General features: G+C 55.2%; 52 protein-coding genes, 1 tRNA gene and 4 pseudogenes (1 of these 57 only partly in view). 36 read left to right on the top strand and 21 right to left on the bottom strand.

Going from position 1 to position 56,358, the window contains the following annotated elements; translation table 11 throughout:
• The 5 genes in view from IMQ33_RS19605 to IMQ33_RS19585 are tightly spaced (at most 22 nt apart) and all read right to left on the bottom strand, a layout consistent with a single transcriptional unit that may run on beyond the window.
• Positions 1 to 76 carry the beginning of a TonB-dependent siderophore receptor gene (locus tag IMQ33_RS19605; protein ID WP_196062479.1) on the bottom strand. 2,120 nt of this gene lie to the left of the window's left edge, so 76 of the gene's 2,196 nt are visible here — the first part of the coding sequence; its start codon is at positions 74 to 76; its stop codon lies off the left edge, out of view.
• Between the two features lie 22 nt (positions 77 to 98).
• A complete protein-coding gene (locus IMQ33_RS19600) occupies positions 99 to 1,424 on the bottom strand; it encodes a lysine N(6)-hydroxylase/L-ornithine N(5)-oxygenase family protein (RefSeq protein ID WP_196062478.1) in 1,326 nt (441 codons plus the stop codon).
• Positions 1,421 to 3,169 carry an aerobactin synthase IucC gene (iucC, locus tag IMQ33_RS19595; protein WP_196062477.1) on the bottom strand — a complete coding sequence of 583 codons (1,749 nt, stop codon included), beginning with the start codon at positions 3,167 to 3,169 and terminating at the stop codon, positions 1,421 to 1,423. Before iucC ends, IMQ33_RS19600 begins: the two co-directional genes overlap by 4 nt.
• A complete protein-coding gene (locus tag IMQ33_RS19590; protein WP_024483627.1) occupies positions 3,166 to 4,116 on the bottom strand; it encodes a GNAT family N-acetyltransferase in 951 nt (316 codons plus the stop codon). Before IMQ33_RS19590 ends, iucC begins: the two co-directional genes overlap by 4 nt.
• A complete protein-coding gene (locus IMQ33_RS19585) occupies positions 4,113 to 5,843 on the bottom strand; it encodes an IucA/IucC family siderophore biosynthesis protein (RefSeq protein WP_196062476.1) in 1,731 nt (576 codons plus the stop codon). Before IMQ33_RS19585 ends, IMQ33_RS19590 begins: the two co-directional genes overlap by 4 nt.
• 133 nt (positions 5,844 to 5,976) lie before the next feature.
• On the opposite strand from IMQ33_RS19585, the gene IMQ33_RS19580 reads away from it, so the two are divergent.
• The 5 genes from IMQ33_RS19580 (at position 5,977) to hpxK (ending at position 11,924) form a co-directional block, all read left to right on the top strand.
• Entirely contained in the window at positions 5,977 to 7,203 is a 1,227-nt protein-coding gene (locus IMQ33_RS19580; protein ID WP_161713116.1) for an MFS transporter, read from the top strand.
• A gap of 1 nt (position 7,204) precedes the next feature.
• On the top strand, positions 7,205 to 8,083 hold the full coding sequence (locus IMQ33_RS19575) for a siderophore-interacting protein (RefSeq protein WP_065683827.1): 879 nt from the start codon (positions 7,205 to 7,207) through the stop codon (positions 8,081 to 8,083).
• A 243-nt stretch (positions 8,084 to 8,326) separates the two neighbouring features.
• A complete protein-coding gene (locus IMQ33_RS19570) occupies positions 8,327 to 9,166 on the top strand; it encodes a MurR/RpiR family transcriptional regulator (protein ID WP_024528997.1) in 840 nt (279 codons plus the stop codon).
• 191 nt (positions 9,167 to 9,357) lie between these two features.
• Positions 9,358 to 10,599, top strand: a complete 1,242-nt coding sequence (locus tag IMQ33_RS19565; RefSeq protein ID WP_098928562.1) for an alanine--glyoxylate aminotransferase family protein — start codon at positions 9,358 to 9,360, stop codon at positions 10,597 to 10,599.
• On the top strand, positions 10,599 to 11,924 hold the full coding sequence (gene hpxK, locus IMQ33_RS19560; protein WP_196062496.1) for an allantoate amidohydrolase: 1,326 nt from the start codon (positions 10,599 to 10,601) through the stop codon (positions 11,922 to 11,924). The genes IMQ33_RS19565 and hpxK overlap by 1 nt, the downstream gene beginning before the upstream one ends.
• Here hpxK and IMQ33_RS19555 read toward each other — a convergent pair.
• A complete protein-coding gene (locus IMQ33_RS19555; protein ID WP_196062475.1) occupies positions 11,921 to 13,075 on the bottom strand; it encodes an IS481 family transposase in 1,155 nt (384 codons plus the stop codon). The genes hpxK and IMQ33_RS19555 overlap by 4 nt on opposite strands.
• Before the next feature lie 226 nt (positions 13,076 to 13,301).
• Between IMQ33_RS19555 and IMQ33_RS19550 the strand changes: the two are divergent.
• The 6 genes and pseudogenes from IMQ33_RS19550 to IMQ33_RS19525 form a co-directional block, all read left to right on the top strand.
• Positions 13,302 to 13,496, top strand: a pseudogene (locus tag IMQ33_RS19550) (group II intron reverse transcriptase/maturase); the annotation flags it as partial.
• A gap of 399 nt (positions 13,497 to 13,895) precedes the next feature.
• A complete protein-coding gene (locus tag IMQ33_RS19545; RefSeq protein WP_161629485.1) occupies positions 13,896 to 14,042 on the top strand; it encodes a hypothetical protein in 147 nt (48 codons plus the stop codon).
• 75 nt (positions 14,043 to 14,117) lie between these two features.
• On the top strand, positions 14,118 to 14,450 hold the full coding sequence (locus tag IMQ33_RS19540) for an STAS domain-containing protein (protein ID WP_196062474.1): 333 nt from the start codon (positions 14,118 to 14,120) through the stop codon (positions 14,448 to 14,450).
• A gap of 34 nt (positions 14,451 to 14,484) precedes the next feature.
• Entirely contained in the window at positions 14,485 to 15,648 is a 1,164-nt protein-coding gene (locus IMQ33_RS19535; protein ID WP_186531105.1) for a sugar phosphate nucleotidyltransferase, read from the top strand.
• Positions 15,649 to 15,746: 98 nt separating this feature from the next.
• Positions 15,747 to 15,866: pseudogene (locus IMQ33_RS19530) on the top strand (IS6 family transposase); the annotation flags it as partial.
• Between the two features lie 5 nt (positions 15,867 to 15,871).
• Positions 15,872 to 16,413, top strand: a pseudogene (locus IMQ33_RS19525) (IS4 family transposase); the annotation flags it as partial.
• Between the two features lie 42 nt (positions 16,414 to 16,455).
• Here IMQ33_RS19525 and IMQ33_RS19520 read toward each other — a convergent pair.
• On the bottom strand, positions 16,456 to 17,229 hold the full coding sequence (locus IMQ33_RS19520; protein WP_161713113.1) for an amidohydrolase: 774 nt from the start codon (positions 17,227 to 17,229) through the stop codon (positions 16,456 to 16,458).
• A complete protein-coding gene (locus tag IMQ33_RS19515) occupies positions 17,217 to 18,374 on the bottom strand; it encodes a pyridoxal phosphate-dependent aminotransferase (RefSeq protein WP_196062473.1) in 1,158 nt (385 codons plus the stop codon). The genes IMQ33_RS19520 and IMQ33_RS19515 overlap by 13 nt, the downstream gene beginning before the upstream one ends.
• Positions 18,375 to 18,550: 176 nt before the next feature.
• Here IMQ33_RS19515 and IMQ33_RS19510 point away from each other — a divergent pair, with 176 nt between their 5' ends.
• The 3 genes from IMQ33_RS19510 to IMQ33_RS19500 are packed head-to-tail and all read left to right on the top strand — an operon-like array spanning position 18,551 to position 20,390.
• Positions 18,551 to 19,165, top strand: coding sequence for a methylthioribulose 1-phosphate dehydratase (locus IMQ33_RS19510; protein WP_098928556.1), 615 nt, complete (start codon positions 18,551 to 18,553; stop codon positions 19,163 to 19,165).
• Positions 19,162 to 19,848 carry an acireductone synthase gene (gene mtnC / locus IMQ33_RS19505; protein ID WP_186531101.1) on the top strand — a complete coding sequence of 229 codons (687 nt, stop codon included), beginning with the start codon at positions 19,162 to 19,164 and terminating at the stop codon, positions 19,846 to 19,848. Before IMQ33_RS19510 ends, mtnC begins: the two co-directional genes overlap by 4 nt.
• Positions 19,848 to 20,390, top strand: coding sequence for an acireductone dioxygenase (locus tag IMQ33_RS19500; RefSeq protein WP_161713110.1), 543 nt, complete (start codon positions 19,848 to 19,850; stop codon positions 20,388 to 20,390). The genes mtnC and IMQ33_RS19500 overlap by 1 nt, the downstream gene beginning before the upstream one ends.
• Before the next feature lie 314 nt (positions 20,391 to 20,704).
• On the opposite strand, the gene mtnA is transcribed toward IMQ33_RS19500, so the two are convergent.
• On the bottom strand, positions 20,705 to 21,733 hold the full coding sequence (gene mtnA / locus IMQ33_RS19495; protein ID WP_186581060.1) for an S-methyl-5-thioribose-1-phosphate isomerase: 1,029 nt from the start codon (positions 21,731 to 21,733) through the stop codon (positions 20,705 to 20,707).
• Positions 21,734 to 21,875: 142 nt separating this feature from the next.
• Here mtnA and mtnK point away from each other — a divergent pair, with 142 nt between their 5' ends.
• Positions 21,876 to 23,075, top strand: coding sequence for an S-methyl-5-thioribose kinase (gene mtnK / locus IMQ33_RS19490; RefSeq protein WP_173409761.1), 1,200 nt, complete (start codon positions 21,876 to 21,878; stop codon positions 23,073 to 23,075).
• A gap of 75 nt (positions 23,076 to 23,150) precedes the next feature.
• On the opposite strand, the gene fadE is transcribed toward mtnK, so the two are convergent.
• Entirely contained in the window at positions 23,151 to 25,607 is a 2,457-nt protein-coding gene (gene fadE, locus IMQ33_RS19485; protein WP_065683839.1) for an acyl-CoA dehydrogenase FadE, read from the bottom strand.
• Between the two features lie 256 nt (positions 25,608 to 25,863).
• Between fadE and lpcA the strand changes: the two genes are divergently transcribed.
• Together lpcA and IMQ33_RS19475 are read left to right on the top strand one after the other, a co-directional pair.
• On the top strand, positions 25,864 to 26,445 hold the full coding sequence (lpcA, locus tag IMQ33_RS19480; RefSeq protein ID WP_021181931.1) for a D-sedoheptulose 7-phosphate isomerase: 582 nt from the start codon (positions 25,864 to 25,866) through the stop codon (positions 26,443 to 26,445).
• Between the two features lie 84 nt (positions 26,446 to 26,529).
• Complete coding sequence (locus IMQ33_RS19475; protein WP_024528984.1) at positions 26,530 to 27,330, top strand: class II glutamine amidotransferase; 801 nt, start codon at positions 26,530 to 26,532, stop codon at positions 27,328 to 27,330.
• On the opposite strand, the gene dpaA is transcribed toward IMQ33_RS19475, so the two are convergent.
• Complete coding sequence (gene dpaA / locus IMQ33_RS19470) at positions 27,268 to 28,038, bottom strand: peptidoglycan meso-diaminopimelic acid protein amidase (protein ID WP_065683840.1); 771 nt, start codon at positions 28,036 to 28,038, stop codon at positions 27,268 to 27,270. The two genes, IMQ33_RS19475 and dpaA, sit on opposite strands and share 63 nt — an antisense overlap.
• A 673-nt stretch (positions 28,039 to 28,711) precedes the next feature.
• On the opposite strand from dpaA, the gene IMQ33_RS19465 reads away from it, so the two are divergent.
• From IMQ33_RS19465 to IMQ33_RS19420, 10 genes are all read left to right on the top strand, one after another.
• On the top strand, positions 28,712 to 30,061 hold the full coding sequence (locus IMQ33_RS19465) for a Na(+)-translocating NADH-quinone reductase subunit A (RefSeq protein WP_196062472.1): 1,350 nt from the start codon (positions 28,712 to 28,714) through the stop codon (positions 30,059 to 30,061).
• A 3-nt stretch (positions 30,062 to 30,064) separates the two neighbouring features.
• Positions 30,065 to 31,306 carry an NADH:ubiquinone reductase (Na(+)-transporting) subunit B gene (locus tag IMQ33_RS19460; RefSeq protein WP_065683842.1) on the top strand — a complete coding sequence of 414 codons (1,242 nt, stop codon included), beginning with the start codon at positions 30,065 to 30,067 and terminating at the stop codon, positions 31,304 to 31,306.
• The gene (locus tag IMQ33_RS19455; protein ID WP_098928542.1) at positions 31,296 to 32,090 is read left to right on the top strand and encodes a Na(+)-translocating NADH-quinone reductase subunit C; all 795 of its coding nucleotides are present in this window, start codon (positions 31,296 to 31,298) and stop codon (positions 32,088 to 32,090) included. The genes IMQ33_RS19460 and IMQ33_RS19455 overlap by 11 nt, the downstream gene beginning before the upstream one ends.
• On the top strand, positions 32,083 to 32,712 hold the full coding sequence (locus IMQ33_RS19450; protein WP_065683844.1) for an NADH:ubiquinone reductase (Na(+)-transporting) subunit D: 630 nt from the start codon (positions 32,083 to 32,085) through the stop codon (positions 32,710 to 32,712). The genes IMQ33_RS19455 and IMQ33_RS19450 overlap by 8 nt, the downstream gene beginning before the upstream one ends.
• A 6-nt stretch (positions 32,713 to 32,718) precedes the next feature.
• Positions 32,719 to 33,315 carry an NADH:ubiquinone reductase (Na(+)-transporting) subunit E gene (nqrE, locus tag IMQ33_RS19445; protein WP_021181925.1) on the top strand — a complete coding sequence of 199 codons (597 nt, stop codon included), beginning with the start codon at positions 32,719 to 32,721 and terminating at the stop codon, positions 33,313 to 33,315.
• A gap of 15 nt (positions 33,316 to 33,330) precedes the next feature.
• Positions 33,331 to 34,554: an NADH:ubiquinone reductase (Na(+)-transporting) subunit F gene (gene nqrF / locus IMQ33_RS19440; RefSeq protein ID WP_024483648.1), complete on the top strand. Its 1,224-nt coding sequence runs from the start codon at positions 33,331 to 33,333 to the stop codon at positions 34,552 to 34,554.
• 24 nt (positions 34,555 to 34,578) lie between these two features.
• Complete coding sequence (locus IMQ33_RS19435; protein WP_230326781.1) at positions 34,579 to 35,592, top strand: FAD:protein FMN transferase; 1,014 nt, start codon at positions 34,579 to 34,581, stop codon at positions 35,590 to 35,592.
• 5 nt (positions 35,593 to 35,597) lie between these two features.
• On the top strand, positions 35,598 to 35,825 hold the full coding sequence (nqrM, locus tag IMQ33_RS19430; RefSeq protein ID WP_065683846.1) for a (Na+)-NQR maturation NqrM: 228 nt from the start codon (positions 35,598 to 35,600) through the stop codon (positions 35,823 to 35,825).
• Positions 35,826 to 36,089: 264 nt separating this feature from the next.
• Complete coding sequence (gene dinB / locus IMQ33_RS19425) at positions 36,090 to 37,148, top strand: DNA polymerase IV (protein WP_021805591.1); 1,059 nt, start codon at positions 36,090 to 36,092, stop codon at positions 37,146 to 37,148.
• An 89-nt stretch (positions 37,149 to 37,237) separates the two neighbouring features.
• Complete coding sequence (locus tag IMQ33_RS19420) at positions 37,238 to 38,251, top strand: hypothetical protein (RefSeq protein WP_196062470.1); 1,014 nt, start codon at positions 37,238 to 37,240, stop codon at positions 38,249 to 38,251.
• Between the two features lie 37 nt (positions 38,252 to 38,288).
• Here IMQ33_RS19420 and pepD read toward each other — a convergent pair whose 3' ends face one another.
• Complete coding sequence (gene pepD, locus IMQ33_RS19415; protein ID WP_098928534.1) at positions 38,289 to 39,749, bottom strand: beta-Ala-His dipeptidase; 1,461 nt, start codon at positions 39,747 to 39,749, stop codon at positions 38,289 to 38,291.
• Positions 39,750 to 40,085: 336 nt separating this feature from the next.
• Here pepD and gpt point away from each other — a divergent pair, with 336 nt between their 5' ends.
• From gpt to proA, 5 genes are all read left to right on the top strand, one after another.
• Complete coding sequence (gene gpt, locus IMQ33_RS19410; RefSeq protein ID WP_021805588.1) at positions 40,086 to 40,544, top strand: xanthine phosphoribosyltransferase; 459 nt, start codon at positions 40,086 to 40,088, stop codon at positions 40,542 to 40,544.
• Positions 40,545 to 40,711: 167 nt separating this feature from the next.
• Positions 40,712 to 41,959, top strand: coding sequence for an esterase FrsA (frsA, locus tag IMQ33_RS19405; protein ID WP_024528973.1), 1,248 nt, complete (start codon positions 40,712 to 40,714; stop codon positions 41,957 to 41,959).
• A gap of 60 nt (positions 41,960 to 42,019) precedes the next feature.
• Positions 42,020 to 42,421 (top strand): sigma factor-binding protein Crl, encoded by a 402-nt coding sequence (crl, locus tag IMQ33_RS19400; RefSeq protein ID WP_024528972.1) that lies wholly within the window; start codon positions 42,020 to 42,022, stop codon positions 42,419 to 42,421.
• Positions 42,422 to 42,532: 111 nt separating this feature from the next.
• Complete coding sequence (gene proB, locus IMQ33_RS19395; protein WP_024483654.1) at positions 42,533 to 43,636, top strand: glutamate 5-kinase; 1,104 nt, start codon at positions 42,533 to 42,535, stop codon at positions 43,634 to 43,636.
• A 9-nt stretch (positions 43,637 to 43,645) separates the two neighbouring features.
• The gene (proA, locus tag IMQ33_RS19390; protein ID WP_037434933.1) at positions 43,646 to 44,899 is read left to right on the top strand and encodes a glutamate-5-semialdehyde dehydrogenase; all 1,254 of its coding nucleotides are present in this window, start codon (positions 43,646 to 43,648) and stop codon (positions 44,897 to 44,899) included.
• Between the two features lie 87 nt (positions 44,900 to 44,986).
• Here the strand turns inward: proA and IMQ33_RS19385 are convergent, their stop codons facing one another.
• From IMQ33_RS19385 to IMQ33_RS19375, 3 genes are all read right to left on the bottom strand, one after another.
• Positions 44,987 to 46,618, bottom strand: a complete 1,632-nt coding sequence (locus IMQ33_RS19385; RefSeq protein WP_196062469.1) for a class I SAM-dependent methyltransferase — start codon at positions 46,616 to 46,618, stop codon at positions 44,987 to 44,989.
• A gap of 10 nt (positions 46,619 to 46,628) precedes the next feature.
• Positions 46,629 to 46,886, bottom strand: a complete 258-nt coding sequence (locus tag IMQ33_RS19380) for a YjhX family toxin (protein ID WP_024483657.1) — start codon at positions 46,884 to 46,886, stop codon at positions 46,629 to 46,631.
• Between the two features lie 305 nt (positions 46,887 to 47,191).
• Positions 47,192 to 47,764 carry a DUF1349 domain-containing protein gene (locus tag IMQ33_RS19375; protein ID WP_065683850.1) on the bottom strand — a complete coding sequence of 191 codons (573 nt, stop codon included), beginning with the start codon at positions 47,762 to 47,764 and terminating at the stop codon, positions 47,192 to 47,194.
• 327 nt (positions 47,765 to 48,091) lie between these two features.
• On the opposite strand from IMQ33_RS19375, the gene IMQ33_RS19370 reads away from it, so the two are divergent.
• Positions 48,092 to 48,880: a glycoside hydrolase family 16 protein gene (locus IMQ33_RS19370; RefSeq protein ID WP_196062468.1), complete on the top strand. Its 789-nt coding sequence runs from the start codon at positions 48,092 to 48,094 to the stop codon at positions 48,878 to 48,880.
• Positions 48,881 to 48,987: 107 nt separating this feature from the next.
• On the opposite strand, the gene IMQ33_RS19365 is transcribed toward IMQ33_RS19370, so the two are convergent.
• Both IMQ33_RS19365 and IMQ33_RS19360 read right to left on the bottom strand, forming a co-directional pair.
• A complete protein-coding gene (locus IMQ33_RS19365; protein WP_024528966.1) occupies positions 48,988 to 50,124 on the bottom strand; it encodes an HlyD family secretion protein in 1,137 nt (378 codons plus the stop codon).
• Positions 50,125 to 50,128: 4 nt separating this feature from the next.
• The gene (locus tag IMQ33_RS19360; protein ID WP_024528965.1) at positions 50,129 to 50,452 is read right to left on the bottom strand and encodes a DUF3302 domain-containing protein; all 324 of its coding nucleotides are present in this window, start codon (positions 50,450 to 50,452) and stop codon (positions 50,129 to 50,131) included.
• Positions 50,453 to 50,862: 410 nt separating this feature from the next.
• Here IMQ33_RS19360 and IMQ33_RS19355 point away from each other — a divergent pair, with 410 nt between their 5' ends.
• A complete protein-coding gene (locus IMQ33_RS19355; protein WP_196062467.1) occupies positions 50,863 to 51,756 on the top strand; it encodes a LysR family transcriptional regulator in 894 nt (297 codons plus the stop codon).
• 33 nt (positions 51,757 to 51,789) lie between these two features.
• Here the strand turns inward: IMQ33_RS19355 and IMQ33_RS19350 are convergent, their stop codons facing one another.
• The 3 genes and pseudogenes from IMQ33_RS19350 to IMQ33_RS19345 form a co-directional block, all read right to left on the bottom strand.
• On the bottom strand, positions 51,790 to 52,779 hold the full coding sequence (locus tag IMQ33_RS19350; protein WP_186581054.1) for an aldo/keto reductase: 990 nt from the start codon (positions 52,777 to 52,779) through the stop codon (positions 51,790 to 51,792).
• A gap of 26 nt (positions 52,780 to 52,805) precedes the next feature.
• Positions 52,806 to 52,883: pseudogene (locus tag IMQ33_RS26245) on the bottom strand (aldo/keto reductase); the annotation flags it as partial.
• A 78-nt stretch (positions 52,884 to 52,961) separates the two neighbouring features.
• On the bottom strand, positions 52,962 to 53,504 hold the full coding sequence (locus IMQ33_RS19345; RefSeq protein WP_222436596.1) for a phospholipase D family protein: 543 nt from the start codon (positions 53,502 to 53,504) through the stop codon (positions 52,962 to 52,964).
• Positions 53,505 to 53,670: 166 nt separating this feature from the next.
• Here IMQ33_RS19345 and IMQ33_RS19340 point away from each other — a divergent pair.
• A tRNA-OTHER gene (locus IMQ33_RS19340) sits at positions 53,671 to 53,743 on the top strand.
• Between the two features lie 252 nt (positions 53,744 to 53,995).
• Positions 53,996 to 54,586 carry a hypothetical protein gene (locus IMQ33_RS19335; protein WP_196062466.1) on the top strand — a complete coding sequence of 197 codons (591 nt, stop codon included), beginning with the start codon at positions 53,996 to 53,998 and terminating at the stop codon, positions 54,584 to 54,586.
• Positions 54,587 to 54,646: 60 nt separating this feature from the next.
• On the opposite strand, the gene fadK is transcribed toward IMQ33_RS19335, so the two are convergent.
• Positions 54,647 to 56,287: a medium-chain fatty-acid--CoA ligase gene (gene fadK / locus IMQ33_RS19330; RefSeq protein ID WP_196062465.1), complete on the bottom strand. Its 1,641-nt coding sequence runs from the start codon at positions 56,285 to 56,287 to the stop codon at positions 54,647 to 54,649.
• Positions 56,288 to 56,358 lie beyond the last annotated feature (71 nt).

Raw genomic sequence — 56,358 nt, 5'->3', positions numbered from 1 at the left:
GTTCTTCTGCCCAGGCCGTTGGTGCGAGCATTGCTAACAGGCAAGGGTTTAGTACCCAGAGGTGTCTGCGTTTCATTATTGTTCAAACGTTTCCATGGTTAGTTAAAGTTAAAGATGGCGTCGTGTGCAGCTTGGGCGGTTACCGCTGCCTGCTGGCTACGCCATTGGATCACCGCCGGGGTGGACGTTAAGTCGAACTGGTCGCGTCCTAATGCCCGGTTGAGAATACGGGCCGAACGCCAAGCCATCAGGCTGAGCTGGGGTTCGGCAATGCCATGACTGTGCATGCCGGCATTGACGGCAAACAGACAGTTTTCGCTCGGACCCTGCCATTCCAGGGTGAAGTCAGGGGTAATGCGATACTCATCGTTCGCCGTAGTCAGCAGGCGATTGGCCAATGGTGCGAGAAACGCCGGGCGGTCTTGCTGATAGCCGGTGGCGAAGATCACCACGTCGCAGTCGAAGGTTTCCTTGCCCTGATCGAGATGGTGATGGGTGACCAGTTGATAGCCATTGCCGGATGCGTGCATCGCGGCCAATGAGCGGCTAGGCAGCAGGTGGGCCCAAGGCTTTTCGCGTAATACTTCAAAGCGGTGATACATCGCCTGGTAAATCGCCAGCAGCGATCCGCTGGTGATGCCGTCCGACGTCATTTTCTGCTCGGTCAGCATGCGCTGTTTGGCGCTGTCGCTCAGAGTGTAGAAGCTTTCTACGTATTCCGGCGTGAAGTACTCATTGGCGAAGGCGGCTTCGTCCAGCGCGTTGTAATTGTTGCGGCGCGAGATCCAGTTCAACTGCTTGGGCTGGCCCCACTCGGCGCGGAAAATATTCAAAAACAGATCGGCACCGCTTTGACCGCCGCCGATTACGGTGACGCGCTTGCCGGTAAGGTCCGGGTTACGCAGGCTCATTTCGCTGGCATGGAAGCAGTGATCGTTTTGTTCGCTGACGCAGTCCGGCAGCTTGGGGCGTTTGCCTATCCCTAAGCAGATATGGCGAGCACGGTAGACATCACGCTGGGTGGTGACAACAAATTGGCGTTGCTGGTCGTCAAAATCCACGCTGCGGATGTCTTGGCTGAACTCGAGCGTCTCCAGCCCGTTAGCCGCCCAGTCGAGATAGTCGGCGAACTCTTCGCGGGAGACCGTGCGCTGCTCGGTGGTCAGGAAACGGTAGAACTTCTTCCTTTTCACCAGGTAGTTGAGAAAGCTGTACGGGTTGGTCGGCGAAACCGCGCTGACCAGATCTTTGAGGAAACTGGTTTGCATATGGCAGTCCGGCACCATCATGCCCGGGTGCCAGGAGAAGTGCGGTTTGCGTTCGAAAAACTTGCTGTTAAAGCCGGTAACCTCACTGCCGAGTGCGGCAATGCTCAGATTGAATGGGCCGACGCCGATGCCGATGAAATCCAGAGGCTGATTCATTGGGCAAACTCCTTGGAGACCAAATAAAGAGGGTTATCCAGATCTTGCAGGTAGTTCGGCAACATACGGCTGCCGCCATCCTGCTCTGAATAGGTGAGTTTCACCGGGTTGAGTACCACGCGAATAATCTGTGGCTTGAAAAGGTCGAACAGGGCAAAGCGGTCGGCCAACTGCGGATGCTGCGCCATATAGCGCTCCAGCACCTGTGCCAGCACTTGATAGAAACGCGGTTCGCTTATGCCGCAGCCGCTCATCAGCGGCGAAATGAAACGCAGCACGGTGACGAAATGCCCGGTTTGCAGGTCATGGATCAGATAGTCGGCAGGCAGGCGCACCGTTACGTCTTTTACCACCTGCGGCAGTGACGCGCCCTGTGGGAAGTCCTGATCCACCAGGCGCATATCGCCCTGGAAATCTTTTAGCAGCACCCGTTGCGGCACATGGTCTTTCATCACCAGCGTGATGTTCTGGCCATGGGCAATCAGTGCCACCCCGTAGCAGCACATCAGGTGGTACATCGGCAGCACCACCGCTTGGAACATTTGGGTCAGCCACGCCTCTGCGCTCAGGCCGGAACGGGCAATATAGGCGGCGATCAGCGGCTCACCCTGATTGTCGGTTTCCATCAGCGTTGCCATCAGGATCGCCTGCTCGTCCGGTTGCAGATAACAGGACGGGTTTTCACGCCAGATCACCCCGAGCATTTCCTGATAACGGTAGGGAGCCTTGGGCAGCGCGCCGTAGGTTGGATGGGCCAGGTAGCCCGCCGCCGGTTCACCCAGGATCTGGGCGCCGCTGGCCTGCAAAGTGCTGTCGCTGGCGAAAATCTGCTGTAACCAGCGTGAAGCCGCCGGCCCGGCGCTGATGTACTTGCCCGGAATGCCGCGATAGCAGGAGGTGTTGTAAATGGTCAACGGCAGCTTGATATCGAAGGGCACCCGGCGGCTGGTATTGGTCAAAGTGCGCAGGGACTGCTGAGCCAGATAGCGATCGCCAAACTCGCCCAGCTCAACCAGTTCACCGCTGGCCAGTTGTGGCAGGAAATGCAGCGCAATTTTTTGCTGCCATTGCCATGGGTGCAAAGGCACCGGCAGCCAGTCGTTGTCCAACTTCAGGTCGTGCCAACGGCGGTCAAAGCGTTGGCGTTCCCCGCTGTCCATCGCGCTGTTGAGCAAGTTTTCTAGCGGGAAGTCCTCGTCAATGCACCAGACAAAGCTGCTGCGTTTAGCTGCCACCCAGTGCAGCTGGAACTGGCCCTGATATTCTGGCGCATACTGTTGCAGCGCCGTCAGCCCCCAGCCACGGCGCCCCTTGTTGAAGACGAACTTCGGGTGGCCTGCCAACAGGCATTGCAGCGCGTCGGCATCCAGCGCAATCAGATCGTTGGCGCTCATCCCGTGGCGAGCGGTGAGTAACTGCATGTCACCGCGTAGGGTAGCGTACAGATCTTCCAAATGTTCGGCGATCTGTGCGTCGTCCATCTTCAGCACCTGCGCCAGATGCCGCAGCGTTTGATCGGCGGCCAGCGGCAGGCGATCGCAGCTCAGGCTGTTGGCATCGATGTGCAACCAACCCCAGATCCCGCGTTTGGCGTTAAAGCTGTAAGTCGCGTCACCGAGGGCTATTTGCCATTGGCCGCCGTGTTCCTCGGCCTGCAAGGTGCGCTCGTACTCCAGTTCCGCCAGGATTTTGGCGATCATCTGCAGGTTAACGCGTTGCCAATCAGCGTAATCGTGGCGGCTCATACCTGTCCCTCGCGGAAGAAGTCATCACGCTGGTTCATGATCAGCCGTGAGCGTTTATGGGGGAAATCAAACTCTTTCAGCGTTTGGTAGCCAGCGGTAGGGAGATGGCGGAACAGCCGCTGATTATCTGCACGCGGCTCGGCCACGACGCGAGTGGTGCGGGGTTCATCCAGGTATAAATAGTGGGTCAGGCCACGTAGCCAACTGCGGATGTACTGCGCACCACGCCAGTCCTCTTCGCCGACCAGCATGTGCAGGCCACGATCGAACGGCTGCCAGCGATAGTGGCGGCCAATGCGATCTTCGGGTGCCCAGTAAACTTCGAAATAGCCAAACGGCTGGTCATCAAAGCAGCCCAGCAGCGGGTAACAATAGCTGGAATCAAGCTGGCGCTGTAAATAGGCGGCTTGCACTTCGAGCGGCCCGCTCATTTCCCAGAAGGCGTCAACGCGGGGGGAATTCATCCAACGGGTGAACTGTTCGGCGTCACGCTCCACTTCGGGCAAACGGAAGCTTAAGCTACGTTTGATTTGCGGATCGTAGCGGCGATACACCTCACCGCTGGGCCGGGCAGGGCGCTGCGGGAACCACAGCTCGCGCTCGGCATCGTATTGCATTTGGCCGCCAGCGGTATGGCGTTCGGCAATCAGCCACAGCGGCAGTTGGTAGAAGGTTTCACGGGCCAGATAATCACCGCTGGCTTGGGCGAACAGTGCCAGAGCCTGTGGCTCCTCACGCCATTCGGCATAGGGAAGAGCAATGCCGCTCAGCTGTGGAGCTGCGATCAGCAACTGATCCAATGCCTGGATCAACCAGCCTGCTGGCAGTGAGCCTGGATAATGCAACGCAGCGCTGCCGTCCAATCCCAGGCTAAGGGACAGGTTTTTCCCCAGCAGTTCGCAACGGAATCCGCTGGTGGCGTGAACAATCTTGGCAACGGGCATCATTGAGCGGCCTCCACGCGCAGCGGATTGGTGAAATCAAAGTAGATCACCGCCGGATCGACAATGGTGTTCTCATTGTGATCGTGCAGATAGCAGAAGAAGTTGCCCTTGCAGTTCCAATGTTGGCTGTCGAGCACATAGTCCAGGCAACGGGTATTTTTCGCCGTGTTACGCAGCGTGGTTAATGCATCCCGTACTCGTCTCATCAGGCTCTCTTCACTGTCGAACCCTGCTGCCGCCATTGCGGCGGTCACGGCCAACGTAGAATTCACCAGCAAGTAGTAGGGGAAGTAGCGCAACAGCTGCTGCTCGCTAAAGCGATTCTCCGCTTCGGCTTCGCCGATTTCATCCAACCAAGGCGTGGCATCGCGGGTAAAGCCGCTGCCCTGGCAATCGCGGTACAGCATGCCCACCGGCAAGTCCTGCTGCATTTCTACCAGAATGTTTTGTTGATGGGCCAGCAACACCAGGCCGTAGTCGGCTTCGGCGCTGAACAGGGGTAGCAGCACCTGCTGGCAGTAAGCGTCCAGCCAGCAATGGGCTGCTTGTTGCAACGGCAAGTTCAGGCGGGCAGCCAGGCGACGCACTGCCGCGGCTAACAGGCTATCACCACCGTCTGGCGCTGCCTGTGTCAGGGTAACCAACACGTTGGTTTGGTTTTGCGCCTGACCGAACAGCAGGTTATCGCGCAGCGCCATCAGGCTTTCTTCCTGGATTGTGCCGTCAGCAGAACGTAATCCGGCCCAACCATCTTCCTGCATCACGCGCATCGTTGGGTAACGAGCTTGCAGTTCCTGCCAGCGGGAGGTCTGTGCCAGTCGAGCCAGACGCATACCGCGCTTCACTTCTTTGACCGACAGGGTACGCACCGAGTTGGTTAGCCGTACGCTGAGGGAGAACTTGATCATGTCGCGGCTGCCCGCGTGATACAGCGAACGTGAAGAGCTGGTTGGCAGCCAACGTTCACCGGCCTCACCCAGATCGCTCAGCTTGTGCTGCTCGACCAATTCGCGGCACCAGCTTTGTGCCAGCAGATAATCGGCCTGCCATGGATGCATCGGCAGCAGCCAGACGTCATCGGTAAAATGGCCTAGCAGCTGCGGCGCGCTTTCTGCGGTAAAGCGTTGCAGGCGCTGCTGTAACGTCAGGTCCAGGCTGTCGCCACACAGGTTGCGCTTATCTACTGCAAACCAGCGCAGGGGGAAGCTGCCAGCAAAATCTGGCAGGTAGCGCTGTGCCTGCTGCTGATCGAAGGGCTCATGGGATTTCGGAGCCGGGTGGAAGGCATGGCCAGCTAATAACCCTTGTTCCGCCTGGGCAAAATTCAGCGGCTGGTCACGTAGCTTTGGCCAGTCCAGCCGGATGGCGATCGCCTGTTGGGTATTGTCATGACTTTCCAGCACTCGCTGGCGAAAGCGTGCCAAAACCTCCTCAGTCAGTTGGCCTTTTATTGCCGGTTTGGCCAGCAACAACGTAACCAAACGCTCAAAACTCAGCGCTTCACCGTTGCCATTCAGGCAGGCGGGGAACTGATATTGATGATGTTGGGTTGGTGAGATATGCCGTAATGGAATGCGTATAAACTGGCTATCCGAAAGTGGGAGATGTAGCTGAGGATGTTGGCTATTGGTTGCCGGCACGATGTGCCAGTCCCGAGTTTCACGCATTAGCGCGTTGAGGAAACATTGCGCAGCCACATCGGTTGCTGCGCTTGCTAACTGGATGGTCATGACCCTTGTCACTCTGGAGCGATTGAGAATGATTCTTATATCAATAGTTCTTATTATTATCAATCACTGCATGATACAATTTTTTGATTAATTACACACAAAAACATCATTTTCTTAACGGTTATTTTACTTAATGCGCTTATTTTCGGGTTCAAAAATCGTTGCAATTGGTAATGATTCTCCTTCAAACTGGCCGCTGGCGTTTTGTGCCGGGCTATTGGGCATTGGGCAAAATGGTTTGCTGGTCGCTTTACCCGTGTTGGTCAGCCTGACCCAGCTCTCGCTGTCGGTGTGGGCAGGGTTGCTAACGCTGGGATCGATGCTGTTTCTTGTCGGTTCTCCCTGGTGGGGGCGGCAGGCAGAAATTCGTGGCTGTAAATACGTGGTGGTTATGGCCCTGGCGGGTTACCTGCTCAGCTTTGCGTTATTGGCCTTGGCCGTGTGGGGGCTGTCTGCTGGCTGGCTGCCTGAAATGGCTGGGTTGGGTGGATTGATTGTGGCGCGCATTGTCTATGGCCTGACAGTATCAGGCATGGTGCCCGCCAGCCAGACTTGGGCGCTGCAACGTGCTGGGTATGAACAACGTATGGCGGCGTTGGCCACTATCAGTTCCGGCCTGAGCTGTGGCCGGTTGCTTGGCCCGCTGTGTGCGGCCCTGGCGCTGTCTCTGCACCCGATGGCTCCGCTTTGGCTGATGGCGATTGCGCCGCTGATCGCGTTACTGGTGATCTGTCGCCAGCATAACGACCCGCCACTGCCAGCCGTGGCGCATCAGCAAAACCGCCTGCGGCTGACGATGATGCCCTATTTATTGTGTGCGTTGCTGCTCGCTGGCTGTGTCAGCCTGATGCAGTTGGGCTTGGCTCCACATTTGCAGCAGTTGTTCAGCCATTCGGCGACGACCGTTAGCCACCATGTGGCGGTATTACTCAGCGTAGCGGCAGGTTGCACGCTGTTGGCACAGTTTCTGGTGGTGCGGCCACAGCGTCTTACTCCGCCGCAGCTGCTGATGGTTGCCGCTGTGTTGATGATCGTTGGCTTGGGGCTGATGTGTACCGCTCCGCTGGCGCTGTTTTATCTTGGCTGTGCGCTGGCTTCGTTTGGGGCCGCGATGGCGACGCCGGGCTATCAACTGATGCTGAACGATAAGTTATCTACCGGCAAAGGGGCGGGAGCGATCGCCACTAGCCATACACTGGGCTATGGCGCGAGCGCGCTGATGGTGCCGGTGGTGAGTAAATTTTACGGTGAGTCTCAGTTGGTGGCGGCGGCACTGGTAGCCGCCGTCCTGCTGGGCGGCATTAGCAGCTGGCTATGGTGCCAGCATCGAATGGCAGACATTGCGCGGGAGAGTGAGTGATATGTCCGCAAGCTATCGCATCTTTGATCTTACCTTGAAGTATAAGGAAAATGTTTCCCCCTCGCTGCTGCGCTGCGTATTTACCGGCCCAGAGGTACAGCGCATGAAGCTGGAAGCTCCGGATCAACGGATCAAGCTGCTGTTCCCGGTAGCGGAAGGGCAGATCCAGCCGTTGGAGAATAGCGACGATTGGTACCGCAACTACATGGCGATACCGAAAGAGCAACGGCCCGTGATGCGTACCTACACGTTGCGGGCACTGCGCGCTGCTGAGAATGAAATGGACGTGGAGTTCGTGCTCCATGGCATTAATGGCCCGGCCTCTGCCTGGGCAACGCATGCCGTTGCGGGAGATAAACTCCAGGCTGTAGCGCCAAATGCCGATTTTGCTGAGGATAGCGGCGGCTATGAGTGGGCCCCGCCAGCGCAAACCCGGCAGGCGTTGCTGATCGCCGATGAAACGGCACTGCCAGCGGCGATGGGTATCCTCGAACAGTTGGCGCAGCAGGCTAACCCACCGCGTGTGCAGGCTTTCTTCGAAGTGCCGGTAGCGGGGGACTGCCTCGATATGGCGCACTTTCCGTTTGCCGAGGTTTACTGGCTGCCACGGGACGTTGGACACCAGCAACTGCATGGCACATTGCTGGTGGAGGCGGTGCGTCAGCGGGTTAATATTCCTTCCTCGGCGCGGGCTGAAGCGCAGTCTCTGGCAGAAAACAGTCTGGGTGGGGATTTGCTGTGGGAGCGTGCCGAAGGGGCTAAGACCTTTTACGCCTGGGTGGCGGCGGAGTCTTCGGTGGTGAAAACGTTGCGCCGTTACCTGATTGGCGAACGCGATCTGGACCGTTCCACGGTGAACTTTATGGCGTATTGGTGTTAATGGATAAAGTGACAATATTGCGTAATTTATGCCGGTCTAACATGTTTAACCGTAGGGGCGCCGCATGCTGCGCCCGTTTAACCGCATACACCGCCTCTACGTCGCATTAAATCCCTTCACGAGCCGCTGCGTAATTTATAAGCAACACGCAATCGCGCCATTGTCATCCTGATTTCAACTCTGGCGGCCGCTTTGGCTGCTGTGCTATGTTCCGCTGAAACAAAAGTTACAGCGGGAGTAGCGATGAAACAGATTGATGAACGCCTGCGCAGCGAATACCCGCAATTGGCCCCTCAAGAGCAGCGGGTGGCCGACTTTATCTTCGATCACTTTGACGACCTGATTAGCTATAACAGCACCGAGTTGGCGCGCCTGAGTGGAGTGTCCAAGGCCACGGTCAGCCGTCTGTTCAAGCGGCTGGGCTATGCCAGCTATCGCGCAATGCGTGACGAGCTGCGTACCCTACGCCAAAGCGGTATGCCATTGACCGACAGCCGTGACGCGGTGCAGGGGAATACCTTACTAGCCCGCCATTACCAGCAGGAAATGGCCAATCTGACGCACTGGGTAAAGCAGATTGATGCGGAACAGTTTGGCGCGGTGATCGCGGCCATGGGGAAATCCCGGCGGCTGTTGCTGTTGGGGATGCGCAACAGCTATCCCGTCGCGATGCATTTGCGCCAGCAACTGATGCAGGTACGTGAGCAGGTTTTGTTGATACCGCAGCCGGGCCAAACCTTGGCAGAAGATCTGGTGGATCTGGGGCCACAGGACATGGTGGTAGTAGTCGCATTTCGTCGGCGTCCACGCTTGGCGCGAGAGGTATTGCAACAGTTGCAGATCAAGCAGGTACCAACGTTATTGATCTGCGAACCGCAGGCCCAGGCGTTGATCCCGTTGGCTAGCTGGCATTTGATGACGCCGCTCGATAGCGTCTCGGCGTTTGACAGTTACTCCAGCGCCATGAGCCTGGCGAGCCTGCTGAGCAATGCGTTGCTGCATGACAGGTTGTCGCAAGGGCGGCAGCGTATTCATCAGGTGGCCAATCTGTTCAGCGATCTGGAGGAGTTGGAGCAGCGCTGAAGCGTTGGTTTTCACGCGGCTAAACGGGCGCTGTATGCTGCGTCCGTTGATTCATTAGTTGCAGATAAATATTTTAAGAATCTTTTGTTTCATCCTTTCTCGCTTGGCGATAATCTAGCAATAACAAAAAACCGGCCGGTCGCAGACGTAGCAATCTCCGGGCTAAGTTATTAAGTTGACAAGGAATGAACATGCTAGCTATCAACCAATTCGATCAAATCAATCCTCCGTACCGCCTACTGATGGGCCCAGGGCCGATCAATGCCGATCCGCGCGTGCTGCGTGCCATGTCCAGCCAGCTGATTGGCCAATACGATCCGGCTATGACCGGCTATATGAATCAGGTGATGGAGCTGTATCGCGGCCTGTTTCGCACGCAGAACCGCTGGACGATGCTGATAGACGGGACTTCGCGTGCCGGTATCGAGGCAATGCTGGTTTCTGCCATTCGCCCTGGCGATAAAGTGCTGGTGCCGGTATTTGGCCGTTTTGGCCATCTGCTGTGTGAAATCGCCCGCCGTTGCCGTGCCGAAGTACACACCATCGAAGCGCCTTGGGGTGAGGTATTCAGTGCCGATCGGATCGAGGATGCGATCAAGAAAGTACGGCCACGCCTATTGCTGACGGTGCAAGGGGATACCTCCACCACTATGCTGCAACCGCTGGCGGAATTAGGGGACATCTGTCGCCGCCACGGCGTCTTGTTCTATACCGATGCTACCGCCTCGTTCGCCGGTAACGAGCTGGAAACCGATGCCTGGGGTTTGGATGCGGTATCCGCAGGGCTGCAAAAATGCCTCGGTGGCCCTTCCGGCAGTTCTCCAATCACCCTTAGCCCGCAGTTTGAAGAGATCGTGCGCCGTCGTAAGTGCGTTGAAGAGGGGATCCGTACCGTCGATCACACAGACGGTGATGACGAGATGATCTACTCCAACTATTTCGATCTCGGCATGATCATGGATTACTGGGGGCCGGAGCGCTTGAACCACCATACGGAAGCCACCAGCATGCTGTTTGCCGCGCGTGAATGCGCGCGGGTGATCCTGGAAGAAGGGCTGGATAATGCTATTGCTCGCCATAAACTGAATGGCGCGGCGATGTTGGCTGGGATCCAGGGGATGGGGCTGGAGGTCTTTGGCGATATCGCCAACAAGATGAACAACGTGCTGGGCGTGGTGATCCCGCAGGGCATCCATGGCGAGCAGGTACGCCAGATGATGCTCAATGACTTCGCCATCGAAATCGGCACCTCGTTTGGCCCGTTGCAGGGCAAGATCTGGCGAATTGGCACCATGGGGTATAACGCGCGGAAAGACTGCGTGCTGCAAACGTTGGCCGCGCTGGAAGCGGTACTCAACCGTCTCGGTTTTGTTAGCCCGCACGGGGAAGCTATGCAGGCAGCATGGAACATTTACGACGCCGAGCAGAACTGATGGCAATGCTGCTGACCCCTCTGGAAGCGGAACGAGCCGCGGCCAGAGTGATGGCTCGCTGCGACGAATTGGTGGCAATCAGCAGCACGCCAGGCCAACTGACGCGGGTTTATCTCTCCCCAGAACATTTACGTGCCAACCAGCTGGTAGGGAATTGGATGCGCGAGCTTGGGATGGAGGTCTGGCAAGACGGCGTGGGCAATATCTGCGGACGTTACGAAGGGCAGCAACCGGCCGCACCGGCGCTGCTGCTTGGCTCTCATCTGGATACGGTGCGCAACGCGGGGCGCTACGATGGCATGCTGGGGGTCTTGACCGCGCTTGAGGTTGTCGCCTTGTTGCATAGCCGCAATCGGCGTCTGCCGCAGGCGATCGAGGTGATCGGTTTTGCCGACGAGGAGGGCACGCGGTTTGGCATTACCTTACTCGGCAGCAAAGGGATCACTGGGCAGTGGGCAGAGGATTGGCTGACATGTACCGATGCTGAGGGCATCAGCGTGGCCGAGGCTATGCGTGACGCGGGGCTTGATCCAGCGGCGGTGAGTTCTGCCGAGCGTGCACAAGGCTCGATCTGCGCCTATCTCGAACTGCATATTGAGCAGGGGCCTTGTCTTGAAGCCGCCGATCTGGCGCTGGGAGTGGTCACGGCGATTAACGGTGCCCGCCGCCTCAACTGTACCTTTAGCGGACATGCTGGCCATGCAGGGACCGTACCGATGGGGCAGCGCCGGGATGCGCTGGCTGCCGCCGCTGAATGGATGGTCACGGTTGAGCGGCTCACCATGGAATACGATCCGTATGTGGTCGCCACGGTCGGTCAGATAGAAAGCTTTCCGGGGGCAGTGAATGTGATCCCTGGGCAGGTCAGGCTATCCCTCGACGTTCGTGGCCCGCAAGATGAACCGCTAGACGCGTTGCTGGCCGAATTACTGTTGCAGGCGCAGAGCATTAGCGCGCGTCGTGGGGTCTGTTTCTACAGCGAGGAGTTCTACCGCATACCGGCTACCGCTTGTGACCCTCAGTGGCAGCAGCGCTGGCATGACGCGGTAATGCAGGTGCAAGGGAATTGCCTAATGCTGCCTAGCGGGGCGGGGCATGATGCCATTGCTATCGCCGCCCGTTGGCCGGTGGGGATGCTGTTTGTTCGTTGCGAGGGCGGCATCAGCCATCATCCCAATGAGGCCGTCGCAGCGGGCGACGTAGCGCTAGCGATCCAGGCTTACTGCCTGGCAGTGGGTATAACAGACCCCTCACCCCAGCCCTCTCCCTGTACAGACCGGGGACATGGTAGACAGGTGTTCAAGGACATGGTGAACACTTTTTAACATCCTTTACCCATGATGATCGACCTATTTCTCAGGTCGATCATCCCCACTTTCGTGCTGTACCACCATACCTCGTAGTATCCCTCTCTCTCACTTTCCTTCAGTCCGACATATTCACCGATAAAGGCCTTGCCCACTTTCCGACCCATCCCTTTCAGGCTCAGTTTCCCACTGATATCCACTTTCCTGACCAAGACCCCCTCGTCATACTCGGCTGCCGCCGGATTGCCATTGTACTGTCGCGATGAAGGCTGATAACGGGATGCTGGTACCGCCATTGACAGCGCTTCATGTGGCCGTTCCAGGTTGTAGCTGTCTCGCCAGGCGTCGAACACCTCCTGCAACTGTGACGCATCGGTGAACCACCGCCCCTGCAGGAGCTCTGCCTTCAGGCTGCGATGGAAGCGCTCCAGCTTACCCTGAGTCTGAGGATGGTAAGGCCGCGAGTGACCCACCCGGATACCCTGACGCATCAGCCATAGTTCCAGAGCGGTCCAACTGCCCGTCGTGTCACCCCAGGGGGCTCCATTATCCATGGTCATTCTCTCCGGCAAGCCATAACGTTCGAACACCGCTACCAACTGGGACTGCACGGTGACGCGTCGCTCGTCCGGGCAGTGCGCCAGACAGAGCGAGAAGCGTGAATGGTCATCCAGCAAGGTCAGCGGATGGCAACGTCCACCGGCAAAGGGGAAGTGGCCTTTAAAGTCCATCTGCCAGAGGCGGTTCGGTGCGTCATGTTCAAAGCGCCCAACGGTGGGAGCCGGTGATGGACCGCCTGGCAGCAAGTCATGACGGCGCATCAGATTATGCACGGTGCTGGCGGCAGGTAGCGTATGCCCCTGCATCTCTAGCCATCGCTTGAGCTTGCGGGCCCCCCACATCGGATGGGCCAGATGAGCCGTGTGCAGGTGTTCGACGACAATGTCGGGTGTTCTGGAAGGCGAATGGTGTGGCACCCTGGAACGTTCGTTCAGTCCGTGTGGACCGTCAGAGAGCCAGCGGTGTAACCACTTATACCCCGTGGCAGGCGCTATGCCGAACTGACGGCATAGCGCACGGATATTAGCGCCTTCTTGCGAGGCGAAAAGCACAAACTCGGTACGTAATGACATGGCAGATCTCTCATTCCACGGCATAAGCAGCTCCACTCAGAAGTACTCATACCTATGTTGTAAGTGTCTACCATGTCCCCGAACAAGTGTTCATGATGTCCCCGGTCTGTACACTCCCAAAGGGAGAGGGAGCTGATAGCCCCTGCTCTTTTGGACGTAAAGCAGACCCGTCACGACGGGGTGAGTGGCTGCTGCGTCTGATAACACTGCCCACATGGCTGGCCGAAGCTGCGCGGATCACGCTGGCCTCAAAGGGGGTTCATATGCGGATGACTTTGTCCTCATAGTCAAAGGCAGTAAAGCACAGGCGGAGGCCATCAGGGAAGAATGCCGGCGCGTGCTAGAAGACAGCCTGAAACTGAGGCAGAACCTGGACAATACCAGGATCACCCATGTCAATGATGGATTTATCTTCCTGGGGCATCGTATCATTCGCAAGCGTAGTCGCTATGGCGATAGCCTTTTCCATGCTCTCAAGAGTATCGAGGGTGGCAGGGCATGGGAAAAGAGCCTCGGCGTCAGCGTGCTCGCACCTTAGATGCGCTACGTTCATGGTTAGGAAATTGTATTGTCAAATCGCAAGCTTCGCTTCCACTGGGGCTGCATCAAACCCCATCTGGGTCACGAATTCAAGGTCCTGAACTCTGTGCTACGCTTAATACCGTAATTGATAGTCAAAAGTTTGCACAGGGAGTGCTCAGGAATATTGGTTATCACGATGTTTATGGCCTGCGCTGGATGCTTTGCTGAATGAACGCCAATCGCGACAATGTAACATGGAGGGACCCCGCTGATGCTAGAAACTCCTCGCGAAAAGTCTTCACCTTCTGATTAGCAAATAGAGGATGGCTCACCGGTGACAGCAAAACTGCTGGCCGCTTGGCGCGGTTATATCTTCGGCCTATGTTACGTTTGCGGCAAATACAACGATCATTACATTATTGATATCCAACACAAACAGATGAACAGCACAGTGATACTCGGTATGGAACTGTGGCATTGAATAACGATATTTCTTTACTGGTGAGCTAACGTAATAGCTGTTTTCCCCTCCCAACGGTATTGTAAGGAAGAAAGAATGAACTTTGAAACTCAGTCAATTGGCAATGTCTTGGTTGTCACTCTTTTGGACAGGCGTTTGGATGCATCGGTTTCCACTCAGTTTAAGGAAGACATACAAGCCATGATTGCGCAGGGGACTCACCATATTTTACTGGACTTCGGTCAGGTCGATTTCATCGACAGCAGTTTTTTAGGCACTCTGGTCTCTCTTTTGAAATCCTTACATGGAAAAGGTGAACTCGCGGTCTGCTCACTGAACAACAATATCCACAGTATGTTCAAGTTAACCCGGATGGATAAAATATTTACCATCGGCACTGATAAAAGCATCGCATTACAGCAAATCTGATAATCATCTCATTGATTAAAAAGGAATGTTCATTATGAAAGCCATGATTCTTGCCGCAGGTAAAGGAACCAGAGCCAGACCGTTGACCACCATATTGCCAAAACCAATGATCCCATTAATTCGCAAGCCGATTATGGAGTCGATCGTTGAGCATTTAAGAGAGTATGGATTTAATCAGTTAATGGTCAATACAAGTTACCTTTCCGCAGATATCGAGAATTATTTTCGCGATGGCCATGCCTGGGGCGTGGAAATGGGTTACTCCTACGAAGGGGTGATGGAAGGTAATACCTTTGTTGATAACGTGCTGGGTTCCGCCGGTGGAATGAAGCACATCCAAAATTTCTCGGGCTTTTTTGATGACACTTTTGTCGTGGTGTGTGGTGACGCATTAATTGATGTGGATTTTGATCAGGTATTGGCTTTTCATCGGGCCAGAAAAAGTGTCGCCACTCTGATCATGCGCCCTGTGCCAGCCGATCAAGTAAGTAAGTACGGGATTGTCGTCACCAATGACCAAGGCCGAGTCAGTCAGTTTCAGGAAAAACCTAAAGTAGAAGAGGCGTTATCAAACAATGCCAATACGGGTATCTATGTGTTTGAACCCGAGATATTCAATTATATTCCCGACGGTGTTGAATATGACATTGGTAGCCAGTTGTTCCCTAAACTTGCTGAGTTAGATGTTCCTTTCTACGGCATTGTCTTGCCATTCCAATGGGTAGATATTGGCTCATTGCAGGACTTCTGGCATGTAAACCGCATGATCCTTAATCGGGAGCTACCTGATTATCCGATGCCGGGCATTCAGGTTGCGCCGCAAATTTGGTGCGGGCTGAACGTTAAAGCCGATTTTGCCAACCTGGATATTGAAGGGCCGGTCTATATTGGCAGCAGTACTGAAATACAGCCTGGAGTGACAATCAGAGGGCCCGCGATCATTGGCGCTGGTTGTTTATTAGAGCAAGGTGCCATGGTCGATCAAAGCTTTGTAGCTGATTACACCCGAGTCGGTGGGATTGCCCAGTTGTACCAGCAGATGATTTTTGCCGGTAAAGTGATTTCGCCGGACGGCACAGCCATTGATTTGTCTGATGCCGGTCTGAACTGGCTTATTGATGATAAACGGCGTACAGACATTATTACGGCGGAGAAGTCGTTATTCAAAGAGCTGCTCACCAAAGATGCCTTTCTATAAGGGGTTCTACGCTGGAAGCGTCTAAATGGCTCTGTCGCATTAACGAAAATAAGTCAGCAAACGCGCACTGTTGCAAAAATACGGAGATGGTAAATTGATCTGCAGCGGCGTTGTGCTTCTTTCGTAAGGTCATTCGACACTACGGAGAAGCTGCGGTAGTGGCCATTGATCGAAGTGGTGCCAACACAGCAGCGCTGACTATACTCAACGCCAGCAAAATACCGTCCCGCTGACGTATATCTGCTGTCGTGAAGAAGTAGAAAACGGAGCGTGCTGGCACCTGCAGACATCAGAAAAAGTCACTTCAGCGGAAGAAGTCCGGGTGATTATCAGTTACCACGAACGTCGCTGGCTGATAGAAGAATATCATAAAGCCTGGAAAAGCGGTGGAACGCAGGTGGAACAGCTACGGATGCAAACGCGAAATAATCTGGAGCGAATGATCGTCATCCTGAGCTTTATAGCGGTCCGGGTGTTGGCGTTACGCCAGGGCGGGTTGAGTGAAGAGACGCTCAATGAAAGCTGTGAACGGGTACTGACTCCAGTTGAATGGAAGTTGCTGTGGGTGAACAGGAAGGTAAAACCTTGCCGAAGATGCCGCTGAGTCTGAAGTGGGCGTGCCTGAATCTGGCGAAGCTGGGGCGTTGGTATGACAGCAAACGAACGGGACGAGCAGGATGGGTAGTGATGTGGGAGGGATGATTCAAGCTTCAGGATATCGTCGAAGGGTATAAACTGGCGAAGTCTCTTGATCAGGAGATCTGATCAAGAGACAGCTCCTTGGGGAGGTTAGGGTGGGGCATTGACTCAATCGTGCAGTTGGAAGCCATCCGCATCACGCCAGGCTGGGAACGCGGCGCGGTAGGTTTGCAGTATTTCCAGCGAAAGCTCGGCATCCAGCCTCGCCGCCTGGCCAGGTTCTACGCTGGCCAACCTTTCCCCTTGCGGGCTGATAATCAGGCTGTCACCGCTGTAATTCAGGCCATTGCCGTCCTCGCCCACGCGGTTGCAACCCGCCACGTAAATCTGGTTTTCAATCGCCCGCGCCGCCAGCAGCGTTTGCCAGTGCATGCTGCGCGCCGCCGGCCAGTTGGCTACGTACAGGGCCAGATCGTAATCCTGCTGATAGCGTGACCACACCGGGAAGCGCAGGTCATAACAGATCTGCGGCAGGATACGCCAGCCACGCCATTCGAAAATGGTGCGCTGTTTCCCAGCCTGATAGTGTTGGTGTTCACCGGCCATGCGGAACAGATGGCGTTTATCATAGCCATGCACCTTGCCGCCAGGTTCCACCAGCAGGAAACGGTTAACGGCCCCTTCGGCAGTTTTCAACGCTACGCTGCCACCCACCAAGGCGTTGGTTTTCACCGCCCAGGTATGTAACCAGTCTATTACCTGTTGTTCAGGTAGTGCGCTTTCCCCGGCATCCATAGCAAAGCCGGTGGTAAACATTTCCGGCAGCACAATCAGATCGCGGCCGCTAATCGAGGGCAACAAGGCATCGAAATGGCGCAGGTTGGCCTCACCTTGGCGCCAGACCAGCGGTTGCTGCAACAGGGTAATTTTTAGAGTCGACATAGGCGCTCCGCAGCGGCATCCAGCGTGGCATCTTGCTTCGCGAAGCACAGCCGGATCAGTTTATGGGGAAAAGGATCGGCACAGAAAACGGACAGCGGGATCGCCGCTACGCCTGCGTGCTCGGTTAGCCAATGGCAGAAAGCGACGTCATCCAGATCGGAAATGGCACTGTAATCGGCCAGTAAGAAATAGGTGCCTTCGCAGGGCAGGATTTCCAGCCTGCTGTTAGCTAACGCCTGCACAAAACGATCGCGCTTGGCACGGTAGAACGCGGGTAGCTGCTGCCAGTGTTCCGGCTCGTTGCGCAGCATATCGGCCAAGGCCAACTGGGCCGGGGTGTTGACCGAGAACGTCAGATATTGGTGAACCTTGCGCACCTCCGCGCTCAACGCTGCCGGAGCAACACAGTAACCCACTTTCCAGCCGGTCATATGGAAGGTTTTACCAAACGAGGAAACGGCAATCGCCCGCTGACGCAGTTGTGGATGGGCCAGCACGCTGGCGTGTCCCCCTTTGGCAAAGCAGATATGCTCGTAAACCTCATCGCTCAGAATATAGATTTCCCGATCGGCGATGGCAGCCCATAGCTGCTGCATATCCTCTGCCGACCAGGCCGTGGCGGAGGGATTCTGCGGAGTATTAAGGATCACCAGCCGGGTACGCGGTGAAAGCTGTTCGGCAAACCGATGCCAATCGACCTTGAAGGCAGGGGGTTGCAGAGCAATGCGTTTCAGAACGCCGCCGGAAAGCTGCACCGCCGGGGCATAGCTGTCGTAGCTTGGGTCGAAGCAAATCACTTCATCGCCGGAGCGTACCAGGGCGCTGATCGCAGCGAACAACGCCTCTGTCGCACCCGCAGTGACGGTCACTTCACTATTGGCATCGGGCTGCCAGCCGTAGAGCTGAGCAGTTTTTTCCGCAATGGCCTCACGTAACGGCGCTGCGCCCGTCATCGGTGCGTATTGGTTTGCCCCCTGGCTGACGTGCCAGTTCAGGCGCTGCTTTAAATACTCCGGGCCATCAAAATCCGGGAAGCCCTGCGACAGGTTGATCGCCTGATGCTGCTGCGCCAAGGCGCTCATTTGGGTAAAGATGGTGGTGCCGAGGTCAGGTAACTTGCTGGCTGGGACAGGTGCGGTGCTCATATCAGGCTATTTCTCCTGGCGCTTATGTTGCGAACAATATAACACGGTGTTAATATTTGGCAATCAAGACGTATAGACGTCTATCCTCATCGCCTAGCTACCACTTGAAATTCTTAGAGGATAAGTGAGTCACATTCAATCAATCGCCAAAAGCTACCTGCCAGGAAATAGAGAGAATGATGGAAAACCCGCAATTATCTGCCCTATTGGCCGCCTGCCACTGGATCGGTGAGAAAGGCTGGTGTCCGGCGACCGGCGGTAATATGTCGCTGCGCCTTGATACCCAACATTGCCTGGTGACCGAGTCCGGTAAAGACAAAGGCAGCCTGAGCGAACAGGATTTATTGCTGGTGGAAACGGCAAACAACCATGTCCCCAGCGGCCGCACGCCTTCGGCGGAAACCGGCCTGCACACGCTGATCTACCGCCTCTATCCCACCGTCGGTGCCATCCTGCATACCCATTCGGTCAATGCCACCGTGCTTTCCCGCGTGGAGAAAAGTGAAGCACTGGTGCTGCAAGGGTATGAAATGCAGAAATCCCTCAGCGGTCAGAAGAGCCATCTCGACAGCGTCAGCATCCCCATTTTTGATAACGACCAGGATATTCCGGCGCTGGCTGCGCGTGTGGCCGCATTTGCCGAGGTAACGCCCTTACAGTACGGTTTTCTGGTGCGCGGCCACGGCTTGTATTGCTGGGGCAAACAGGTGGAGGAAGCGCGCCGCCACCTTGAAGGGCTGGAGTTCCTGTTCCAGTGCGAACTGCAACGCCGTTTACTGGAGGCAAAATGATCCGCGCCATCGTCACCGATATTGAAGGTACCACCAGCGATATCCGTTTTGTGCATCAGGTGCTGTTCCCCTATGCCCGTGAGCGACTAGGGGAGTTTATACGCAGCCATGCCAACGACGCCGAAGTTGCGGCTCCGCTGGCGGCATTGCGTGCAGAGATTGCGCAACCCGATGCCGATAATGAGCTGCTTATTACCACGCTTTATCGTTTTATGGATGAAGATCGCAAATCGACCGCGCTGAAGGCCTTGCAGGGCATTATCTGGCGTAGCGGCTACCTGAACGGCGATTTCCAGGGGCATCTCTACCCGGAGGTGGCGGAACAACTGGCCGCCTGGCAGCAGCAAGGGCTGAAGCTGTACGTCTATTCCTCCGGTTCGGTTGAAGCGCAAAAGCTGCTGTTTGGTTACAGCGATGCGGGAGATCTGCAACCGCGGTTCAGCGGTTACTTTGATACGCACGTGGGGGCCAAGCGTGAAAGCGCGTCATACCACAATATTGCCCAAGCCATCGGTCTGGAGCCAACTGAGCTGCTGTTCCTTTCCGATATCCATCAGGAGCTGGACGCGGCACGGCTAGCGGGCTGGCATACCTGCCAACTGATCCGTGACGCCGCCGATCTGCAAAGTCAGCACCGGCAGGTTAAGCGTTTTGATCACATCGAGTTAGGGGAGTTTGTCTAATGAGTGGATTGACCATTTTTAGCGATAAAGAGCCACAGCAGCCGTTATGGCAGAGCCAGGATGCGCAGGCTATCCAGCAGCAGTTGGCGCAAATTGGCGTGCGTTTTGAGCGTTGGCAGGCCGATCGCGAGTTGGGCGAGAACCCGCAGCCAGAAGCGGTGATCGCCGCCTATCAGCATGAGATCGACCGGCTGGTGGCGGAAAAGGGCTACCAGAGCTGGGATGTGATCAGCATGCGTCCTGACAACACCCAGCGTGAAGTGCTGCGGGAAAAATTCCTGGCCGAACATACCCATGGCGAGGATGAGGTGCGCTTCTTTGTCGAAGGTGCGGGGCTGTTTTGCCTGCATCTGGAAGGGAAAATCTTCCAAATCCTGTGTGAGAAAAACGATCTGATTTCGGTGCCAGCCAATACTCGCCACTGGTTTGATATGGGCTCGGCCCCCAACTTCACCGCTATCCGCGTCTTTGATAATCCGGAAGGTTGGGTGGCCCATTTCACCGGTGACAAAATTGCCGAGGCATATCCAAAGCTAGATTGAGTCCCCTCACCCTAACCCTCTCCCACAAGGAGAGGGAACCGATCGAGCTCGCTGATTTTTCTGCATTCTACCGTCATCCTCGTTGTTCTTGCTCCCAACTTCCCGACGTTGCACGATCCAACCACGCGCTCCGGGCTGCTCACCCCAATCCTCTCCCACAAGGAGAGAGGCCCGATCGAGCTCGCTGATTTTTCTGCATTCTACCGCTATCCTCGTTGTTCTTGCTCCCAACTTCCCGAAGTTGCACGATCCAACCACGCGCTCCGGGCAGCTCCCTCTCCCTGTGGGAGAGGGTTGGGGTGAGGGGCAAAAGGTTATGCCAATGCGCGCTGGAAAATCCCGTCGGCAACCTGCTCAGGCGTAATGACGCCGCTATCCAACACCCAGCCGCTGATTAGCGCCGCAGGAGTCACATCAAATGCCGGGTTGTAGGTTGGCGCATTGAGCGGTGCCCACTGGCAGGAACCAAAGCTGCCGCTGACGCCGGTGATTTCTTCGGCCGCGCGCTGTTCGATAGGAATGGCTGCGCCGTTGGGGCAATGAGGATCGTGCGTGGTATGTGGGGCGGCCACGTAAAACGGAATACGGTGGTAATGGGCCAGCACCGCCAGGCTGTAAGTGCCGATTTTATTGGCCACGTCACCGTTGGCCGCAATGCGGTCTGCACCTACCCAGACGGCATCGACCTGGCCCGTAGCCATCAGGCTGGCAGCCATGGAATCGCAGATCAAGCGGTAAGGAATGCCCAGTTCACCCAGTTCCCAGGCGGTAAGGCGGCCCCCTTGCAGCAACGGACGAGTTTCATCGACCCAAACCTGGGCGATCTTGCCTTGCTGATGTGCACGAAGCAGAACGCCAATCGCCGTGCCCACGCCCGCCGTCGCCAGTCCCCCGGTGTTGCAATGGGTGAGCAGGCGACTGCCCGGCTTCACCCACTCAGCACCGTTATCGGCGATGCGATCGCACAGGGTTCGATCCTCCTCAACCAGGCGTAGCGCTTCCTCGGTCATTGCGCTCACCCAATCCGGCTGAGCCAAAGCCTGCTTCATACGATCCAGATTGTTCATCAGGTTCACCGCGGTCGGGCGTGAGGCGCGAAGTGTCTGTAATGCCTGCTCCAGCTCAGCCTGCGACAGGCCACGCTCAGCCAACAGGGCGAGCAGCAGGCTGGCAGATAGCCCGATCAACGGTGCGCCGCGCACCCGCAGGGCGCGGATATGCCCAACTAATTCGTCCACGCTGTCGCAGGGCAGCCAGCACTTTTCCTGCGGCAAAGCTTGCTGGTCGAGGATTTGGAGGCGGCTGTCTTGCAGGCTCAGGCTGGTGGTGTTAAGTGCTTGCATCAGTGGTTAAATCCTTGTGTGTTTCTTATTGCATCTGTGAACCCATTCTGCCAACATGACATCCGGATGTATAGACGTCCAAACGCTTTTGCGGCTAAAAATAAAAAATTATCGCTATGGGAAAGAACAGAGGGGTTGGGGGATGTCACAATATCGTACGTTTACTGCTGCCGATGCCGTTGAATACGCGCGCCAATATGGGCAACTGGCCGATCCACAGGCGCTGGTAAGTGCCGATGAGATCGGTGATGGCAATCTGAACCTGGTCTTTAAAATCCGTGATGCTGACGGCGTCAGCCGGGTGGTTGTCAAACAGGCGCTGCCGTATGTACGTTGCGTGGGGGAATCCTGGCCGTTGACGCTGGATCGGGCGCGTATCGAAGCGGAAACGCTGCTGATCCACGGGGCGTTGTGCCCACGCCACACGGTGCAGGTGCTGCATCACGATCCTGAGCTGGCGGTGATGGTGCAGGAAGATCTCTCTGATCATCACATCTGGCGCAGCGAGCTTGTGAAGGGGCGCTACTATCCGCTGGCCGCCGGGCAACTGGCAGAATACCTGGCGCAAACTCTGTTCCACACCTCTGATTTTTACCAGACCGCACAGCTGAAAAAGGCAGAAGTCAGCCGTTTCACCAACCCGGAGTTGTGCCAGATCACCGAAGATCTGTTTTTCAGCGATCCTTACCAAGATCATGAGCGTAATCAGTTTGATGAGGCGCTGTTGCCTCAGGTGTTGGCACTGCGTGATGACGCGGCGCTGAAGTTGGCGGTGGCCGGGCTGAAACATCGCTTCCTGAGCAAGGCTGAGGCTTTGCTGCACGGTGATATTCACAGCGGATCGATATTTGTAGCTGAAGGCAAGTTGAAGGCGATCGACGCCGAGTTTGGTTTCTACGGGCCGATCGGCTTCGATATTGGCACTGCGCTGGGTAATCTGCTGCTGAACTATTGTGGGTTACCTGGGTTGTTCGGCCCGCGTGATGCGGCGGCCGGGCGTGAGCAGCGGTTGCAGGATGTGCGTGAGCTGTGGCTGATCTTTGCCGATCGCTTTCTGGCGTTGTGCCATCAACATAGCCGTGACGCAACGCTGGCGCTGCCGGGCTATGCCGAGCAGTTCCTGCAACAGGTATGGACAGATGCGGTGGGTTACTGCGGTACGGAGCTGATACGCCGTACTATCGGGCTGGCGCACGTGGCCGATCTGGACAGTATCACCGATGCGGAAATGCGTGGCGAATGTCAGCGTAATGCTCTCAATCTCGGCCGCGCGTTGATCGTCAATGCGCCGCACATAGAACATATCGATGCCTTGCTGGCGCGTATCCGCCAACATGGTTGAGCCAATCTGAATCTGCAATGAAAAAGGGGCGATCCTTAACGGTATCGCCCCTTTGGCATTTACGGCCGCTGAACGTTATGCAGCTTCAGTCTGCTTCTGGCGTTTTTCCAGCTTTACTGGCTTTACCGGCTGCTGCGCCGCCAGCGCGTCTGGCGCAAAGTCATCAACGTTGATTGAACGCAGACGGCTCTCTTCCGCTTTCACCAGGATCTTGGCTTCGTCGGCGCTGATTTTGCCTTCATCCAGTGCACGCTGTGCCAGACGATCCAGACGGGTGAACGGCAGGTTCTTACCGGCTTGCTTGCACAGGCGCTGGTGGATAGGTTCTGCGGCAATCACGTCCAGCAACGCGGCTTCCAGCAGGCCAACCGGGTTATGCTCGCTTGGCGTCAGGTATTGACCACGGCCAAGGCGGCTTCGGGTGGCCGAAGGCTGTTGGATAATCTTCGCCAACTGGTGGTCCAGCTTATCCGAAGGTGCGGTATGCACGCGGCCGAATGGGAACACTACCAGGCGCATCACCCCGGCGATAAAGCGGTTCGGGAAGTTGCGCAGCAGGTCGTCCAGCGCTTGCTCTGCCTGGTTCAGGCTGTCTTGTACGCCCCAGTGAACCAGTGGCAGATCTTCTTTCTGACGCCCTTCATCTTCAAAGCGTTTCAGCGTAGCCGAGGCCAGGTACATCTGGCTCAGTACGTCACCCAGGCGGGCTGAGATACGCTCGCGGCGCTTCAGGCTACCGCCCAGCACGCCCATGGAAACGTCAGACAGCAACGCCAGGTTGGCGCTCAGGCGGTTTAGCTGCTGATAGTAGCGGCGTGTAGCGTCTTTGGTTGGCGTGCTGCTGGTGCGGCCATTGGTCAGGCCGAGCCACAGGCTGCGCATTTTGCTGCTGCCGACGTGGCCGAGGTGGCCAAACAGCGCCTGGTCGAAGCTGTGCAGATCGTTGCTCTGGGCTGCGGCCATTTCGGTCAGTACATAAGGATGGCAGCGGATCGCCCCCTGGCCGAAGATCATCATGGTACGGGTCAGGATATTGGCACCTTCTACCGTGATGGCGATTGGCGCGCCCTGGTAGGCACGGGCCAGGAAGTTGGCTTCGCCCAGCATGATGCCTTTACCGCCGGTGATATCCATCGCATCAATGATGGCCTGCTGGCCACGGTGGGTACAATGGTATTTGACGATGGCGGACAGCACCGCAGGTTTTTCGCCCTGCATCAACGCATAGGTGATCAGCGACGCGGCGGCGTCCATCACGTAGGTGTTACCGGCAATACGTGCCAGCGGCTCTTCAATCCCTTCCATCTTACCGATAGAGATTTTGAACTGGCGGCGAATATGGGCGTAAGCGCCTGTCGCCAACGCCACGGATTTCAGGCTACCGGTGGAGTTGGATGGCAGGGTAATGCCACGGCCAACCGACAAACATTCAACCAGCATCCGCCAGCCTTGACCGGCCATTTTTGGCCCGCCAATGATGTAATCGATCGGCACGAATACGTCGTTGCCGCGGGTTGGGCCATTCTGGAACGGCACGTTGAGCGGGAAGTGACGGTTACCGATCTCTACCCCTGGGGTGTTGGTTGGGATCAACGCACAGGTGATGCCAGGGGATTCGTTATCGCTCAGCAGGCGGCTTGGGTCATGCAGCTTGAAGGCCAGCCCCAGCACGGTGGCAATCGGCGCCAGGGTAATGTAGCGCTTGTTCCAGGTCAGGCGCATGCCCAGCACCTGTTTGCCTTGCCATTCGCCCATGCATACAGTGCCTACGTCCGGGATGGCCCCGGCGTCGGAACCCGCTTCTGGGCTGGTCAGTGCGAAGCAAGGAATTTCGTCGCCGCGCGCCAGGCCTGGCAGGTAGTGATCTTTCTGCTCTTCAGTGCCGTAATGTTGCAGCAGCTCGCCTGGGCCGAGGGAGTTGGGCACGCCGACGGTGATCGCCAGAATACCTGAGACACCCGCCAGCTTTTGCAGGACGCGGGCCTGAGCATAAGGGGAGAATTCCAGCCCGCCGTACTCTTTTTTGATGATCATCGCAAAGAAGCGGTGTTCTTTCAGATAGGCCCACAGTTCCGGCGGCAGATCGGCCAGTTCGTGGGTGATCTCGAAGTCATTGGCCATGCGGCAAGCTTCTTCTACCGGGCCGTCGATAAAGGCTTGCTCTTCTTCCGTCAGCTTGGGCTGTGGATAGTTGTGCAGCTTGTTCCAATCCGGTTGGCCACGGAACAGATCGCCTTCCCACCAGGTGGTCCCGGCATCGATGGCTTCTTTTTCCGTGGTGGACATTGGCGGCATCACTTTGCGGAAGGCGCGCAGTGCAGGGGCAGAAAGCAGCGAGCGACGCAGCGAAACGATGTTCAGCGGCAGCAGCACGATTGCCAGCGGTACCAGCATCCAGTAGGTCCAAAGGCCGATAGCGCCCATGGCCGCCGTAAAGGCTAACAGCAGCAGACTGCTGAGAGCCAGGTTCACTCGGTGATAAAACACCACACCAATGAGTGCGAGTAGAACAACGATACTAAGAACCATCATAAGAAGCTCCGAAGTAGTAAGAGGTCTGACCTGTTGTGTATATCTAATGGTTTTAGTCCATACCCATTTTTTTATCAATGTATTTACACTTTAATTACAACTTAAGTCACAAACTGACAGCATCAATTGTCAAAAAATCGCCGGGTCGGTTCACACTAGCGCTGTTTGCGTCGCAACGCTTCTAGGTTTTTCTGCAATCCGTTACACTGCGAGACGAAAGATTGACGATGCCACCGCAAAACAAGAGGCGATCTCTATGTACCACGATTTAATTCGCAGTGAACTGAATGAAGCGGCTGATACTTTGGCGAAATTCCTCAGCGATGATGCCAACATTGATACCATCCAACGCGCGGCAGTGCTGCTGGCGGATTCCTTTAAAGCCGGCGGGAAAGTGATCTCCTGCGGTAACGGTGGCTCGCATTGTGATGCGATGCACTTCGCGGAAGAGCTGACTGGCCGCTACCGTGAGAATCGCCCGGGCTATCCGGCCATCGCGATTTCTGACGTTAGCCATCTGTCCTGCGTCAGCAACGATTTTGGCTATGAATACGTGTTTTCCCGCTATGTGGAATCCGTAGGCCGCGAAGGCGACGTGCTGTTGGGGATCTCTACCTCCGGCAACTCTGGCAATATCATCAAAGCCATTGAGGCGGCCCGTGCCAAGGGGATGAAAGTGATCACCCTGACCGGCAAAGACGGTGGCAAAATGGCCGGTAGCGCCGACGTGGAAATCCGCGTGCCGCACTTTGGCTACGCCGACCGTATCCAGGAAATCCATATCAAAGCGATCCACATCTTGATCCTGTTGATCGAAAAAGAGATGGTTAAGGCTTAACGGCGAGATCAGCATTAAATATAGGGCGTGGCATCAAGCTGCGCCCTTATACCAATGTCAGTAGTCCTCAAGGGGTGGCAATCGATGTGTGAACTGCTCGGGATGAGCGCCAACGTACCAACCGACATCTGCTTTAGCTTTACCGGGCTGGTACAGCGCGGTGGCCGAACCGGGCCACATAAAGATGGCTGGGGCATTACCTTCTATGAAGGCAACGGTTGTCGCACATTCAAGGATCCCCAACCCAGCTTTAATTCACCTATTGCCCGCCTGGTGCAGGAATACCCGATCAAGTCCTGTGCCGTGGTCTCCCACATCCGCCAGGCTAATCGCGGTGAAGTGGCGCTGGAAAATACCCATCCCTTTACCCGTGAACTGTGGGGCCGCAACTGGACTTACGCTCACAATGGGCAACTGAAAGGCTATCGCCAACTGGCGACCGGCAACTTCCGCCCGGTAGGGCAAACTGACAGTGAATATGCCTTCTGCTGGCTGTTACATCAGTTGGCGTTGAAATACCCTCGCACTCCCAGCAACTGGCCAGCCGTGTTTCGCTATATAGCGTTATTGGCCGATCGGCTCAGAGAGAAAGGGGTGTTCAATATGCTGTTGTCAGATGGGCGCTTTGTGATGGCCTATTGCTCCACCAATCTTTACTGGATCACCCGGCGAGCACCGTTTGGCAAAGCCACCTTGCTCGATCAGGATGTAGAGATTGATTTTCAGCGGCAGACCACGCCGGATGACGTGGTCACGGTCATTGCAACCCAACCGCTGACGGGCAATGAAACCTGGCACAAGATAGCACCAGGCGAGTTTGCGTTATTTCACTACGGTGAGCGGCTGGCTACGGGCGAACGGGTTGGTGTTCGTCTCAAGCGTTGAGGCATATTGAGTCGGCTGGGCGCTATTCATGACCGGCTGTGCCATCACATATTGGCCATTGGCCACGCTAACCATCGGTGGCTGGCGGTTTTTGACGAAGTAGTCATACCCCGGTTTCAACTGACGCCAGAAGCTGATGTAGGTTGAAGAACGGTGGCGTTGCAGGTTCTGTTCGGTCATGCGGAACGGATAAATGCTGATGTCCACCCGGCTTTGCCCGTGGGCAAACGCCGCTTCAACGTAGCGATAGATATCGTCCATATAGGCGTTGGTCATCGCGTAGCAACCAATCGATTTGCATTCCCCGTGGATCATCAGATAGGCACCGGAATATCCCTGTGCTTTATCGTAATCATTAGGGAAACCGATATTGATGGCGCGATAATATTTGCTGTCTGGTTTCAGATGGCGGGTGTCGACGCTATAAAAGCCTTCCGGGCTTTTAAAATCCCCTTCACGGCGCTTCGGGCCAAGACCACCGGAGAAGTTACAGATAGAGAAGCTATTCACCAAGCGGAATTCGTTACCCATCTTGGCGTACAACTCCAGCTTGCGCTCTTCTTTGAATATCTGGATATAGACCGGTGAACCTAATAACTGCTGTGCAACCAAAGGGGACTGGGGAGCCGGGGCTGGCTCACTGGCGCTGCACGCCGTGATCAGCGGCGTACAAAATAGCATCGCAAACAACAGCGCGATTTTGCTCATTCTTAATTTATCCTGCTTATATTTATTTGCTGGCATATCCCCGTCGCCTTTCAAGCTGCAGCGTTGTTACCTGCGCTTGCTCACCCCAGTCACTTACCTAAGTAAGCTCCTGGGGATGAACAAGCTAGTCGCCTAGCTGCAGCTTGAAATTCATAGGGGATAAAAACTAATGTAGCCAGCATGCCACTGACGAGATTTCGTATTTAACCCCGTCAGATTACCAGCGTGTTGTTTTTTAGCAATATGCGAAGTGTATAAAAAAACTACAACCCTCGGTAAAAGTGAAATGAACCCACGTTTTTAACGAGTAGTGTCAAGAGATAACAGGTATTTAATTGCATTTCCTCGACTCAGGTCACTAGATAGCACGGAAAAATTCTGTCGAAAATGTTAATATCTTGCCCATGCTGCATCGTTATTAATCGGTAATCAGTACAGGGATATTGTGTGAAATAGCAACAATTCCGCCATCGTTGATAGCAATGTTTTAACAATATGCGGTATTGGTTTAATCATTGGTCTGGATGTCGTCGGCCAGTGTGAATATTCAAGTTGGGCATGAGGTCATCGTGTTCATCCGGAGGGGGCTAGGGCCACCTCATCATCCTGCATGCTTTGTGCCTGCCTCTGGGTTGGTTGGGCGTGTGAAAATTCAAAACATCGTATAAATCCTATGATCAAAATAAAAAAAGGGTTAGATCTGCCAATCGCTGGGGCGCCTTCGCAGGCGATCCAGGATGGCCCAGCGGTCACGCAAGTGGCGCTGCTAGGCCAGGAATATGTTGGTATGCGCCCCTCCATGTTGGTACAGGTTGGCGATTGCGTTAAAAAAGGCCAGGCGCTGTTTGAAGACAAGAAGAACCCTGGGGTTTTCTTCACGGCACCGGCCAGCGGGCAGATCGCCGCTATCAATCGCGGCGAACGCCGCATGTTGCAATCGGTGGTGATTGACATCGACAACGGCGGCGAAGATCAGGTGGAACTGGCCTATTATCAGCAGGCCGATTTGCCGATGTTGGAGCGCCAGCAGGTTGAAAGCGATCTGATCGCCAGCGGCCTGTGGACCGCACTGCGTACTCGCCCATTTAGCAAAACCCCCCGTCCAGGTACCTCACCGCGCGCTATTTTCGTCAGCGCTATCGATACCCAGCCGCTGGCAGCGGATCCGTTGGTGATTATCAACGAGCAATTGGCGGCATTTAATGCCGGGCTGACGGTATTGGCACGCCTCACGGACGGCAAGGTACGCGTCTGCCACGCAGCGGGTACGCGGCTGGATACGGCTGCTGGCGCGCAGATTGATTACAGTGAGTTTGCTGGCCCGCACCCTGCGGGGTTGGTGGGCACGCATATTCACTTCCTGGAGCCGGTCAGCCTGACGAAAACCGTTTGGCATATCGGTTATCAGGATGTGATCGCCATCGGCACCCTATTTACTACCGGCAAGCTGGATACCCGGCGCGTGGTCGCTCTGGCGGGGCCACAGGTGGAACAGCCCGTGCTGCTGCGCACCCGTTTGGGGGCTAGCCTGGATCAACTGACAGCGGGCCGCCTGAAGGCCGGTGAGAACCGTGTGATTTCCGGCTCGGTGCTGAGTGGCTTCCATGCCAGCGGCCCGAGTGCCTGGCTTGGCCGTTTCCACAACCAGGTGTCGGTATTGCTGGAAGGCCGGGAGAAAGAGCTGTTTGGCTGGATTGCTCCGGCATCGGACAAGTTCTCCATCACCCGCACCACGCTGGGCCATTTCCTCAAGCACAAGCTGTTCGCTTTCTCCACCACCACCAACGGCGGTGAGCGTTCGATGGTACCGATCGGCAATTACGAGCGGGTGATGCCGCTGGATATTCTGCCGACCCATCTGCTGCGCGATCTGCTGGCGGGCGATACGGACAGTGCCCAGGCGCTGGGCTGTCTGGAGCTGGATGAAGAAGATCTGGCGTTGTGTACCTTCGTTTGCCCCGGCAAGTATGAATATGGCCCGGTGCTGCGCGAAGTGCTGACCAAGATTGAGCAGGAAGGATAACCGATGGGCCTGAAGAATTTTTTTGACAAGATTGAGCATCACTTCACGCCGGGTGGCAAGCTGGAAAAGTGGTACCCGCTGTTTGAAGCGACGGCGACGGTGTTCTATACCCCAGGCACAGTAACGCGCGGGGCTTCGCACGTTCGTGATGCCATCGATCTGAAACGCATGATGATCCTGGTGTGGTTGGCGGTGTTCCCGGCCATGTTCTGGGGCATGTATAACGTTGGGCAGCAGACCATTCCTGCATTGCACCATCTGTACAGCGGCGATCAGCTGCAACAGGTGCTGGCGGGGGACTGGCATTACTGGCTGGCTCAGATGCTGGGGGCAACGCTCGGCGCCGATGCTGGCTGGATCAGCAAGATGGTGCTCGGTGCGACCTACTTCGTGCCGATCTACGCCGTGGTATTCCTGGTGGGGGGCTTCTGGGAAGTGGTGTTTGCGATGGTACGCAAACATGAGATCAACGAAGGCTTCTTCGTCACCTCCATTCTGTTCGCCCTGATTGTGCCGCCAACCCTGCCGTTATGGCAGGCCGCGCTGGGCATCAGCTTTGGTGTCGTGGTCGCCAAGGAGATCTTCGGCGGTACCGGGCGTAACTTCCTCAACCCGGCGTTGGCGGGGCGTGCCTTCCTGTTCTTTGCCTATCCGGCGCAGATTTCTGGCGATCTGGTGTGGACGGCGGCAGACGGCTTTTCCGGTGCGACTCCGTTGGCGCAATGGAGCGTCGGCGGAGTTCACAGCCTGACCAACGTCACCACCGGCCAATCCATCAGTTGGATGGATGCATTTATCGGTAACATCCCTGGTTCGATCGGGGAAGTCTCAACCCTGATGATCCTGCTAGGCGGGGCGATTATCCTGTTTGGCCGTGTCGCTTCCTGGCGCATCGTTGCCGGTGTGATGATCGGCATGATCGCCACGGCATATCTGTTCAATGCCATCGGCTCTACCACCAATCCGATGTTTGCCATGCCTTGGTACTGGCATCTGGTGCTGGGCGGCTTTGCCTTCGGTATGGTGTTTATGGCTACCGACCCGGTTTCCGCCTCGTTTACCAACAAAGGGAAGTGGTGGTACGGCATCCTGATCGGCGTGATGTGCGTGCTGATCCGGGTGGTCAACCCGGCCTATCCGGAAGGCATGATGCTGGCGATCCTGTTCGCCAACCTGTTCGCACCGCTGTTCGATTACCTGGTGGTGCAGGCTAACATCAAGCGGAGAAAAGCACGTGGCGAATGAATCTAAAAATGACAGCATTGGCAAAACGCTGCTGGTAGTGCTGCTGCTGTGTCTGGTGTGTTCTGTGGTGGTCGCGGGTTCTGCCGTTGGGCTGCAATCCAGGCAGCAAGAACAGCGGTTGCTGGACAAGCAGCGCAACATCCTGGACGTAGCCGGTTTACTGCAACCGGGAATGACTGGCGAACAGGTGAAAGCCACCTTTAGCAAGCGCATCGAACCGCGTTTGCTGGATCTGGACAGCGGCGAGTTTGTGCCTGGCGATGCGGCCGCCTTCGATCTGGCCGCCGCGCTACGCAGCGATGCCAAGAGCCGGGCGTTGACCGCCGAGCAGGATCTGGCCGGTATCCGCCGCCGTAGCAATCAGGCGGAAATCTACCTGGTGCGCGACGAAAGCGGCGCGGTGGACAAGATTGTGCTGCCGGTCTATGGCACTGGTCTATGGTCGATGATGTACGCCTTTGTTGCGCTGGATGCCGATGGCAATACGGTACGCGGGTTGAGTTTCTACCAGCACGGCGAAACCCCGGGCCTGGGCGGCGAGATCCAGAACGCCAACTGGCGCGCGCAGTGGATCGGCAAGCAGCTGTTTGATGACAACGGCAACCCGGCTATCCGCATTGTGAAGGGCGGAGCGCGGCAAGGTGATATCCACGGTGTGGATGGCCTGTCCGGCGCGACGCTGACCGCAAACGGCGTACAGCATACGTTTAATTTCTGGTTGGGCGAGTACGGCTTTGGCCCATTCCTGCAGAAAGTCCGTGAAGGAGCGCTGAAAAATGGCTGATTCCAAAGAGGTTAAACGGGTCCTGTTGGGGCCGTTGTTTGACAATAACCCGATCGCGCTGCAGGTGCTTGGCGTCTGTTCGGCGCTGGCGGTGACCACCAAGCTGGAAACGGCGGTGGTGATGACGATTGCGGTCACCCTGGTCACCGCGTTTTCCAGCTTCTTTATTTCGCTGATCCGCCACCATATCCCCAACAGCGTGCGCATCATCGTGCAGATGACGATCATCGCCTCGCTGGTGATCGTGGTCGATCAGTTGCTGCGTGCCTATGCGTTTGAAATCTCCAAACAGCTTTCGGTGTTCGTCGGGCTGATCATCACCAACTGTATCGTGATGGGCCGCGCCGAGGCGTATGCCATGAAGTCGCCGCCGATTGAGAGCTTTATGGACGGTATCGGCAACGGCCTGGGCTATGGCGTGATCCTGATCCTGGTGGGCTTCCTGCGCGAGCTGGTCGGCTCGGGCAAGCTGTTTGGTATCACGGTGCTGGAAACGGTGCAGAACGGTGGCTGGTATCAGCCCAACGGCCTGTTCCTGCTGGCGCCGAGTGCGTTCTTTATCATCGGCCTGCTGATTTGGGGGCTACGTGCCTTCAAGCCAGCGCAGATAGAAAAGGAGTAACCGCCGATGGCTCACTATATCAGCCTGTTTGTGCGTGCGGTGTTCGTTGAGAACATGGCGCTGGCGTTCTTCCTGGGGATGTGTACCTTCCTGGCGGTGTCGAAGAAGGTCTCGACCTCGTTTGGCTTGGGGATTGCCGTGACGCTGGTGCTGGGGATCTCGGTACCGGTCAACAACCTGGTCTATAACCTGATCCTGCGTGACGGGGCGCTGGTGGAAGGCGTCGATCTGAGCTTCCTCAACTTCATCACCTTTATCGGCGTGATTGCGGCGCTGGTGCAGATCCTGGAGATGATCCTCGATCGCTTCTTCCCGGCGCTCTACAACGCCCTTGGGATCTTCCTGCCGTTGATCACGGTGAACTGTGCCATTTTCGGCGGCGTGTCGTTCATGGTGCAGCGTGATTACAACTTTATGGAATCCGTGGTGTATGGCTTCGGCTCCGGCACCGGCTGGATGTTGGCGATTGTTGCCATGGCGGGGATCCGTGAAAAACTGAAGTATGCCGATGTGCCAGCCGGGTTGCGTGGCCTGGGCATTACCTTTATTACCACCGGATTGATGGCATTGGGCTTTATGTCGTTCTCCGGCGTCCAGTTGTAAAGGCAGGAAGCATTTATGGAAATTATTTTAGGCGTGGTGATGTTTACCTGCATCGTGATGGTGCTGGCGTTACTGATCCTGTTTGCCAAATCCAAGTTGGTGAACACCGGTGACATTGCCGTTGAGGTTAACGGCGATCAAGACAAAAGTTTTACCGCCCCCGCAGGGGACAAGCTGCTGAATATGCTGTCCAGCCAGGGGATCTTTGTCTCCTCAGCCTGTGGCGGCGGCGGCTCCTGTGGCCAATGCCGGGTGGTGATCAAAGAGGGCGGCGGCGATATTCTGCCAACCGAGCTTTCCCATATCAGCAAGCGTGAAGCCAAAGAGGGCTGCCGCCTGGCGTGCCAGGTTAACGTGAAGCAGAACCTGAAAATCGAGCTGCCGGAAGAGATCTTCGGCGTGAAGAAATGGGACTGCGAGGTGATCTCCAACGATAACAAAGCCACCTTTATCAAAGAACTGAAGCTGCGCATTCCGGACGGGGAAGATGTGCCTTTCCGCGCCGGGGGCTTTATCCAGATCGAAGCGCCCGAGCATGAAGTGAGCTATGCCGATTTCGACGTGCCGCAGGAATACCGTGGCGACTGGGATAAATTCAATCTGTTCCGCTACCGTTCGGTCGTCAAAGAGCCGACGGTGCGCGCCTATTCCATGGCCAACTATCCCGATGAGAAAGGCATCATCATGCTCAACGTGCGTATTGCTACGCCGCCGCCGAGCAACCCGGACGTACCGCCGGGCATTATGTCTTCCTATATCTGGTCGCTTAAGGCGGGGGATAAGGTGACCATCTCTGGGCCATTTGGCGAGTTCTTTGCCAAAGACACCGACGCCGAGATGATCTTTATCGGCGGTGGGGCCGGGATGGCGCCGATGCGTTCCCACATCTTCGATCAGTTGAAACGCCTGAAGTCGAAGCGCAAAATCACCTTCTGGTACGGTGCACGTTCCTTGCGTGAGATGTTCTACGAGGACGACTTCAACCACCTGCAGGAAGAGAATGAAAACTTCACCTGGCATGTGGCGCTCTCCGATCCGCAGCCAGAAGACAACTGGACGGGCTACACCGGCTTTATTCATAATGTCCTGCTGGAAAATTATTTGCGTAACCATCCAGCACCGGAAGATTGTGAATTCTATATGTGTGGGCCGCCGATGATGAATGCGGCGGTGATCAAGATGCTGAAGGATTTGGGCGTGGAAGATGAAAACATCATGCTCGATGACTTTGGCGGTTAAATGCGAGCAGCGGGCGGCGAAGGAATGAAGGCTTGGATGATGGTGGTGGCGCTGGCCACCGCAGTGTTACTGACCGGTTGTGAGCCGAAACAGGAAAACCTCAAGGGTAAAACCATGGGGACGTCGTATTCGATCAGCTATCTCCCTGGGGACGGAACACCTTCGCTGGCAACGCTGCAAGCGGAGATCGACAAACGGCTGGTGCAGGTCAACGATCAGATGTCGACCTACCAACCCGATTCCGAGCTGAGCCGTTTTAACGCCAGCCGGGAAGTGGACAAGCCTTTCCCGGTTTCTGCTGCCACCACGGAAGTCGTGCTGGAAGCGCTGCGCATCAACCGTGTGACCGACGGCGCGCTGGACGTGACCGTCGGGCCGCTGGTGAACCTGTGGGGTTTTGGCCCGGAAGGGCGGTCGGAAAAAGTGCCGAGTGCCACCGAGTTGGAACAGCGCCGCAACTGGACGGGGATCGACAAGCTGGCGGTAGAAGGCAATGCGCTGGTGAAACGCATTCCTGAACTGTATGTCGACCTCTCTTCCATTGCGAAAGGCTACGGCGTTGATGCGATTGCTCAGTATCTGCAATCACAGCACGTCGCAAACTACATGGTTGATATTGGCGGGGAAGTCCGCACCCGTGGCCATAACGGCGAGAAGAAACCCTGGCGCATTGCCATCGAACGGCCAACCGCCGGGGGGGAGCAGCAGGCGCAACTGGTGATCGAGCCGGGTGAGATGGCGATGGCCACCTCCGGGGATTACCGAAACTACTTCGAGCAGGACGGAGTGCGCTATTCTCATACTATCGACCCGCTCACCGGTAAACCGATCCGCCACAATTTAGTGTCGATCACGGTGATCAGCCCGCTGTGTATGACGGCGGACGGGCTTTCTACCGGGTTAAACGTGATGGGGCCGGAGCGGGGTATGGCGCTGGCCAACCTGCTGGGGATCCCGGTGTTTATGATCGTGAAAACCGCCAAGGGGTTTGAAGAACGTTATTCCGACGCGTTCAAACCCTATCTGAAGAAAGGGTAGACGCTATGTTGACGATGTTTGCTGCATCCTTTGTGCTGTTTCTGCTGGTGGTGGGGGGGATGTCGCTGGGCTATGTGTTCAAGCGCAAAACCTTGCAGGGCAGCTGTGGTGGCATTACCGCGCTGGGGATGGAGAAGGTCTGCGATTGCCCGGAGCCTTGCGACGCGCGCAAAAAGCGCATCGCCAAGGAAGCGCTGCGCCGCGAAATGCTGGAAAAACACCGGATCCTCTAGCCACACAGGTTTTCCATGTAGGGGCGCTGCACAGCCCCTCACCCCAACCCTCTCCCAATGTACATACCGAGTACCTCATGAACACTTGTTTGGGGGGAGGGGGCTAGTCCGGAGTTGCGGTCAGGTGCTGGAGCTAATTTGTGGCACGTTCGGTCCCCTCTCCCTGTGGGAGAGGGTTAGGGTGAGGGGCGCCACTAGTCTACACTCTCCATATTGAGCTTTTAATAATTGGCTGTATACTTATACAGTGTTATTGGAGGCGCGATGCGTAAAATCATTCATGTCGATATGGACTGCTTCTTCGCAGCGGTAGAAATGCGCGACAACCCCAGCCTGCGCGACATCCCGCTGGCTATCGGTGCCAGCGCCGATCGGCGTGGCGTGATCAGCACCGCCAACTACCCGGCGCGCCGTTATGGCGTGCATAGCGCCATGCCGACCGCCACGGCGCTCAAGCTCTGCCCGCACTTGACGCTGTTACCGGGCCGCATGGCGGCCTATAAAGAAGCCTCACTGCATATCCGTGAAATCTTTGCCCGCTATACCCCGCTGATAGAACCGCTCTCCCTGGATGAAGCCTATCTGGACGTGACCAACAGCACCCAATGCAACGGCTCCGCCACCCTGATCGCCCAACAGATCCGCCAGGAAATTGCCGCTGAATTGAACCTGACCGCCTCGGCGGGCATTGCCCCGATCAAATTCCTCGCCAAGATAGCCTCCGAGTTGAACAAGCCAAACGGCCAATACGTCATCACACCGGCCCAGGTGCCCGCTTTCTTGCAGCAGCTGCCGCTGAGTAAAATCCCCGGCGTGGGCAAGGTCACCGCCAAACGGTTGGAAGAGGTTGGGTTAATCACCTGCGCCGATGTGCAGAACTATAATCTGGCCGATTTGTTAAAGCGCTTCGGCAAATTTGGCCGGGTGCTGTGGGAACGCTGTCAGGGTATCGATGAGCGTGAGGTGTCTCCCGATCGTTTACGCAAGTCGGTAGGGGTCGAGCGAACGTTGGTAGCCGATATTCATGAGTGGGAAGATTGTGAGGCGTTGATCGTTGAAAAGCTCTACCCAGAGCTGGAAATGCGGCTGCGCAAGGTCAAACCGGATCTGCATATCGCTCGCCAAGGGGTAAAATTGAAGTTCCAGGATTTCCAGCAAACCACCCAGGAGCACGTTTGGCCAGTGCTCAATATTGAGGATTTGCTCAACGTTGCCCGTCAGGCATGGCAGGAGCGGAGGGAAGGGCGTGGTGTGCGCCTGGTTGGCCTACACGTAACGCTGCTAGATCCTCAGTTGGAACGGCAGTTGGTACTGACGTGGTGATATTAAAATCGGGTGTGTTTAGTGCACAGCCGTAGGTACAATCGTTGGCAGTTCTTTGGGATTAAGACATTCAACGGGAAGAGTTAAAAATGGACGTGATTCAGCAAAAACCGGCCAAAAGATGGACATGGGCCGATTTACAAAGCAGCTATCGATTTTGGGGCCTGGTAGTTTATTTCACCGCGATTGTGACTAGCCAATATCTCTTTAATGCCTATTCGGCACTCTATATCCGGCAAACTGCAGATTTACCGATCTCGATGATTGGGGTCGCAGTTGGATTACAACAGGTTGGCATGCTGTTTGGAGCCTTGTTGGCCTGGATGGCCAGCCGGATGAAAAGCTATTATTTACTGTATCTCTTTAGCGGGTTGTATTTATTTGGCCTGTTTTTGTTCTGCTTTCATACCAGCAATCACTTTTTGATGATAACGGGAGAGGTCCTGATAGGGATGGGGCTAGGCGCTATCATGCTGATCGTTCCGGCCTTTATCGCGGGGGCAGTTGGCAGCGTAGAGGCATTTGTGCTGTCATTTGGCCTGATGGTGACGTTAAAAATGGTGTTTGGCTCATCCATGATGGCGATAGCCGGATGGCTTTTTGATATGGAGCGGTTATTTTCCAGCCCTGAGTACTTCTTTACCCTGCTATTGGTCCCCGTCATTATCGGGACTCTGTTCCTGCTGCCGATTAAGGCCAGTTTATTTAATTGCGAACCGCCTGTGCGGCAAGCAATACCACAGCCGGTCAAATACCGCGATCCTGCCGTGACTTTCCTGCTGTTCTTGGTGCCGTTTTACAATATTTACTGGTTGGTAAAAATCCACGGGGAGATCAGAAATTACACCCAATCCGCGGCTCTGCTAACGCCCAGAGGGGCTGGATGGTCAGCTTTTGTTACTGCCTTTGTCACGCCGGTGATATTTTCCACACTTAACGACAATCTACGCGCCATCATTGAAAGCCATGGGCAAACCGCAAGGTATAAAACCTGGCTGATTATCCTGTTTGCTTTCCTGTTACCACCTGTCAGTGCGGCGCTGATACAGTCGCAGATGAATGAAATCAACGGCAATCTGAAGCGAGAAGAACAACTGTCATAAGGAAAAATGGGCCCAGCTTTTAACCGGGCCCAATAACTTATCCGCGCTCAGGGATCGCTTTCAGCAGAGCGGTCAGCAGCGTCCAGTATTGGCCAACGCTGGCGATATGCACCTGCTCATCCGGCGAGTGAGGCCCGGTGATGGTCGGCCCAATCGACACCATATCCATCTGTGGGTAAGGTTTCTTGAACAAGCCACACTCCAACCCGGCGTGGATCACCATGATGTTTGGCGTCTTGTTGAACAGCTTTTGGTAGGTTTCACGCACCAACTGCATCACAGGAGATTTGGCATCTGGCTGCCAGCCTGGATAGCCGCCTTTCGGTGCTACTTTGGCGTTGGCCAGTTGGCCTACTGCGGTCAGCATATCCACCACATAGTCTTTACCGCTGTCGAGCAGGGAGCGGATCAGGCAAATGATCTCGGCTTCATGCTCGCTGGTGGTCACCACGCCGACGTTCAGCGAAGTTTCTACCACGCCTTTCACTTCGTCACTCATGCGGATCACGCCGTTAGGGGTACCGTTGAGCAGTGCCACAAAGCGGTTCTGGCTGTCTGCGGTTAGCGCCTGCAAAGCGGTGGTGGCTGGTTCGAGCAGAACGGTAATGTTCTTCTCTTTGGCAGACAGTTCGTTTTGCAGCGTTGCCAGGAACTGCTGGCTCAGGGCTTTCAGCGCATCGGCTTTGGCGGCCGGAACGGCTACTACGGCAGAGGCTTCACGTGGGATGGCATTACGCAGCGTACCGCCGTTCAGCTCCAGCAGGCGCAGGTTCAGCTCTGGTGTGTGGGCAAACAGGAAACGGGCCAGCAGCTTGTTGGCGTTGCCCAGGCCGTGATGGATATCGGCACCGGAGTGGCCGCCTTTCAACCCTTTCAGGGTCAGCTTCAGCGTTTGGTAACCGGCTGGCAGTGCTTCACGTTGCAGTGGCAGGGTGGTGATGAAATCGATCCCCCCGGCGCAGCCCATGTAGATTTCGCCTTCCTCTTCGGAGTCGGTGTTGATCAGGATGTCAGCTTGTAACCAGTTTGGCTGCAGGCCAAAGGCACCGTCCATACCGGCTTCTTCCGTCATGGTCAACAGGACTTCCAGTGGGCCATGCTCTACGCTGTCATCGGCCAGCACCGCCAGCGCAGAGGCCATACCGATACCGTTATCGGCACCCAGCGTAGTACCGCGTGCCTTGATCCATTCGCCGTCGATATAAGGCTGGATCGGGTCTTTGGCGAAATCGTGAACCGTATCGTTGTTCTTTTGCGGCACCATATCCAGGTGTGCTTGCAGCGCTACCGGCTTGCGGTTTTCCATACCTTTGGTGGCAGGCTTGCGCAGCAGAATATTGCCAACCTGGTCGCGCTCGGCATGCAGGTTCTTTTCTTTGGCCCAGTCTAGGATGTGCTGCGCCAGCGCTTCTTCATGGTAAGAAGGGTGCGGGATTGAGCAGATTTTGGCAAAAATATCCCACAGCGGCTGTGGCGAAAGTTGAGACAATTCAGACACTATAAGTCTCCTGTGACAGCATTTTCAGCAGGGAGTGAATGCTGTGCGGTTAGGGTGAGTGGCTATCTGTGCTTCAGGCACGTGAGCCTGAGAATATCATTTTATTTGCGGCTGTGCGCGCCCCGTATAATGCTGTTTATCGGCTTGGGCTCCCCGTTTTACGGGCGGTTGCGCAGATAAGCCACGCGGCTCGCCGCAAAGATATTCACAGGAAAAACGCATCAACTCCTCGGTTCAACTGGTATTCGTGGCGCGCAGTCTCTATAATCTCGCGCAACCTTTTTTCCCCCTGAACTACTGAGTAAGCCACATCATTGCTGGCTGGGACACCATTCTATGAGCGAAAAATACGTTGTTACCTGGGATATGTTGCAAATGCAAGCGCGCAAACTGGCTCACCGTCTGCTGCCTGCCGATCAATGGAAAGGCATTATTGCCGTAAGCCGTGGCGGCCTGGTGCCTGCTTCACTGCTGGCACGTGAGTTGAGCATCCGTTATGTGGATACCGTCTGCATCTCCAGCTATGACCATGACAACCAACGCGAAATGAAGGTGCTCAAGCGCGCCGAAGGCGATGGTGAAGGCTTTATCGTCGTTGACGATTTAGTGGATACCGGCGGTACCGCCAAAGCGATCCGCGACATGTACCCGAAAGCCCATTTCGTGACCATCTTCGCCAAGCCTGCTGGCCGCCCGCTGGTTGACGATTACGTGGTTGATATCCCGCAGGACACCTGGATCGAGCAGCCTTGGGATATGGCGGTGACCTTCGTGCCACCGATCGGCGGCCGTTAATCAGCCCCTGCTTCAAACGCCCGGCAATACCGGGCGTTGTTGTTTATGCAGCGGTTTCGTCAAATTCGGTAAATTCCCCGCCTTATACCCCCAGAGTTAGGTACACTAGCACCTAGATATCCCGGCTATTCAAGCCTTGATGTAAGTCTCAGGAGGCTGTTGTTACCATGGCACAGGCCAACCTTTCCGAAGTACTGTTCAAACCTTCATTTAAACATGTCGAAACCTCGACGTTAGTCACCCGTGCCCATCATGCGGTAGGTGCCGATATGCACTCCGCCTTGGAGGGGGACACCGATGGCAACTGGTATCGTATGCTTAACCATCTGCTGTGGACCTGGCGCGGGACCGATCCGTTGGAGATCAGCGAAGTGTTGGCGCGCATTGCGGCCTCCAACGCAGAACATAGCGACGATCACCTGCTGGATACCGTGGTCGGTTACCGAAACGGCAACTGGATCTACGAATGGGTGCGCCAGGGGATGCTGTGGCAGCAGCGGGCATTGGAGCAAAAAGATCCGCTGGTCGGCGGGCAATATTGGCTGAATGCCGCCAATCTATACAGCATTGCCGGTTATCCGCATTTAAAAGGGGATGAGCTGGCTGAACAGGCAGAGGTGCTCTCTAATCGTGCCTATGAAGAAGCCGCACTGCTGTTACCATACCAGCTTAAAGAGCTGGAGTTCGCCATTGAGGGGGGCAGTTCCATCACCGGCTTCCTGCATATGCCAGATAACGGCCAGGCACCGTACCCAACGGTGCTGATGTGCGGTAGCCTGGATACTTTGCAGACCGATTATCACCGCTTGTTCCGTGATTATCTGGCGCCGCACGGTATAGCGATGCTGACCATCGATATGCCGTCCATCGGTTCATCCTATAAGTGGAAGCTGACGCAAGATTCCAGCTTCCTGCATCAGCAGGTGTTGGCTCAACTGCCTTCCGTGCCTTGGGTTGACCATACGCGTGTCAGCGCCTTCGGCTTCCGCTTTGGTGCCAACGTGGCGGTGCGCCTGGCCTATCTGGAGTCGCAGCGTTTGCGCGGCGTAGCCTGCGTAGGGCCGGTGGTGCACAGCCTGCTGTGTGAGTTGAAGTGCCAGGACCACGTGCCGGATATGTATATGGACGTGCTGGCCAGCCGCATGGGCATGGCCAACGCCTCTGACAGCGTGCTGAAAACCGAGCTGAACCGCTATTCCCTGAAAACCCAGGGGTTGCTGGGCCGCCGCTGTCCAACGCCGATGCTGGCCGCCTACTGGGATGACGATCCGCTCAGCCCAAAAGAAGAGTCGCAGCTGATCGCGTCTTCTTCACTGAACGGTAAACTGATCGCCATCCCGCGTACGCCGGTTTATCAGAGTTTCCATCAATCCTTACTGCAAATTTGTGATTGGCTAAGAGATAAAATGCGCTAACTGGTTGCTAATTTTTAACAGTTTGTTAAAAAGGGGGGACTACATTGTGGAGGTTGAAAAATGACGCTACCGAGTGGCCACCCTAAAAGCCGACTAATGAAACGCTTTGCCAGCCTGGGCCCTTATCTGCGCGAAGGGCAATGTGAGAACGATCGCTTTTTCTTTGACTGCCTGGCGGTCTGCGTCAACGTCAAGCCCGCGCCGGAAAAACGTGAGTTCTGGGGCTGGTGGATCGAACTGCAGGCCGATAATTCCCGTTTCACCTATAGCTACCACTTTGGTCTGTTTGACAAGGAAGGGCGTTGGAACGAAGAAAAGATTAAAGATGCTGAAGTGAAAGAGAAGCTGGAAACCACGTTGCGCGTGTTCCATCGTCGGCTGGGTGAACTGCTGGCCACCATGGAGCTGAAGCTGGAACCCGCCGATGATTTCATCGAGCAGCCGATAAAACTCTCCGCCTAAATCAATTCCCCCGCAAATTTACGCCGAAATCGCGTTGTGCCTGTTGGCATAACGCGTCTCTCCTGTTACAACGTCCTTTGCATTCCTTTTAACTCCAACGGCAGAACTATTATGAACGGCAGCCAGACATTGGTTGTGAAATTGGGCACCAGCGTGTTGACCGGCGGTTCGCTGCGTCTTAACCGTGCCCATATTGTCGAACTGGTGCGCCAATGCGCCCAGCAACATGCAGCGGGCCACCGCATCGTTATTGTTACCTCCGGGGCGATTGCTGCCGGGCGTGAACACCTGGGCTACCCCGAGCTGCCCGCCACCATCGCTTCCAAGCAGTTGCTGGCGGCAGTGGGGCAGAGCCGGCTGATCCAGCTGTGGGAACAGCTGTTCTCGATCTATGGCATTCATATCGGGCAGATGCTGCTGACGCGTGCCGATCTGGAAGACCGCGAGCGCTTCCTCAATGCGCGTGACACCATGACCGCGCTGCTGGATAACCGCATTGTCCCGGTGATTAATGAGAACGATGCGGTTGCCACCGCAGAAATCAAAGTCGGCGACAACGATAACCTGTCTGCATTGGCTGCCATTTTGGCTGGTGCCGATAAACTGCTGCTGCTGACCGATCAGCAGGGCCTGTATACCGCCGACCCGCGTAATAACCCGGAAGCCGAGCTGATCCGTGAAGTGCACGGCGTTGACGATGCGCTGCGTGCCATTGCCGGTGACAGCGTTTCCGGTCTGGGTACTGGCGGCATGGGCACCAAACTCCAGGCGGCTGATGTGGCCTGCCGTGCGGGCATTGATGTGATTATCGCTGCTGGTAGCAAGCCGGGCGTGGTGGCTGATGTGATTGAGGGCAACCCGGTGGGTACCCGCTTCCATGCGCTGGAAACCCCATTGGAGAACCGCAAACGTTGGATCTTCGGTGCGCCGCCTGCGGGCGAGATCACCGTTGACGATGGGGCGGTAGAAGCGATGATGGCCCGTGGCAGTTCACTGCTGCCGAAGGGCATTCGCGATGTTAAAGGTGATTTCTCACGCGGTGAGGTGATCCGCATCCGCAATCTGGCGGGGCGCGATCTGGCTCATGGCGTCAGCCGTTATAACAGCGATGCCATGCGCATGATCGCCGGGCACCACTCGCAGCAAATCAGCGAGATCCTGGGCTATGAATATGGCCCGGTGGCCGTGCATCGCGACGATATGATCGTAAGTTAAGGAGTGAACATGCTCGAGCAGATGGGGAAAGCCGCTAAACAGGCTTCCTGGCAGTTGGCGGTACTGAGCACGGCGAAAAAGAACCAGGTGTTGGCAGTAATGGCCGACATGCTGGAGGCTCGCAGCGAAGAAATTCTACAGGCGAACGAGCAGGATATGGCGCAGGCGCGTGCCACCGGGATGAGTGAAGCCCTGTTGGATCGCCTGTTGTTAACCCCAGCGCGTCTGGCGGCGATCGCCAACGATGTGCGCCAGGTCTGCCGCCTGAGCGATCCGGTTGGTCACGTGCTGGACGGCAATCTGCTGGACAGCGGCCTGAAGCTGGAGCGCCGCCGTGTGCCGCTCGGGGTGATTGGCGTGATCTATGAAGCGCGCCCCAACGTCACCATCGACGTCGCCAGTCTGTGCTTGAAAACCGGTAATGCGGTGATCTTGCGCGGCGGTAAAGAAACTCACCACACCAATCAGGCGACGGTGAAAGTGATCCAGCAGGCGCTGGAACAGTGCGGCCTGCCAGCGGCGGCGGTGCAGGCGATCGAAAGCCCGGATCGTGAGTTGGTGAATGAACTGCTGCGAATGGATCGCTATGTCGACATGCTGATCCCACGCGGCGGGGCTGGGCTGCATAAGCTGTGCCGCGAGCAATCGACCATTCCGGTGATCACCGGCGGTATCGGCGTGTGCCATATCTATGTAGACGACAGCGTAGACTACGACAAGGCGCTGACCGTCATTGAAAACGCCAAGATACAGCGGCCAAGCGCCTGCAACTCGGTCGAAACCCTGCTGGTTAACCGCACTATCGCTAACAGCTTCCTGCCTGCGCTGAGCGCGCGTATGGCCGCCGTTGGGGTAACGTTGCACGCCAGCGATAACGCCATGCCGTTGCTGCAGGAAGGGCCAGCGAAGGTGGTTGCAGTGGCCGCAGAAGATTACGATGACGAATGGCTATCGTTGGATTTGAACGTGACGCTGGTGGACGATATCGATCAGGCCATCGATCATATTCGTACCCACGGCACCAGCCATTCCGATGCCATTCTGACGCGCTCGCTGAGCAACGCCGAGTATTTCGTCCGTGCGGTGGATTCCTCTGCGGTATACGTCAATGCCAGCACCCGCTTTACCGATGGCGGCCAGTTTGGTTTGGGAGCAGAAGTCGCGGTCAGCACTCAGAAACTGCACGCCCGCGGCCCGATGGGGCTGGATGCGCTGACCACCTATAAGTGGATTGGCTACGGCGACGATTTGGTGCGCAGCTAGGTTCAGGTTTAAATGATGCGAAAGGGCGCAGTGTGTAGATACTGCGCCCTTGTTGTTTCTGGCTATTGGCTCACTCGCCGCTTTTGATCATCGAGCCATCAAAGCAAACACCCCCCAGCCAAGGTATTCACGCGTGAACGCCACGTGGCGTTTTGGCGCTGTCGTCAACTGCGTCCGGACTTCCTCCTCCATGTCGTCATCGGGGTTTGCCTCTAACCACCGGCGCATCGTCAGCCACATGGCCGCGACGTACCTGTCCCAACCTTCCTGATCTGCCAACACCATTTCTACGACGTCGTAACCGAGCGTGTCGAAAGAGGTAACAAGATCTGCCAGGGGGAGAAAGTCTGAGAGGGCATTGGCGCCACACGCTTTGGCGATTTCTTCCGTCGGCGGCAACAGACGCCAGTAAGGCTCACCGATTAGCAGGAGCCCGCCAGGTTTGAGGCTTTTACTCAGCAGCTCGAGAGTCCCGGCGACGCCTCCAGCAATCCAGGTGGCACCGACGCAGGCCGCCACGTCACATTTTTCATCGGCTACGTAACCGGCAGCGTCGTTATGGATAAAATCGACGCGATCGGTGACACCGAGTTCCTCTGCGCGCAGTTTGGCCTGTTGAGTAAATAATGGGCTCATGTCGATGCCAGTACCGGTGATGTTGTAGTCGCGCGCCCAGGTGCAGAGCATCTCCCCCGAACCGCTGCCGAGGTCGAGCACTCTCGTGCCTGGAGCCATACGTAAGACTGCGCCAAGAGTGGCGTACTTCTCGGGCGTGAACGGGTTATGGATGCGGTGAGCACTTTCGCTGATAGTGAAAATACGTGGGATATCCAATGCAGAATTCCTTTCATTGATTTGTGTAGTGTCAGAGGTTGCTGTCATTGCTTTTTCTGCCAGCAGGGCAATCAGTTTTCCTTCGAACGTTTCGCTGACTGGCCATGCTGTACTATCCGGGCCGGGGAGCACGGTGAAGCCGCAATCACCGATCAGGCGGAGATATTGTTCATCGTGCCAGGCCGTCATTTGGTTACCAAAACGGGTGGCGTCACCATTTTCTTCGATGGCCCAGAACAACGTTGAGCTGGTCTGCGCCGTTTCATCCCAGGCGTGTTCCGTCAATAACAAGTGAGGCCTGGCGAGAAACAGTCCTTGCGGACAGCGCTGCCAGCTCGGTGCAGCCATGCCCTGACGCTTTACTTCATCAAAAGTATGCACTTCTGCCAGCAGCTTGCCTCCTGGGACTAACCACTGTGCGCAACGGCTAAGCAAGGTATAGGCGTCCACCGCGCTGAAGACATTCAGTTCACCAAAGGTCATCATGATGAAATCGAACCGGTTCTCCGGGGAGTACACCCGTACATCCTGTTGGATATATTCAATGACCAATCCTGCCGCCTGTGCTTGCTGACGGGCATAGGCGATAGATGCTGGGGAGAAATCCACGCCAGTACAGTGAAAGCCTTGCTCTGCAAGCATGTGGGTGTAAAAGCCGGGGCCGCAGCCGAGATCGAGAATGCGTGCGCCTGCTGGGAGCTGGCTGGTGATCCATGCCACCTGCCGTTCAATGACCGGTAGTTTCCGGCTGGCCCAGTCGTGCTCCTGCGACAAGTGGTTCTCCAGCATGCGTTGGCTAAACGCCGGATCGTCCCAAGGGATTTTGCTTTCATCTGGCGACAGTTTTATGGGGTGGGAGCCAGAAATAATTGTGTTGATGTCCATCACACTCTCCTTAGCGGTTGTCCAACTGGGCGCGAACGTTGTTCAGCCCGCTGGTATTGATGCGGTACGGTTGTCCATTGACGGACTTGATCAGCTTTTTGGTTTTGAGTTTTTTGAATACGGCGAGCGTGCAGTCGCTGAGCAGCAGCCCTTCGCGGCTGTAGCATTCAACGGAAGTGACGCGGCCGGATGTATCGCGGACGTGCGCAATACGTCCACCTTTGGCGAGAACGTGTAAGGTACGTTGTTCCTGACGGGATAAATTCATGCTGAAAAACCTGTTAATCATCATGTGCAAAACGTGCAAACACACAGCGGTGTCCGCATTCGATTTCGGCGCATTTATAATCAGTCCGGCCTGAAAAGGTCGGGAAGCTGATTATCGGATGATTACATTCTCCAGCATCAAAGCCTCGGTATGAGTTGAAAGGGTTTTACGCAACGATGTTAACACATGTTTTTTGTATGGGAATAAGCCGCCACTTAAAAGTGTGATCCTTGATACATCAACGCTAATGTTGTCGGGCGAGAGTGAAGGCGATCCAGCATACTGAATCGCACAGACTCGAACGATTAACTTAGGTCATGTAATGTTTTATCCACCGGCGGAGTTAGCGTGATATTCAGGAAATCCACCGATAACCCGCGACGTTCAGGCGTACAGCACATCACACCGATTTTCGCTGGGCCCTGCGGAAAATAACACAAGCGTAGCAGCGGCCAGTGATGACCCTCCGTTGAGTACTGTAATCGCAGGCTGTTGCCTTTGCGGGTCAAGCGAAGCCAGAACTCACGCGGATCACCCGTAAAGGTGCCGGTTGCCCAGTCTGAGTTCTCCAGCGTCAGCACGCTGCCGATTGCTGGTGCGCCGTCGTTAAACTCAATGCCGGCTTTAAGCCAGTGTTGGTCATCGGTCATGAACATGAGCCCGGCCTGGTCATACAGTGTGGTGAAGTCCGCGCGGACCTTAACCTGAAAAGTGAAGTCTTCACTGACGTCGGTGGCGAAGATGTGCCCTGAAAAACGCTCAAACCCGTACCAGGTTTTTTGCCAGAAGTCGGTTTTGTCATTTGTGACAACGCTTAACTTGCCGTTATCGCACTGCCATTGTTCGGGTTCATTAATCCAGTAAAAGGAATCAAGCATCGGTCCTCCCAGGGCCAAAAAATACACATTTGTCTACAGGAAATCAGTTTATGCCTTTGTTGATACAATGACTTCCCCCCGAAGCCCATAGTCTTTCAGCGCTATGATGCGCCAGACCAGCGTCAAAAATGGGGCTGTCGGTATCATTATCGCCTTGGCTGGTGGTTCAAGATTAAATAATTCTGCAAGCAAGGACACAAATATTGATTGAGCGCAGGTAGCGACTCGTTTCAAGTTTGATAGTCTCTGATTGCCCATTGGTTAACCGGCATTTTTAACCAACACATAAATTCTAAAGCAACATTGTTATATTTCAGGTGGGTAATAATGAAAATTGCAAGCCAAAAAATCATTGACGGCGAAAGATACCAGCTGGAATTTTATGATGGGTTTGATCGCGGTTATCTCGATGAGTCTCATTGGCTTCCCTACTATCTACCGCAGTGGAGTAGCCGAGAGTTATCCTCACCCAGATTCGAGTTTTCTGAAAACGGCTTTTCACTTAATATCGAGCAAGATCAACAGCCCTGGTGCCCGGAGTTTAATGGGGAAGTCAGAGTATCTTCTCTGCAGACCGGTGTTTACTCTGGCCCGGTGGGGTCACTACTTGGCCAGCATCGCTTTTCGCCAGACTGCCGGGTGCGTCAGGCACAGGTGGCTGAGAAAAAATATCTGCCAAAATATGGCTATTTCGAACTGCGAGCCAAATGCCTTATTGCAGCAAACAATGTCGCTGCACTCTGGATGATAGGTTATGAGGATCTCCCCGAGCGGTCTGCGGATATTTGCCTCTTCGAGCTTAAGGGGAAGAATATCCGTAAAGGCTACTCTCTGATTGGTTATGGGGTTCATCCCTTTGGCGATGCCCGCATTAGGGACGAATTCTATGAGGAGCCTGTTGAGATTGATGTCACTCTATTCAACACTTACGCCATTGCATGGACGGAAAACAAGATTGATTTCTTTATCAATGATCGAAAAGTGAGAACCATCAATCAATCACCTGATTATGAAATGCAGCTGATGTTAAATATTTATGATCTTGAAAATAACAACGCAGAAAATATGCGTTTCTATATCGACTATGTTGCCGGGTTCCGCTGTAACGACTTGTGAAGCCAAGCCCTATCGCCCTGTCCTCAGGGCGTGGTTTGCCTTTGTAGAAACAAGCGCTGGTTCAAGGTCCGCTCTTGCTGTCCATTCATCCGCCCGCTTTGTTACGATCAATGATCAAGATAGAGATAGTGCATCCAGCTTGTCATGCGTAACAGCACCTTACGCATCACGGAAACATGGGTAAAGTGGTCGGAATATACCGCCACCTGGGCAAATATCCCGTCTGGCAAGGCATCAACATCCGCATTCGGCTCTAACTCAATCACCGCCAGCACGCCATCGGAACCCGGTATCATGCTTAATGATTGCAGGGTTCCCTGCGCCTGGTACGTCCCGCTGGGAACGACAGGAAGTATGCTGGTCAGTCTCCCCTGAAATACCTGGCCAGGTAGCGCATTGAAGACGATCTCGGCTTGATCGCCCGATTTCAGGCGTAACAGCGAATTTTGTCTGAATTGCGCGACGATTTGCCGTTTTTGTTGCGGGATAAACACCATTACCGGGCGCAATGGTAGCGCCGCCGCGTAAGTTCCTGGGCGGATAAGCACCTGGGTTACATAGCCATTACTGGGGGCGCGAACCACGGTTTGGTCGAGGTTGTATTTGGCTTCTGTCAACTGGGCCCGTAGGCTGACTATCTGCGACTGTTCTCCGTTGACGACGCTGTTTAGTTGGCTTTTAATCTGTGCCTGTTCAGCCAATGAACTTTTCACCAGCGCATCCTGTGCCAGAAAATTTTGCCTGGCGTTATCAATGTCGCTTTCGGAGAACGGGTTTACCTTGGCCTGGCTTCCTTTAATATAGCGCTGGTAGTCTTTATATAAACGATCGCGTTCGGCAATCACCCCAGAGGTATGGGCGACGGCTTCATCTAATTGCCCTTGAAGCACCTGGATGCTATGGATTGCCGTCATTAAATCGGCCTGTAGCCTATCGACACGTGCCTGATATCGGGTCGGTTCTATTTTAAAAAGCACGTCACCTTTTTTGATAAAGGTATTCTGCTTATCAGTGACCTCACTGACGATGCCAGTCACCTGCGGGGTAATGGGAATGGAAATCACGGCCTTTTGCGCTTGAAAGGTATAGGGGTGGTTATAATTCATTAATAAAATCAGTGCACCTACTAAAACCACACCACCCAATGCTGCGGTGGGGACCGTCCATTTGTTTACCGGGATTTTAAATATTTTGAATATGCCATAGGCCAACGCAACATAGGTAAGAATAATGAGCAAGTCCATGGAGTTACTCCGCAGAAGGTGTTTTGGTTTCGCTGATGCTTTGTTCCAGCTCGGTTATTCTTTGCTCTAAGCGGACAAATGGATCTTGCTGGCCTTGCATGCCCCAACCGCGCTCAGGCCGATACAACGTGGCCCATATCCATAAAAAAGGCCACATCACATGCAGAGTAAACAAACTGACCCAACCTGCGACATGGATCGCGTCCGCATGCGGATGATTGCGCGATTTTGCAATCAGATAAGGAATGTCATGGAGAATAATGATCCCATAAAAAATGACGAGGAAGACAACAATGAGTACGCCTAACGCAAAGTAGTTTAGGAACATGGTGGCCTCGGCTAAGTAAACTCACCCGACGGATTAGGAAAGTGCGCTATTGGTTGCGCCACCTTGTCTGTTAGGCGTGTATTAGTGGGTTATCATTGACTGTAGTGGATAATGATTTATGAATATTGATATTTTTCATCTACTCTGGCAGTGCCCGCCGAAAATGACATGTCGGTAGATAAAACACCTATGGCAACGCTAAAAGGATGTTTTTTCATATATCGTCTCGGTGGGGAGAGGTCAGTTCATAAAATATAGCACCATCCAAAAAATCTGGCGGTATGAGAACATTTTTGTTGGCGAGTTATCGGCAACCTTTGTCGATAACGGGGCTAAAATGGTAGTGTCTATGAACTAATTTCATAAGTTCTGTCCGAACAGGCAAGGTTTACATCAACCAAGGGATACGCATGCTGAAAGAAAACTTCAATGAGCTACAGGTTTTTCTCGTCGTGGCGAGGGAGAGAAGTTTTACCAAAGCGGCGGGTAAGCTGGGTGTTTCACAGTCTGCGCTCAGCCACGCTATAAAGGCGCTGGAGGAGCGTTTAAACCTGCGTCTGCTAACTAGAACCACTCGCAGCGTTGCCCCCACGGAGGCGGGTGAACGGATCATTGCCTGTCTCGAACCCCGTATTGCAGACCTTGAACAGGAGTTGGAAGCCCTCGTTCAACTGAATGGTTCCGCTTCCGGTAATATTCGGCTTTCGGCGGGCGAACATGCGGTGCGCAGCCTGCTATGGCCAAAGCTAAAGCCGTTTCTACGGCAATACCCGGAAATCAACGTTGAGCTGGTGGTAGATAACGGGTTTATCGATATTGTGGATGGACGTTTCGATGCCGGAGTTCGCCTTGGCGAAAGCGTCGATAAGGACATGGTTGCCGTGAAGATCGGCCCGGATATGCGTATGGTGGTGGTTGGCGCGCCAGCGTATTTCGCCACCAACAGCATTCCGCAGACACCACATGAACTGCAGGATCATCAGTGCATTAATATGCGTTTACCTACCGCAGGCGGTTTATATCACTGGGAGTTTGAGAAAGCAGGTAAACCGCTGCGCGTCAGGGTTGAGGGCCAACTGACGTTGAATCTGTTGTCGGAGAGAATCGACGCGGTGCTGTCAGGGTTTGGCCTTGCCTGCGTGCCAGAGGATATGGTCCAGGGTTTGGTCAAGTCCGGAGAACTTGTGCAGGTGCTGCAAAAGTGGTGCCCCTCTTTCCCGGGTTACTATCTCTATTACCCAAGTAGAAAGCAGCATCCTCCCGCGTTTGCTCTATTGATTGATGCATTGCGCTGGGGTGATTAAATGGCTTGCAGGCAACCGCAAGCCAGAGAAACCTTAACGACCCACGCGTGCCTGTAAGGCGGCCGGATAACGTTCACCCACGATTTTCACCTTCTCCAGCGCTTGAGTAATCTTGAGCAAATCATTCTGGGAAAGAATGAGATCTGCGGCCCCCAGATTCTCTTCCAGCCGATGCAGTTTGGTTGTCCCTGGGATGGGTACAATCCACGGTTTTTGTGCCAGTAGCCAGGCCAGAGCAATTTGCGCTGACGTCACGCCTTTCTCTGTGGCAAGTATTGTCAGCAGGCTGACTAACTGCTCATTCGCTTCCAGCGCCTCTGCGGCAAAACGCGGCACCTTGCTGCGGAAATCATCTTCACCGAATGTCGTGCCGGCTTTGATAGCTCCGGTCAAAAAGCCTTTGCCCAATGGGCTGAATGGCACGAATCCAATCCCTAACTCTTCTAGCACCGGCAGGATTTCCTGCTCAGGTTGACGCCACCACATTGAGTATTCACTCTGTAGGGCGGTAACCGGCTGTATCGCATGAGCGCGCCGAATGGTTTGCACGCCAGCCTCTGACAGGCCGAAGTGTTTGACCTTACCTTCAGCAATCAGATCCTTCACGGTGCCCGCAACGTCTTCAATGGGAACATCGGGATCGACGCGGTGTTGATACAGCAGATCGATCACGTCGGTTTTAAGCCTGCGCAGTGAGCCTTCCACTGCCTGGCGGATATGCTCTGGGCGGCTGTTTAAAATTTGCTGTTTGTTATCATCACCAAAGGTAAAGCCAAATTTAGTGGCGATAACGACCCGATCGCGCAAGGGTTTTAAGGCTTCGCCGACCACTTCTTCATTCAGATACGGGCCATACACTTCGGCGGTATCGAACAAGGTCACGCCACGCTCAACGGCTGCGCGGATAAGTTCAACGGCCTGACGGGTATCCGTTGCCGGGCCATAGCCGAAGCTCAACCCCATACAGCCCAGGCCCAGCGCTGACACTTCCAGCCCGGATTTACCGAGATAACGTGTTTGCATTCGGGAATTTCTCCAATTTTATGTCGTTAAACGTCGAGTTTGCGGCCGGTCAGCCGTTCCACCATGGCCGGATCGCGATGCGAGAAGAAAGCACTGGTCGCGCTTGCAGATGAACTTATGTTAGCGGGTAAAAGCAGGGAGATAATCACGGATAATAGGATAGGCACTATGAGTAGAATTCATCAATGTGGCCGTTTCGTGGTTCCAAGCCTCACCTTGTAAGGGAGGCCCAAATCCCAGCGGCTTTGCCAGTGTGCGATGAACTGCCTGGTAACGTCGGGCATATGGCGCAGTACCACCACGTTTTCGCTATTTAGTGTCTCAGCTGAGGGAGCAAAGTTAAACGAGCCGGTTTCCACCGTCTTGCCATCGACAATAATCGTCTTGTCGTGCTGAATATGATAATGCCCATCGATGCGCATCTGTATGCCGTGAGTGGCCGCGAAGTTAATCGCGGTCTGGCTGGTTTTGCCCTGATTCCGGCGTTTGTCGACTACCACGCGCACCTCCACTCCCCGATTGTGCGCCGCTACTAGCGCCTGGGTGATATCGGGTGCCTGGAAAGAATAACCTATCATTTGGATGGACCGATGTGCGTGGCCGATAATGTTCAGCACCAACGCCCGTGCCGAGCCCTCCGGCGAAAACCCCACCTGCACGTTAGGAGCCGCATTGGCAGCGGCAGGCAAGGCGACGGCAGCGATCAGCACTAGCCGATTTATCAGGTTTTTAAACAATTCTGTGCTCCAAGGTGAACGCGGTAGGAATAACAAAGCAGCAGGCACTGGGCCAGGTTCGGTGAGTTTAACTTGGTCGCAGGGGGCATTTCACGACTAAACGTGTTGATCAATTGACCTCTATCAAAATAGTCAACAGTATGTCATTTGGATGCCTGGTATAGCTCAAGGGTAGAGCAGTTGGCTCTCCATCCGGCTGGACACAGGTTCGAGCCCTGTTGCCAGAACCTTTCATTTCTCCTGTTGAGATCTATCAATTTTATTTATTATTTTAAGGCTTGCGGCCACGGGTCGTGACAGCATTTTTGCTGTGCCTTTGCCCGTGGCATAAGTTTTGACTATCCTAACTGTGGTACGATTAGCATGGTGATTCAATGCCATGTGGTTTAAATGCATGACTTCTTTTGCTAGTGATGAGTGACTAGTAGAGAGATGCATTTCCATTTGATTGACCATTGATAAATAAGGATAGTTGTATAATGAAAGTTATCCGCTCGTTGATTAAAGCCACCACCGCACTTTCCCTCCTAACCATCAGTATCACTTCAGCCTATGCAGACGTTATCCCTCTGGCCGGAGAGGTCCAAACCGATCAGTTCGCTGCGAAAGTGGTTTCAGTCGACCAACAAAACCGTGTGGTGGTTTTGGCTGGGGCAGAAGGGCATAACGTCAGTTTTAAACTGACCGATCAGGCAAAGGATTTAACTCATTTAAAGGCGGGGGATACGATTCAAGCCACGATAGTGCGCTCGCGCATCGTTAAACTTGATACCGATCTGGATAAGGCTGCACCGGCGATCACTAGCCTTTATGAAGAAAGCGATGCCACCAAGAACAATCCAAATCCTAACGTCAATGCCGTGCATCAGGTCAATCTGACCTTGAAAATCACTCATATTGATGTGAAAAAGCACGAGATCACCTTTGAAGGGCCTGCGGGGCGTAAGAAGGTCGTTTCTGTAGAAGATCCTGCTATCCAGGCGCGCATGAAAGATCTGAAAGTGAATCAGAGCGTCGTAGTGACCTATACTGATTTGCTTGATATACGTGCTGATCACACAAAGAAGTAAGATTGATAAAGCCTTAACCGGTTTCCTACCTTGGGGCGCAGCATACTGCGCCCGCATAGATTAGCAATGAGCGACCTCTTCGCCAAGACGCTGGATAATATCCTGACGTAGCAGGAATTTTTGTATCTTGCCCGAGGCGTTACGCGGCAGGCTGTCCACCACCACCAGATGTTCCGGGTATTTGTATTTGGCGACCCGCTTGCGCCCGAAGAACGCGATGACCTCCTCCAGGGTGAGCGAACCGTAAGCGGCCTTTAGCACCACGTAGGCGCAGGATCTTTCCCCTAATCGTTCATCCGGCATGGCAACAATAGCGGCATCATGGATACGGGGATGTTGCATCAGGATATCCTCCACTTCGCGGCTGCTGATATTTTCCCCGCCACGCACGATAATATCCTTCTTGCGGCCAGTAATTTTAATGTAGCCGTCAGCGTCCATGCGGCACAGGTCACCGCTGTAGTACCAGCCATCCTCATCCAGCGCACGGGCGCTCAGCTCGGGTTCATCCAGATACCCCATAAATACGTTGGGGCCACGTGAGGCTTCTTCACCTTCTTCGCCGTAGGGGAGTGGATTGCGGTCTTTATCTACCACTTTGATTTCTACCCCAGGTGCGGCAAAACCGTCGGTGTTAAGCACGCGGGAAAGGGGATCGTCCAGGTTGACCACCGCGTGGGGCGAACTTTCCGTCGAGCCATAGACGCTGAGCAGTTTAATGCCCATTTGCAGGCAGTCCTGGGCAATTTTTTTCGGGATGGTGGTGCCGCCGCACAGGAAGAAGCGTAGCGATGAGATGTCGTGAGGCTGCTGTTGCAGGGTGCATAACAGGTCATAGACAAAAGGCGTTGCTCCGAGCACGCAAGTGCAGCGCTCTTGTTGCAGCAGGGCAAGGCAATCGAGCGGATTAAAGATATCGAGCAGGACGCTGCGTGCGCCAATCAGAAAGGGGGCCGTCACGCCGTGCAAGAAACCGGTCGCATGCCCCAGCGGAGCGGGCATCAGGAAGGTATCCAGCCAGGTAAGATTGAGTCGTGCGCAGTAGGCACGCTCGCTGGCCAGAATATTGTTGTGCGTCAGCATCACGCCTTTGGGTTTGCCTTCGGTGCCGGAGGTGAACAGTACGGCGGCCAGTTCATCGCCATGCACGCTGATCGGCGTGGTCAGTGGCGGAGTATCCCGCAGCAACTGGCTAAGTGCAGGTGTTGTGGTTGCGGGGGAAAGCTTGTCGACGGCAACGACCTCTAGCAGATCGGGAAGCTGATCCCGCAGCGGCAGGATGAGGTCAATTGGCCGGGTGTTTCTGAACGAGGTCGGCGCGAACAGCACCTTGGCCTGGCATTTGTTCAGCACCCAGACCAGCTCAGCCTCTCGCCAAGAGGGGAGCAGGGGAACGGAAACTGCCCCCGTTTTCAGGCAGGCCAGGTAGATCACGGTAAACTCACACCAGCCGGGAAGCTGAAATGCGATGCGGTCACCCGGTTCGATACCGCAGGAGATCAGCCATGTTGCCAAGCTACTTGCCGCGCGGTCGAGGGAGGCATAGGTGTAGGATGTTCCCCGATTGTCGATCACGGCAATCTTTTCCGGCATGGCCTGCAGCGTTTGATGCCAGTAATCGGCAAGCGATGCATCGCCCCAAAAACCTTGCTGCCGGTATTTGGCCCGGCGTTCGGGATTGAGTTTTATCGTGACACTCATTGTTTATCTCTATTCATTATTTCTGGGGGGATGTTGAACTGTTCTGGTCCGGTAAACATTGCCCCTCACCC

Source organism: Serratia sp. Res13-Sevr-LER1-36-b, assembly GCF_015673035.1.
Lineage (GTDB): Bacteria > Pseudomonadota > Gammaproteobacteria > Enterobacterales > Enterobacteriaceae > Chania > Chania fonticola_C.
This window is presented reverse-complemented; position numbering and strand designations above follow the sequence as displayed.

Excerpts from the sequence above, each read along its gene's own strand:
- IMQ33_RS19600 (WP_196062478.1), bottom strand. The coding sequence starts at position 1,424 with ATGAATCAGCCTCTGGATTTCATCGGCATCGGCGTCGGCCCATTCAAT.
- iucC (WP_196062477.1), bottom strand. The coding sequence starts at position 3,169 with ATGAGCCGCCACGATTACGCTGATTGGCAACGCGTTAACCTGCAGATG.
- IMQ33_RS19590 (WP_024483627.1), bottom strand. The coding sequence starts at position 4,116 with ATGATGCCCGTTGCCAAGATTGTTCACGCCACCAGCGGATTCCGTTGC.
- IMQ33_RS19585 (WP_196062476.1), bottom strand. The coding sequence starts at position 5,843 with ATGACCATCCAGTTAGCAAGCGCAGCAACCGATGTGGCTGCGCAATGT.
- IMQ33_RS19580 (WP_161713116.1), top strand. The coding sequence starts at position 5,977 with ATGCGCTTATTTTCGGGTTCAAAAATCGTTGCAATTGGTAATGATTCT.
- IMQ33_RS19575 (WP_065683827.1), top strand. The coding sequence starts at position 7,205 with ATGTCCGCAAGCTATCGCATCTTTGATCTTACCTTGAAGTATAAGGAA.
- IMQ33_RS19570 (WP_024528997.1), top strand. The coding sequence starts at position 8,327 with ATGAAACAGATTGATGAACGCCTGCGCAGCGAATACCCGCAATTGGCC.
- IMQ33_RS19565 (WP_098928562.1), top strand. The coding sequence starts at position 9,358 with ATGCTAGCTATCAACCAATTCGATCAAATCAATCCTCCGTACCGCCTA.
- hpxK (WP_196062496.1), top strand. The coding sequence starts at position 10,599 with ATGGCAATGCTGCTGACCCCTCTGGAAGCGGAACGAGCCGCGGCCAGA.
- IMQ33_RS19540 (WP_196062474.1), top strand. The coding sequence starts at position 14,118 with ATGAACTTTGAAACTCAGTCAATTGGCAATGTCTTGGTTGTCACTCTT.
- IMQ33_RS19535 (WP_186531105.1), top strand. The coding sequence starts at position 14,485 with ATGAAAGCCATGATTCTTGCCGCAGGTAAAGGAACCAGAGCCAGACCG.
- IMQ33_RS19520 (WP_161713113.1), bottom strand. The coding sequence starts at position 17,229 with ATGTCGACTCTAAAAATTACCCTGTTGCAGCAACCGCTGGTCTGGCGC.
- IMQ33_RS19515 (WP_196062473.1), bottom strand. The coding sequence starts at position 18,374 with ATGAGCACCGCACCTGTCCCAGCCAGCAAGTTACCTGACCTCGGCACC.
- IMQ33_RS19510 (WP_098928556.1), top strand. The coding sequence starts at position 18,551 with ATGATGGAAAACCCGCAATTATCTGCCCTATTGGCCGCCTGCCACTGG.
- mtnC (WP_186531101.1), top strand. The coding sequence starts at position 19,162 with ATGATCCGCGCCATCGTCACCGATATTGAAGGTACCACCAGCGATATC.
- IMQ33_RS19500 (WP_161713110.1), top strand. The coding sequence starts at position 19,848 with ATGAGTGGATTGACCATTTTTAGCGATAAAGAGCCACAGCAGCCGTTA.
- mtnA (WP_186581060.1), bottom strand. The coding sequence starts at position 21,733 with ATGCAAGCACTTAACACCACCAGCCTGAGCCTGCAAGACAGCCGCCTC.
- mtnK (WP_173409761.1), top strand. The coding sequence starts at position 21,876 with ATGTCACAATATCGTACGTTTACTGCTGCCGATGCCGTTGAATACGCG.
- fadE (WP_065683839.1), bottom strand. The coding sequence starts at position 25,607 with ATGATGGTTCTTAGTATCGTTGTTCTACTCGCACTCATTGGTGTGGTG.
- lpcA (WP_021181931.1), top strand. The coding sequence starts at position 25,864 with ATGTACCACGATTTAATTCGCAGTGAACTGAATGAAGCGGCTGATACT.
- IMQ33_RS19475 (WP_024528984.1), top strand. The coding sequence starts at position 26,530 with ATGTGTGAACTGCTCGGGATGAGCGCCAACGTACCAACCGACATCTGC.
- dpaA (WP_065683840.1), bottom strand. The coding sequence starts at position 28,038 with ATGAGCAAAATCGCGCTGTTGTTTGCGATGCTATTTTGTACGCCGCTG.
- IMQ33_RS19465 (WP_196062472.1), top strand. The coding sequence starts at position 28,712 with ATGATCAAAATAAAAAAAGGGTTAGATCTGCCAATCGCTGGGGCGCCT.
- IMQ33_RS19460 (WP_065683842.1), top strand. The coding sequence starts at position 30,065 with ATGGGCCTGAAGAATTTTTTTGACAAGATTGAGCATCACTTCACGCCG.
- IMQ33_RS19450 (WP_065683844.1), top strand. The coding sequence starts at position 32,083 with ATGGCTGATTCCAAAGAGGTTAAACGGGTCCTGTTGGGGCCGTTGTTT.
- nqrE (WP_021181925.1), top strand. The coding sequence starts at position 32,719 with ATGGCTCACTATATCAGCCTGTTTGTGCGTGCGGTGTTCGTTGAGAAC.
- nqrF (WP_024483648.1), top strand. The coding sequence starts at position 33,331 with ATGGAAATTATTTTAGGCGTGGTGATGTTTACCTGCATCGTGATGGTG.
- IMQ33_RS19435 (WP_230326781.1), top strand. The coding sequence starts at position 34,579 with ATGAAGGCTTGGATGATGGTGGTGGCGCTGGCCACCGCAGTGTTACTG.
- nqrM (WP_065683846.1), top strand. The coding sequence starts at position 35,598 with ATGTTGACGATGTTTGCTGCATCCTTTGTGCTGTTTCTGCTGGTGGTG.
- dinB (WP_021805591.1), top strand. The coding sequence starts at position 36,090 with ATGCGTAAAATCATTCATGTCGATATGGACTGCTTCTTCGCAGCGGTA.
- IMQ33_RS19420 (WP_196062470.1), top strand. The coding sequence starts at position 37,238 with ATGGACGTGATTCAGCAAAAACCGGCCAAAAGATGGACATGGGCCGAT.
- gpt (WP_021805588.1), top strand. The coding sequence starts at position 40,086 with ATGAGCGAAAAATACGTTGTTACCTGGGATATGTTGCAAATGCAAGCG.
- frsA (WP_024528973.1), top strand. The coding sequence starts at position 40,712 with ATGGCACAGGCCAACCTTTCCGAAGTACTGTTCAAACCTTCATTTAAA.
- crl (WP_024528972.1), top strand. The coding sequence starts at position 42,020 with ATGACGCTACCGAGTGGCCACCCTAAAAGCCGACTAATGAAACGCTTT.
- proB (WP_024483654.1), top strand. The coding sequence starts at position 42,533 with ATGAACGGCAGCCAGACATTGGTTGTGAAATTGGGCACCAGCGTGTTG.
- proA (WP_037434933.1), top strand. The coding sequence starts at position 43,646 with ATGCTCGAGCAGATGGGGAAAGCCGCTAAACAGGCTTCCTGGCAGTTG.
- IMQ33_RS19385 (WP_196062469.1), bottom strand. The coding sequence starts at position 46,618 with ATGGACATCAACACAATTATTTCTGGCTCCCACCCCATAAAACTGTCG.
- IMQ33_RS19380 (WP_024483657.1), bottom strand. The coding sequence starts at position 46,886 with ATGAATTTATCCCGTCAGGAACAACGTACCTTACACGTTCTCGCCAAA.
- IMQ33_RS19375 (WP_065683850.1), bottom strand. The coding sequence starts at position 47,764 with ATGCTTGATTCCTTTTACTGGATTAATGAACCCGAACAATGGCAGTGC.
- IMQ33_RS19370 (WP_196062468.1), top strand. The coding sequence starts at position 48,092 with ATGAAAATTGCAAGCCAAAAAATCATTGACGGCGAAAGATACCAGCTG.
- IMQ33_RS19365 (WP_024528966.1), bottom strand. The coding sequence starts at position 50,124 with ATGGACTTGCTCATTATTCTTACCTATGTTGCGTTGGCCTATGGCATA.
- IMQ33_RS19360 (WP_024528965.1), bottom strand. The coding sequence starts at position 50,452 with ATGTTCCTAAACTACTTTGCGTTAGGCGTACTCATTGTTGTCTTCCTC.
- IMQ33_RS19355 (WP_196062467.1), top strand. The coding sequence starts at position 50,863 with ATGCTGAAAGAAAACTTCAATGAGCTACAGGTTTTTCTCGTCGTGGCG.
- IMQ33_RS19350 (WP_186581054.1), bottom strand. The coding sequence starts at position 52,779 with ATGCAAACACGTTATCTCGGTAAATCCGGGCTGGAAGTGTCAGCGCTG.
- IMQ33_RS19335 (WP_196062466.1), top strand. The coding sequence starts at position 53,996 with ATGAAAGTTATCCGCTCGTTGATTAAAGCCACCACCGCACTTTCCCTC.
- fadK (WP_196062465.1), bottom strand. The coding sequence starts at position 56,287 with ATGAGTGTCACGATAAAACTCAATCCCGAACGCCGGGCCAAATACCGG.